Annotated in this window: 48 protein-coding genes and 3 tRNA genes (1 of these 51 running past the window's edge); 21 read left to right on the forward strand and 30 right to left on the reverse strand. The window is 55.3% G+C overall.

Annotation, left to right across the window (positions count from 1 at the left end; translation table 11 throughout):
• Positions 1-146: 146 nt before the first annotated feature.
• The 5 genes from VJ369_RS08345 to VJ369_RS08365 form a co-directional block, all read right to left on the reverse strand.
• A complete protein-coding gene (locus tag VJ369_RS08345; protein ID WP_324091620.1) occupies positions 147-650 on the reverse strand; it encodes a DUF3253 domain-containing protein in 504 nt (167 codons plus the stop codon).
• A gap of 684 nt (positions 651-1,334) precedes the next feature.
• Positions 1,335-1,907, reverse strand: a complete 573-nt coding sequence (locus tag VJ369_RS08350) for a DUF3618 domain-containing protein (protein WP_324091621.1) — start codon at positions 1,905-1,907, stop codon at positions 1,335-1,337.
• Entirely contained in the window at positions 1,904-2,332 is a 429-nt protein-coding gene (locus VJ369_RS08355; RefSeq protein ID WP_324091622.1) for a phage holin family protein, read from the reverse strand. The genes VJ369_RS08350 and VJ369_RS08355 overlap by 4 nt, the downstream gene beginning before the upstream one ends.
• Positions 2,333-2,341: 9 nt before the next feature.
• Positions 2,342-3,193: a hypothetical protein gene (locus tag VJ369_RS08360; RefSeq protein ID WP_324091623.1), complete on the reverse strand. Its 852-nt coding sequence runs from the start codon at positions 3,191-3,193 to the stop codon at positions 2,342-2,344.
• A gap of 947 nt (positions 3,194-4,140) precedes the next feature.
• Positions 4,141-5,301: a YihY/virulence factor BrkB family protein gene (locus tag VJ369_RS08365; RefSeq protein WP_324091624.1), complete on the reverse strand. Its 1,161-nt coding sequence runs from the start codon at positions 5,299-5,301 to the stop codon at positions 4,141-4,143.
• Between the two features lie 875 nt (positions 5,302-6,176).
• Between VJ369_RS08365 and VJ369_RS08370 the strand changes: the two genes are divergently transcribed.
• A complete protein-coding gene (locus tag VJ369_RS08370) occupies positions 6,177-6,455 on the forward strand; it encodes a hypothetical protein (RefSeq protein WP_324091625.1) in 279 nt (92 codons plus the stop codon).
• Positions 6,456-7,297: 842 nt separating this feature from the next.
• On the opposite strand, the gene VJ369_RS08375 is transcribed toward VJ369_RS08370, so the two are convergent.
• On the reverse strand, positions 7,298-7,738 hold the full coding sequence (locus tag VJ369_RS08375; RefSeq protein ID WP_324091626.1) for a hypothetical protein: 441 nt from the start codon (positions 7,736-7,738) through the stop codon (positions 7,298-7,300).
• Positions 7,739-9,276: 1,538 nt separating this feature from the next.
• On the opposite strand from VJ369_RS08375, the gene VJ369_RS08380 reads away from it, so the two are divergent.
• Positions 9,277-10,218, forward strand: a complete 942-nt coding sequence (locus tag VJ369_RS08380) for a GGDEF domain-containing protein (RefSeq protein ID WP_324091627.1) — start codon at positions 9,277-9,279, stop codon at positions 10,216-10,218.
• Between the two features lie 527 nt (positions 10,219-10,745).
• On the opposite strand, the gene VJ369_RS08385 is transcribed toward VJ369_RS08380, so the two are convergent.
• Genes VJ369_RS08385 through VJ369_RS08395 form a run of 3 tightly spaced genes read right to left on the reverse strand, consistent with a single transcriptional unit; the run spans position 10,746 to position 13,770 of the window.
• Positions 10,746-11,981, reverse strand: a complete 1,236-nt coding sequence (locus VJ369_RS08385) for an ABC transporter permease (protein ID WP_324091628.1) — start codon at positions 11,979-11,981, stop codon at positions 10,746-10,748.
• Positions 11,981-12,685 carry an ABC transporter ATP-binding protein gene (locus VJ369_RS08390; protein ID WP_324091629.1) on the reverse strand — a complete coding sequence of 235 codons (705 nt, stop codon included), beginning with the start codon at positions 12,683-12,685 and terminating at the stop codon, positions 11,981-11,983. Before VJ369_RS08390 ends, VJ369_RS08385 begins: the two co-directional genes overlap by 1 nt.
• On the reverse strand, positions 12,685-13,770 hold the full coding sequence (locus VJ369_RS08395; RefSeq protein WP_324091630.1) for an efflux RND transporter periplasmic adaptor subunit: 1,086 nt from the start codon (positions 13,768-13,770) through the stop codon (positions 12,685-12,687). The genes VJ369_RS08390 and VJ369_RS08395 overlap by 1 nt, the downstream gene beginning before the upstream one ends.
• A gap of 337 nt (positions 13,771-14,107) precedes the next feature.
• On the opposite strand from VJ369_RS08395, the gene VJ369_RS08400 reads away from it, so the two are divergent.
• Positions 14,108-15,031, forward strand: a complete 924-nt coding sequence (locus VJ369_RS08400; RefSeq protein WP_324091631.1) for an alpha/beta hydrolase fold domain-containing protein — start codon at positions 14,108-14,110, stop codon at positions 15,029-15,031.
• A gap of 97 nt (positions 15,032-15,128) precedes the next feature.
• Here the strand turns inward: VJ369_RS08400 and ilvD are convergent, their stop codons facing one another.
• Positions 15,129-17,057 (reverse strand): dihydroxy-acid dehydratase, encoded by a 1,929-nt coding sequence (gene ilvD / locus VJ369_RS08405; protein ID WP_324091632.1) that lies wholly within the window; start codon positions 17,055-17,057, stop codon positions 15,129-15,131.
• Between the two features lie 84 nt (positions 17,058-17,141).
• On the opposite strand from ilvD, the gene VJ369_RS08410 reads away from it, so the two are divergent.
• Positions 17,142-17,921, forward strand: a complete 780-nt coding sequence (locus VJ369_RS08410) for a helix-turn-helix transcriptional regulator (RefSeq protein WP_324091633.1) — start codon at positions 17,142-17,144, stop codon at positions 17,919-17,921.
• Positions 17,922-17,955: 34 nt separating this feature from the next.
• Here the strand turns inward: VJ369_RS08410 and VJ369_RS08415 are convergent, their stop codons facing one another.
• Positions 17,956-18,678 carry a hypothetical protein gene (locus VJ369_RS08415; RefSeq protein ID WP_324091634.1) on the reverse strand — a complete coding sequence of 241 codons (723 nt, stop codon included), beginning with the start codon at positions 18,676-18,678 and terminating at the stop codon, positions 17,956-17,958.
• Positions 18,679-19,249: 571 nt separating this feature from the next.
• Positions 19,250-20,002 (reverse strand): alpha/beta fold hydrolase, encoded by a 753-nt coding sequence (locus tag VJ369_RS08420; protein WP_324091635.1) that lies wholly within the window; start codon positions 20,000-20,002, stop codon positions 19,250-19,252.
• Between the two features lie 417 nt (positions 20,003-20,419).
• On the opposite strand from VJ369_RS08420, the gene VJ369_RS08425 reads away from it, so the two are divergent.
• The 5 genes from VJ369_RS08425 to VJ369_RS08445 are packed head-to-tail and all read left to right on the forward strand — an operon-like array spanning position 20,420 to position 26,013.
• Positions 20,420-21,142: an NUDIX hydrolase gene (locus VJ369_RS08425; RefSeq protein ID WP_324091636.1), complete on the forward strand. Its 723-nt coding sequence runs from the start codon at positions 20,420-20,422 to the stop codon at positions 21,140-21,142.
• On the forward strand, positions 21,139-22,401 hold the full coding sequence (nadA, locus tag VJ369_RS08430) for a quinolinate synthase NadA (protein ID WP_324091637.1): 1,263 nt from the start codon (positions 21,139-21,141) through the stop codon (positions 22,399-22,401). Before VJ369_RS08425 ends, nadA begins: the two co-directional genes overlap by 4 nt.
• Positions 22,398-24,011: an L-aspartate oxidase gene (gene nadB / locus VJ369_RS08435; protein WP_324091638.1), complete on the forward strand. Its 1,614-nt coding sequence runs from the start codon at positions 22,398-22,400 to the stop codon at positions 24,009-24,011. The genes nadA and nadB overlap by 4 nt, the downstream gene beginning before the upstream one ends.
• A complete protein-coding gene (gene nadC / locus VJ369_RS08440) occupies positions 24,008-24,874 on the forward strand; it encodes a carboxylating nicotinate-nucleotide diphosphorylase (protein ID WP_324091639.1) in 867 nt (288 codons plus the stop codon). Before nadB ends, nadC begins: the two co-directional genes overlap by 4 nt.
• Positions 24,871-26,013: a cysteine desulfurase family protein gene (locus VJ369_RS08445; protein ID WP_324091640.1), complete on the forward strand. Its 1,143-nt coding sequence runs from the start codon at positions 24,871-24,873 to the stop codon at positions 26,011-26,013. Before nadC ends, VJ369_RS08445 begins: the two co-directional genes overlap by 4 nt.
• 154 nt (positions 26,014-26,167) lie before the next feature.
• Here VJ369_RS08445 and VJ369_RS08450 read toward each other — a convergent pair whose 3' ends face one another.
• The 3 genes from VJ369_RS08450 to VJ369_RS08460 all read right to left on the reverse strand — a co-directional run bounded on the left by VJ369_RS08450 (position 26,168) and on the right by VJ369_RS08460 (position 31,973).
• A complete protein-coding gene (locus tag VJ369_RS08450; RefSeq protein WP_324091681.1) occupies positions 26,168-27,220 on the reverse strand; it encodes a M23 family metallopeptidase in 1,053 nt (350 codons plus the stop codon).
• 1,091 nt (positions 27,221-28,311) lie between these two features.
• Positions 28,312-30,180 carry a hypothetical protein gene (locus VJ369_RS08455; RefSeq protein ID WP_324091641.1) on the reverse strand — a complete coding sequence of 623 codons (1,869 nt, stop codon included), beginning with the start codon at positions 30,178-30,180 and terminating at the stop codon, positions 28,312-28,314.
• A gap of 572 nt (positions 30,181-30,752) precedes the next feature.
• Positions 30,753-31,973, reverse strand: a complete 1,221-nt coding sequence (locus VJ369_RS08460; RefSeq protein ID WP_324091642.1) for a D-alanyl-D-alanine carboxypeptidase family protein — start codon at positions 31,971-31,973, stop codon at positions 30,753-30,755.
• A 242-nt stretch (positions 31,974-32,215) separates the two neighbouring features.
• On the opposite strand from VJ369_RS08460, the gene VJ369_RS08465 reads away from it, so the two are divergent.
• Positions 32,216-32,728, forward strand: a complete 513-nt coding sequence (locus VJ369_RS08465; RefSeq protein WP_324091643.1) for an N-acetyltransferase — start codon at positions 32,216-32,218, stop codon at positions 32,726-32,728.
• 14 nt (positions 32,729-32,742) lie between these two features.
• Here the strand turns inward: VJ369_RS08465 and VJ369_RS08470 are convergent, their stop codons facing one another.
• Entirely contained in the window at positions 32,743-33,132 is a 390-nt protein-coding gene (locus VJ369_RS08470) for a hypothetical protein (RefSeq protein ID WP_324091644.1), read from the reverse strand.
• A gap of 270 nt (positions 33,133-33,402) precedes the next feature.
• On the opposite strand from VJ369_RS08470, the gene VJ369_RS08475 reads away from it, so the two are divergent.
• The gene (locus VJ369_RS08475) at positions 33,403-33,879 is read left to right on the forward strand and encodes an SRPBCC domain-containing protein (protein ID WP_324091645.1); all 477 of its coding nucleotides are present in this window, start codon (positions 33,403-33,405) and stop codon (positions 33,877-33,879) included.
• A 368-nt stretch (positions 33,880-34,247) separates the two neighbouring features.
• Here the strand turns inward: VJ369_RS08475 and VJ369_RS08480 are convergent, their stop codons facing one another.
• From VJ369_RS08480 to VJ369_RS08500, 5 genes are all read right to left on the reverse strand, one after another.
• The gene (locus VJ369_RS08480) at positions 34,248-34,907 is read right to left on the reverse strand and encodes a TMEM175 family protein (RefSeq protein ID WP_324091646.1); all 660 of its coding nucleotides are present in this window, start codon (positions 34,905-34,907) and stop codon (positions 34,248-34,250) included.
• Between the two features lie 190 nt (positions 34,908-35,097).
• Entirely contained in the window at positions 35,098-35,556 is a 459-nt protein-coding gene (locus VJ369_RS08485) for a MarR family winged helix-turn-helix transcriptional regulator (protein WP_324091647.1), read from the reverse strand.
• Positions 35,540-36,676, reverse strand: coding sequence for an LLM class flavin-dependent oxidoreductase (locus VJ369_RS08490; RefSeq protein WP_324091648.1), 1,137 nt, complete (start codon positions 36,674-36,676; stop codon positions 35,540-35,542). Before VJ369_RS08490 ends, VJ369_RS08485 begins: the two co-directional genes overlap by 17 nt.
• A gap of 125 nt (positions 36,677-36,801) precedes the next feature.
• Complete coding sequence (locus VJ369_RS08495; protein ID WP_324091649.1) at positions 36,802-37,470, reverse strand: response regulator transcription factor; 669 nt, start codon at positions 37,468-37,470, stop codon at positions 36,802-36,804.
• Between the two features lie 15 nt (positions 37,471-37,485).
• Positions 37,486-38,823: a sensor histidine kinase gene (locus VJ369_RS08500; RefSeq protein WP_324091650.1), complete on the reverse strand. Its 1,338-nt coding sequence runs from the start codon at positions 38,821-38,823 to the stop codon at positions 37,486-37,488.
• A gap of 139 nt (positions 38,824-38,962) precedes the next feature.
• On the opposite strand from VJ369_RS08500, the gene VJ369_RS08505 reads away from it, so the two are divergent.
• The 3 genes from VJ369_RS08505 (at position 38,963) to VJ369_RS08515 (ending at position 41,949) form a co-directional block, all read left to right on the forward strand.
• On the forward strand, positions 38,963-39,889 hold the full coding sequence (locus tag VJ369_RS08505; protein ID WP_324091651.1) for an ATP-binding cassette domain-containing protein: 927 nt from the start codon (positions 38,963-38,965) through the stop codon (positions 39,887-39,889).
• Positions 39,886-40,680: an ABC transporter permease subunit gene (locus tag VJ369_RS08510; protein WP_324091652.1), complete on the forward strand. Its 795-nt coding sequence runs from the start codon at positions 39,886-39,888 to the stop codon at positions 40,678-40,680. Before VJ369_RS08505 ends, VJ369_RS08510 begins: the two co-directional genes overlap by 4 nt.
• A 546-nt stretch (positions 40,681-41,226) precedes the next feature.
• Positions 41,227-41,949, forward strand: coding sequence for a TVP38/TMEM64 family protein (locus VJ369_RS08515; RefSeq protein WP_324091653.1), 723 nt, complete (start codon positions 41,227-41,229; stop codon positions 41,947-41,949).
• A gap of 135 nt (positions 41,950-42,084) precedes the next feature.
• Here VJ369_RS08515 and VJ369_RS08520 read toward each other — a convergent pair whose 3' ends face one another.
• The 4 genes from VJ369_RS08520 to VJ369_RS08535 all read right to left on the reverse strand — a co-directional run bounded on the left by VJ369_RS08520 (position 42,085) and on the right by VJ369_RS08535 (position 47,018).
• A complete protein-coding gene (locus tag VJ369_RS08520) occupies positions 42,085-42,531 on the reverse strand; it encodes a DoxX family protein (protein ID WP_324091682.1) in 447 nt (148 codons plus the stop codon).
• Positions 42,524-42,946 carry an organic hydroperoxide resistance protein gene (locus VJ369_RS08525; protein ID WP_324091654.1) on the reverse strand — a complete coding sequence of 141 codons (423 nt, stop codon included), beginning with the start codon at positions 42,944-42,946 and terminating at the stop codon, positions 42,524-42,526. The genes VJ369_RS08520 and VJ369_RS08525 overlap by 8 nt, the downstream gene beginning before the upstream one ends.
• Positions 42,947-42,993: 47 nt before the next feature.
• Positions 42,994-43,434 carry a MarR family transcriptional regulator gene (locus VJ369_RS08530; RefSeq protein WP_324091655.1) on the reverse strand — a complete coding sequence of 147 codons (441 nt, stop codon included), beginning with the start codon at positions 43,432-43,434 and terminating at the stop codon, positions 42,994-42,996.
• Positions 43,435-43,631: 197 nt separating this feature from the next.
• Positions 43,632-47,018 (reverse strand): efflux RND transporter permease subunit, encoded by a 3,387-nt coding sequence (locus tag VJ369_RS08535; protein ID WP_324091656.1) that lies wholly within the window; start codon positions 47,016-47,018, stop codon positions 43,632-43,634.
• A gap of 287 nt (positions 47,019-47,305) precedes the next feature.
• On the opposite strand from VJ369_RS08535, the gene VJ369_RS08540 reads away from it, so the two are divergent.
• The gene (locus tag VJ369_RS08540) at positions 47,306-48,262 is read left to right on the forward strand and encodes an Ltp family lipoprotein (protein WP_324091657.1); all 957 of its coding nucleotides are present in this window, start codon (positions 47,306-47,308) and stop codon (positions 48,260-48,262) included.
• 82 nt (positions 48,263-48,344) lie between these two features.
• Here the strand turns inward: VJ369_RS08540 and VJ369_RS08545 are convergent, their stop codons facing one another.
• From VJ369_RS08545 to VJ369_RS08555, 3 genes are all read right to left on the reverse strand, one after another.
• Positions 48,345-49,835: a malate:quinone oxidoreductase gene (locus VJ369_RS08545; protein WP_170947836.1), complete on the reverse strand. Its 1,491-nt coding sequence runs from the start codon at positions 49,833-49,835 to the stop codon at positions 48,345-48,347.
• 59 nt (positions 49,836-49,894) lie between these two features.
• The gene (locus VJ369_RS08550; RefSeq protein ID WP_324091658.1) at positions 49,895-51,712 is read right to left on the reverse strand and encodes an ABC transporter substrate-binding protein; all 1,818 of its coding nucleotides are present in this window, start codon (positions 51,710-51,712) and stop codon (positions 49,895-49,897) included.
• A gap of 196 nt (positions 51,713-51,908) precedes the next feature.
• Positions 51,909-52,847, reverse strand: a complete 939-nt coding sequence (locus VJ369_RS08555; RefSeq protein ID WP_324091659.1) for a 2-hydroxyacid dehydrogenase — start codon at positions 52,845-52,847, stop codon at positions 51,909-51,911.
• 172 nt (positions 52,848-53,019) lie between these two features.
• Here VJ369_RS08555 and VJ369_RS08560 point away from each other — a divergent pair.
• From VJ369_RS08560 to VJ369_RS08585, 6 genes are all read left to right on the forward strand, one after another.
• A tRNA-Lys gene (locus VJ369_RS08560) sits at positions 53,020-53,092 on the forward strand.
• A 292-nt stretch (positions 53,093-53,384) separates the two neighbouring features.
• Positions 53,385-54,335, forward strand: coding sequence for a zeta toxin family protein (locus VJ369_RS08565; protein WP_324091660.1), 951 nt, complete (start codon positions 53,385-53,387; stop codon positions 54,333-54,335).
• A 228-nt stretch (positions 54,336-54,563) separates the two neighbouring features.
• A tRNA-Lys gene (locus VJ369_RS08570) sits at positions 54,564-54,639 on the forward strand.
• 63 nt (positions 54,640-54,702) lie between these two features.
• Complete coding sequence (bcp, locus tag VJ369_RS08575; protein WP_324091661.1) at positions 54,703-55,197, forward strand: thioredoxin-dependent thiol peroxidase; 495 nt, start codon at positions 54,703-54,705, stop codon at positions 55,195-55,197.
• 88 nt (positions 55,198-55,285) lie between these two features.
• Positions 55,286-55,370, forward strand: a tRNA-Leu gene (locus tag VJ369_RS08580).
• Between the two features lie 162 nt (positions 55,371-55,532).
• Positions 55,533-56,102 (forward strand): MarR family winged helix-turn-helix transcriptional regulator, encoded by a 570-nt coding sequence (locus tag VJ369_RS08585; protein ID WP_324091662.1) that lies wholly within the window; start codon positions 55,533-55,535, stop codon positions 56,100-56,102.
• A 4-nt stretch (positions 56,103-56,106) separates the two neighbouring features.
• Here VJ369_RS08585 and VJ369_RS08590 read toward each other — a convergent pair whose 3' ends face one another.
• A complete protein-coding gene (locus VJ369_RS08590) occupies positions 56,107-57,570 on the reverse strand; it encodes an SDR family oxidoreductase (protein ID WP_324091663.1) in 1,464 nt (487 codons plus the stop codon).
• Positions 57,567-57,671, reverse strand: partial view of a TspO/MBR family protein gene (locus tag VJ369_RS08595; protein WP_324091664.1) — the 3' end only. 714 nt of this gene lie beyond the right edge of the window; only the last 105 of its 819 coding nucleotides appear in the window; its start codon lies beyond the right edge, outside the window — the gene reads right to left on this strand; it ends in the stop codon at positions 57,567-57,569. Before VJ369_RS08595 ends, VJ369_RS08590 begins: the two co-directional genes overlap by 4 nt.

The following is a 57,671-nucleotide window of genomic DNA, read 5'->3' on the forward strand; positions in this document are numbered from 1 at the left end:
GATGCGAAGAACGCGATCAGTAATGTGCAGCGTGATGTTTTTGATTCTACGGTTGCGGCGTTTGAAGCGCATATCGGTTCACGGGTGTTTGATTACAAGATCTGACTGGCTGGCGACCGTTTTTGAAAAATCAGAGCCATAGCTGCTCATATTTCTGGGCTTGTGCGGTTAATTCGAATAGGTCCGCGAACGTTGTCGGCTTCCACTGTTTTTCCTTTTTGGGTGGCCTTGACCTCACCCGCGGCGGCCATTTCTGCAGTAATCTGTCGTACATTGTTCATATATTTGCGCCAAGCATCTTCCGGTCCACCTACCACGCGTGCCACATCGCTCGGGCAGATGGAAGCACCGGCTCGTTTCCTCAATAAGGCGCGAATGGTCGCCGTAATTCGTTCATTCAGCGCTGTCGGGTCGGGATCTTCCCACCAGGGTTGGCCACGTTCTCCAAGGGCGACTTTCGCGTCGTTTACTCGTTTCCTGACGCCAGTACTTCCGTCCTTGACCGCCCGGCGGGCCGACATTAGTTCATCGACCAGTTCTAGGCGAAGTTTTGGAGGAATTGAGGGATTACTAGCGCGCCATTTCCTACCTTTGATGATGAGGTAATGTCCGTCGGGCGTGGATTCTGGTGAGCTCTCCGGCGGTGTCATCTAGTTCCCCTTTATCAGGTTCGTTCATCGTTGAAATGCCGATTTTGGATGGGCTCCATGATACTTGGAAGCAATCGTCAGCACTTTAAAGTACGAGTATGGTCGATCAGATTAATAGTTTCTCTGGCAACACCGAACAAGGCCAGATGCTACCCATCGTCGTGGAGAAGCGGCCATGGGCAACGACGGGGGAGCAAGGAACGTCCTGACCTAACCCGGGGTAGACGAAGCGAGCAATCTGGGAGTACTGACCCAATACCAGTTTTTAGTTTCTGCGGGCGTGTCTGCTCGACTAGATATGGCCATGTCTTCTGATGACCAAAGCATGTCATCCAGGAATGTCTCGATTTGCGAGCTGGCTTGCCATGGGTAAATTTTACGAGTGGCCATTAAAAATCTATTGACGGTTTTGTCTGTGCGATCGTTCGCGCGGAAACTGGATTCTTGGCTTAAGACCCAAACATGAAGCAATCGAAATTCAAAAGTTGAGGATCTTTGTCCGTTACAGGGAATTGGGACCGCCAGTGCTTATTTCCGTGGAAATTGTTGAACCTTGCCGACCGATCATCAGTTAGCATCGCAACATGTGGCGAGGTGGACAAATAACATTCGCGTTAATCTGTAGGCCGGCCGGTGAACGCTCATGAGCTCACCGGCCAGCATACGAAAGATAGCTAGCTATCTTTAATTTTTGTATTCGTCCATGCTGCCTTTAGCCTCTTGCTGAAGACGCTCAGTCTCACCAGAAGCCTCGGATTTGACTCGTTCCATGGATTGCATCGACGAGTTTTTCAACTCTTCAGCTGCGGCAGTTACTGGTTCTTTCAGATCACTAGCAATTTTCTTGGCTGCCTCACCGAGTTCGGAAGCCAGCGGTTCGGCCTTATCCTTAGCCTTTTGCACCAGTTCCGCCTCTGCACGAGTCGAGGGAATCAACGAGGACGCAAGTAAACCGGCACCGAAAGCAATCAATCCTGCGGCCAGCGGATTTCCGCGAGTTTTATCAGCAACTTTATGCGGTGCGTCATGCACTGCTTCTGACGTTTCCTGCGTCAAACGCTGGGTATGATCGCTCACGCTTTCTCCGCTTCCCATCACTGACTCCTTCACTTTGGTCACAGAGTTTTTGAACTTCTCGCTTTGTCGGTGGGCAATTCGAGTCGGACTCGCCTTATCCACAATGGCATCAACGTCATTACGTAGTTCTTCTCGGGTCTGAGCAATCTCGGCCCTGAGTTCGTCTGCATCCTTGTTCATGAGTTTTCCTCTTTCGGAGTAAAAGCTGAAGGAATTTTCTTTACTGTGCCAGCCGTCTCAGGCAGCCCTTTGATCTCCTTGATCTTTTTCCGTCCTAAGACGGCCAGGGTTCCGGCGATAATTGCCCAGACAACAGCGATGATCACTGCTGACCATCCGTAACCAAGCCACTGCGCTACACCCACCCAGGCTGCTAAGGAGAGGAAAAGCAATACGAAGTGCGCTGCGATTCCGGCTCCGGCAAACATCCCTGCGCCCTGGCCAGCGTTGTTCGCCGATTCTTTCAGTTCGGTTTTCGCAAGCTCAATCTCTTGCCGGACCAAAACCGAAACATTTTGCGTGAGATCGCTAAAGAGAGCGCCAAGCGTGTGTTGCTCCCCGTTACGCGAATCGTCTGATTCGAAATCTGAAGACGAATGAGTCATCAGTTCCTCCTACTTGTAGTCTTCGGAGCGTGGATCTTCACGGGGATATGAGCGCAGTGGATCAACGTCAATTGTTTCGTCAGGGGCCTGCGATTGTGGCTCTGTCGAGACCGAGTGTGGCGTTGTCGCTTGAGCTAGGTTCCCGGCAGCCGGTGACGGCGAGCCGGTCACGGGGTTGGTACCCTTCGGGGCTTTCAAGCTATTCGCTGAAATGTTTTCACTGCCCCGCTCGCCTTGCTTCGAGGCGCTCGCATTACGCGTGATTCGTCCTGCTAAGAGCCCTGCGCCTAGGGCAATACCCAGGAAGGCTCCCGGACGTTTACGCGCGAACTGCTTGACCTCGTCGACCAGTTCGCCGGGTTCTCGCTGATCGAGCCAAGTTGCGATCTGTCCACTGTGATGGGAGGCCTGGTCAACGAGGGTGGCCGCAGTGCCGGAAGCCTGGGACTGATCCAGCATGGTGCGGAACTCGTCACTGATGTCGCGTAAATTTGTTGCGACTTTCTGCTGCTGAAGCGATGCTTGTTCGCGCAGATCCGAGCTGAGCTCCGCAAAAAGGTCCGCTGCTTGTTCTTTGGCCTGTTCACCGATGAGGGATGCTTCTTGCTTGGCGGTATCTAGCACCTCAGCCGCTGCGTGCTGACCTTCCTGTGCAAGGTCCTTAGCCGTGTCAGCGTCACTGCTCAGGTTGGACTGTGACGTCGAATCCTGCATGTCTAGATCATCGGAGATGTCGACATGTTCCGGGAGGAACTGATCATTGCGCAGGATGGGTGTGGCAGGGCGGAGAGTTTCTTGCCCAGATCCCGGCTCCGGCAAATATGGTGATGGGGTGGAGCTTGAAAAATTGTCGTTGCTCATTTCGTGCCTTCCACTAAAGTCCAGAACTTGCCCTTACGTGAAAAAGACTAGAGACCTCGGATAATCCGAAAAGGTGTTATTGAAAATCCTAAGGATTCTCTCAGCTTCGAGATCTGAGAAAGATCAATCATCGTTCTACGAAGGCAGAGCAGTGCTCAATATGCGAACGAGGTCGCAACAACTGAGAAAGACAAACGGCATAAATTCATAGCTCGCTGAGGAACCGCACTTCTCGCCATGCCAAGCTAGTCAAATGAAATAAATGGGGTTTTGACTGAGGTCATCCATTTTCATCAAATGTATATTTCTGGAACGCATGCGTCCTCGCCCAGTTCTCTAATCTCCGCAGTAATATCCCTGAAGTGAGTCAGTAGCGAGGAGCCCGGTCTATGGAGTATCTTCGCGTTCACCACGAGTTCGCTGGCGCTGCAGAAGACGAAAAAGTTCGACTGCCAAACGGCAGGAGTTTATATGTGAGATTGCAGGAGCCCTTTCACATTTCTGCGTCGGGGCTCCTGCAAGCGGTCTGAACGTAACCATCGCCGAACACGAAGGTATATTACGTTCCTGAACGTCCCCACGCTCGTCGGTCAACCGCGGAACCTGGAGATCATGTTATGTCTCAAAAACACGAATTACCTTTGCTTTCAGGATTTTAAAAGTTTTCTTACGTGGCATAGCCCCACCGAGTCATTTCAAGCATGCCTTCGCTGATTATGGACGGAGTCTCTTGTCCGGTTGCATGTTCCAGTTGGCTAAGTGCTGCCGGTGAAAACGCAGATCGTCCCGTTTCGGCGCAACCCGGACGCTAAGGACCGCATCGAACTGGGCTGGGCTGTTGTGGCCTACCTGGAGTGATTGCATACTTCGAAGCAAGCAGATACCTGCGCAGCCAGGGTAGTGCCGCAAACGATGGCCGGCGTAGGAATATGGCGCTCAACTCCTCCTTACTCGCTGGTATCAGGTTTGCCCCGAGCCTGCTCCTTGTCATCCTCATGTTGGAGCTCTGCTGAAATGCGTAGTTCCTTGCCTTGCCGGACATCTTTTTCTTCCTTGGCAAGTTGTTTCTCACTCGCCTTGATGTCACGAGGTGGCAACTGAATCGAGCTTTCAGCGGGGATGCCCGATTGAAGTTGGCGTGCCCGTTCAACTTCCGCGTCGAACACCACACCGAAGAGCAATGAGAGGTTTCCGATCCAAATCCACAAGAGCAGAACGATGACACCGCCAATAGCGCCGTAGGTTTTGTTGTAGTTAGAGAAGTGCGAGACGTAAAAGAAGAACCCAAGGGTTGCTACGCTGAGGATCAGCAGAGCGATCGCTGAACCGAGGCTGATCCAGCGGATTTTGGGTTGCCGGACATTGGGTGTGCCGTAGTAGAGTAGAGCGATCATGAAGACCGCGGCTAAGACGATGACCGGCCACTTAGCGATATTCCAAATCAGGATTGCCGTTTCGCCGAGGCCGATGAGATCGCCCAAAGTGCGCGCCAGCGGTCCCGAGATGACAAGCAGAACCACCAAAAGCGCAGCACATAGCAGTAACACCAGCGTAATGAGCAGCATTAACGGCTTCAGTTTAAACGCTGACCGACCCTCTTGAACATCATAGATCTGGTTGATTGAGCGACCGAAAGCTCCTACATAACCGGAAGCGCTCCACAGTGCGCCAATTAGACCGACGGCCAGAGCAAGACCTGCGGACGGGGCAGCGGAGAGTTGCTCGATTGGCTGTTTAAGTGTCTCGACTACCTGAGCGCTGGCGAGCCGATCCAAAATACTGACCATGTTCCGTGTGGTGGTTTCCGCCTGACCTGCAATTCCCAGCAGGGAAACCATAGCCAAGAGCCCCGGGAAGATGGATAGCATTGCGAAGTAGGTCAGCGATGCTGCGAGGTCAGTGCACTTGTTACGCGAGAACTCATGTACCGACCTCTTGAAAATGTATTTCCACGAGCTAGCGTGCAATTGAGTCGGTGAATCCGTTTTTGAATCGTCTTCCGGGTCCGGCGCATTCGCATATTTTCGGCGGGTATCGACGGCGGTCCCTTCATTGACTTGAGGATCATCCTCCATCGGACGCCCCTGTGCCGATTCTGATCTGGACATTCCAATACCTCCGCAACGTAGTGCATGTTCAATTTTCAACATTCAAACAGAAGCTAGCGAACCGTATCAATGGTTTAGCTGGAATACTCAGGTAGGGCGAAGTCACAGGTTAGTTGCGGCGCTCCACGCTAAGCCCAGCCCGGTCGATTTCGATCAGAATTAGAGTCCGCTTGGTGGATGATTTCCAGGTTCTTGCTCTCCTCGCTGAAACCGAATTGTTTGGCAAACTTGGCGCAGCTAGGGCGTGACGCAGTACAGGGCTGGGCGGTATTCCGGGAACACAGACCCACAGTTCCAACTGCATCCTCACCATCACTAATTGAACAAGTGAACAATCGGTGTCAAACGTTTATGGGATGCACCTGAATGTGAATTGCTCTGCCTTTCATCCGCTCTGGCCAGGTATTGCTCGTTTCAGCAGGAGTGGCCTTCGTGTCTAGTTCTTTGGTGTGATCCACCCTCAGCATGAGGACGTTTACCTCGAAAGAAAGCTATCAATTGACATGCCCCACCCCGTGCAGGGATAGATGCTGGTGCGTCCTGAAGAGTTGTTTAAGTGTGCATATAGCTGTAAACCATTCAGTGTCCTTGCTGACTTTCACTTCAGCAGCTGCTGGTAGGGCTCGGGAAATTTTTCTGCCGGTGAGGTCTGTGTCATGGTGAATCCGGAAGATCTTCCTCTAGACTTGCCCAGTACAATCCTATTTCACGCGTCTCCTGGCGCGGGGCCTGTTATTCAGCACGGTGTACTTCAGCCTAGCTAGTTTCGGATTTTGTGGGGTTGCTGAGTAATCAACTTCGGCCTTGACGTATACCTGTTACCCGGCAGTAGTGTCAATGAACCGCAGGGCTATCGGACAACCCAGGAATTCACCGTGAACACTCACCGTAAAAACATTCATCTGTCTCTCTCGCATGACCAGTACGATGACCTGACCAGCGCTTTGGAAACCCACCGCGACAGTTTGCAGCAGTTTGCCCAGGAGTCGGTTAACGGTTTCGGACTAGATACCGCTTATTGGTCTCACCGCGTTGCCGAGGTCCAGGACCTGCTGGAGGCAGTGCATCGTCTCGCGGCAGGAGAAAGCCCCGACGCGGTGAAGCAAGACCTGCAGAATCATTCTCCCGGGTCACACGAGCATCCGAACTCGTAGGCCACACACGACGGATCCTTGATCCATCCGATTGGAAATACGAGGCTCGGATTCCGAGGTCGACTAACACTGATAAATCGTGAGCGATCAACGCACTTGATGACTGGCATGAGAATCATGCAGCTCTGGCTGAGCGGCATGCCCGGTGACTGGCCGCGGGCCGTAATGCACACTGCAGCTTTCCCACTCTGTCCTCGGCTGAATGCTAAAGGGGCATAGGCTCAATCGCTACCCGGAGATGTTCGAGTTTACGGATGGGTGGAACACCGGGATGCGGTGTGCAGTAGCGCAGGAATGCCAATACTTTATTCGGAAAGTTATCGAGCCCTAGTTTTTTGTGCGAGTAAAAGCTCGTGGATCTGAGCGTTATCTCTTTCGAAGTCGTCTGGATTCAATATGGGATCCGGCATGGAAACGTACCAGAGATTGAAACCGTCGGCACCCGGATCGAGCGTGGAGACGAGTGTCGAACATCGATGCGTAGATACTTTGTTCATGACATCATCGACAGATTCTGAAGATGCGGTCATCACTATTGGTATTCCCGGGTCCCAGTCGTACTCACCGAGGTTTTCGCGACCTTCGTGTGATCCGACGAGATCGCTTACATGTTCGGCCGTAGATCACGTCGACACATGAATTTCAGGAGTTCTGTGGCCTGGTGTTTTATCTGGAATGAATCCGAGGAATGGCGGAATAAACCGGGATTTTGCCAGTCAAAACTGTATCGGACCGTGGAGCTGTATTCCCGTGAATAGATACGAGGCGCCGAAATTGATAGTTGACGGCTGGTCAGAATTGCTACGGAACTCAGGACCCGTTTAAGAGATTGAACGAATGTCTTAGCTGTATCGAGGTGTCAGTGGATGCTCTGTAGCATTGTTATCACTACTGACGTAGAGGGGGATCTGGTGGATGGCGGCGCTGTGGGCCCAAAAAGCGACCCGGAAAGTCGTAAGCCTGTTTTCGCTGTGCCTGACACAGAGCTCTGCAATTGTAGTCCCGGCCGGCACCGGGGAAACTTTAGCGAATATGGGGCTGGGGACCGTGATATGCCATAGCTGAAGTTCCTCGGACTGAGTACCGGTGAGAATCAGAAGCACGGCACGTCCATGAACGGAAACAAAACCCATGACATCTTCTACCAGCTCGGCGCTGTGCGCAAAAACTGCCGGCATGCCTTCGACCCATCCGTAGGCGATGAGGTGTCTTCTGGTCTCGGGACACTGCATGAGCTCATTAAAGCGCTGGATGGCATTTGCATGTAGCTCTGGTGTGTTCATATCTTCCTCCGTTGACAGCAGCCATCGATAGCTGCTGGACCACGAGCTTTCCTGAAACCTATTCAGGCGCGTTCCCCGGGTTTCGCCTCAGGCGCTCGGTGATCTTCGTGGAGTGATCTACTAAGGATATGTTCCCGGCCGAATCTAATAAAGTCTCATGCCCCGCAAATTTTGGAGGGGAACTGCGCCGTAAGGAAGTGAATCTTTACGAATGACCTAATCAGCATGGAGATGACTTTGTCTAATTTGAGTGGAAGATGTGCGGAACATCTCTATAGCTCCAGCGATTCAACCGCATGAAACCATCAGTTTAGTTCCCTCGGCCAAATCCTTAAATGCACTGCTTTGCAAAGACAGGAGGGGAGATTTTGCGATTTTCAATCGAAACCCTGCTTCCACGTCATGAAGACGTCCACTTACTGAGGACCGGCCCAAATCAGCAATCAACGTGCTGCCACCCCAAGCTCGCTGGCAACACCGCCAGACGGTCGATTTGCCTGGAGTAGAACACCGTGACGAAAATGGAATCCGGCACTCCCGATGAGTCTTTTCCGGGGAATCAAAAGTAAACGGGAATGTTATTGACCACTCACGGATTGATGACGAAACGGATCGGAGTTTGCTCTTCGCTCCGCGCGTTTGAGGAGGCAGCCAAAGTGCAGTCATTCGACCATCTGACCGGTGACTCGAAAGGCGAACAAGGCCGTCCGGTACGCCTGATGGTAAGTATGGACAATGGTGCGGCTGCATTATGTGATGCCTGGGTATCACGCGCCGCCGTGAGTTCATCAAATTTATTGCGTATGCATTGCGCGAGATGACCAGTGAACGGCGGTCGTAACAGCTACCGACCACGTTGGGTGGGACTTCGCGCGAGCAAGGTAGCTCATGAAATGCATAAGATTTCCATGAACACTAAGACAATGCGAAGGAACATGCGACCAGTAACTACTAATCACCGGATAGATACTCAATACCTTTGGGCAGAGGGTGATGCCAAGGCTACAGTTGGCCCTAGCCGGTGCCGCCGCCACCGGACCGTTCAGTGCTTTCTAGGCCACTTTCTGACCCCGCGTCGACTACGGCCGTTTTTGACGTCTAGCGCTCATTACTGTGGTGTTGAGGGTTCTGGCGCAGTTCGCAACCCTATTATTAGCCGTGTATAGATCCTGGTGGTTGGTGAGCATCTCGGACGGTCAAATGCAAGACTTCCAGTGAATGCGCTGCAGTTGATGCTCATACCAATCTCTGGCTCGTCTTCTCTCTTCAAAGAATTATCTCAATGGGCCAACCTACCAATTGAGCATTTTTGGGAGAATGGAGCTGCCTCGTCAACTGCACAAGGGAAATTATCAGCGTAAGAGACTTATCGCCAATCCAACGGGCACCATCGAGTAAAATCCTAATAATTGCTATTCGGGTAGTTGGATTGGGTACGGCACCTGAATCCCTTTCCCAATCAGAGGGTATGTTGAATTCAATCTAAATGACCCTGATTGCAAGTTCTCGTCAGAGCCGTATGGAGGTTAAAGCCTAAGATGACACGCGTCGCGGAAGATACGCAGGAATTCAACGGTGCCCAGATATTCACTGATTCTTCAGAGCAAGCTATTGCTTACCTTAAAGCACATACCCCGCTGACAGACTGGTCAGTTTCTCGCGTGATTGATGGAGAACAGGTCCACCTGCACGTTGAGCCGGATCAGTTGCTCACAACGGGCCAACGTGTTGAGTGGGAAGAATCGTTGTGCAGTCGAATGGTCAATGGGGCTGCTCATGTTGTGGGAAATACACGTCTAGATCCCGACTATTCGAGTATGCGATTTTCAGCCAAAGTGGGTGCTTATGCCGGTTATACCCTCAAAGATGACCGAGACGAGATGTTTGGTGTCTTGTGCGGGGTGCGCACCGATCCGCTCACTGAGGAAGAGAAAATAGATGAAGAACTCGTGGCTCTGATCAGTTCACTTCTATCTGCTCAATTGAAGCTCGCGAGAGTAGCTGATAGGGAGCGGAGAAATAGTGAACTATCCGATGCTTTGGCGCAAACAGATGCTTTGACTGGACTGCTCAACCGTCGCGGCTGGGACAAGATCACTAGTGATGCGCAAGAACGTCTTGAGGCGTTCGGAGATGCCGTGTCTGTCGCGGTGATAGACCTCAATGGGCTCAAGGTGGTCAACGACATCCAAGGCCATGTCGCTGGAGATGATTTGTTGCAACGTACTGGCGAGATCTTGAGGAATAAGAGCACCGAATCCTGCCGTGTCGCCCGATATGGAGGCGATGAGTTCATGATTTTGGCCAACGGAGTGTCTCCATCCCAAACAGAATCTTATTTCTCAGCTTTCACAGATGCCTTGGAAGATGCTGGAATTTCTGTCGCCATGGGGCACTGTTCAGCTCAGCCAGGGCGGACCAACGTTGAACAGTGCATTGCAGAAGCTGATGCCTTAATGTATCGGCAGAAATATCAGTAGTCCGTTCGGACCGGCGGCGCTGAACGAACGAACTAAAAGCTTAGACCGGATGTTTGAACAGGCTAACCGCATCTCCTGCCACTGAACAAAGGTATTTACCCGCCGATTAAAATCCATCCCCATTTCTACCACCCCCATTGAAGTGCAGATTCATCATGCCCAACGGAATTACAACGCTGATCACTTATCCAGGCGACATTCAATCGTGATCAAATTGCCGGTCAGATCAAAAATTTTACCGAGGAAGAAGCTTGCACCAAGAGTTGGATTAGTTCTTGAGGAAAGAACCGATAGCAGGTCCAAGGCACGTGCCATCCCCACGAACTATTTTCCGAGCTGTTCGAGAGTCTTATTGATATTCATGATTGAAGCGTAACTAACTGAACCGACTAAACGAATATCCGTACCGCAACGTGAGTCTTCGGACTTTAAACGGATCAAAGGAAGGCACCGGTCGAGGATTTCTCCTGGCAGGTGCCTTCCTTTGTATGTGTGCGGTTCCTGATTTGAATTAGGAAACCAATGGATCAGACGCGGATCGCGTCCACAATACGCACCCGGGCTGCTACCAACGCGGGCAGCACGCCGGTAAGCGCGCCCACAGCGATGGAAACTCCCAGGCCTAACAGGGCTGCATCCACCGGGAAGCCTGGCATGTCATCTATCCCCATGGCCAGCACGGAGTTGATCAGCTTCGGATTTGTCACCAATGCCACCGAGATCATCACCCCGAGTCCGCCGGCCACAGCCGTGGCGACAACACTTTCCATCATTACAGAGAAGAAGATGCGCCCGGTGGTAGCGCCGAAGCTTCGACGAATACCGACCTCGCGGATTCTCTGCTTCATGGTCACCATGGCCACGTTGAGCAGGCTCAAAGATCCCAGGAGCAAGATGATGCCTGAGATCCCACCGACCACCAGACTCAGCTGAGATAGAGTTTCGTCGGCGCCCCACGCCAGGTAATCCTGACGGTTGGAATCCACGATGTAGCCTGGCAGCTCCGCGCGCATCTGCCGCGCAAATTCGAAGGCTAATTCCTCGGAGCCCTCGATGGGAACCCACATGACATAACTGACGTCATCCAGAGGGGTGCTTGACGCAAACCAATGCTCATATGTTTGCGGCAGCATCCATAACTGTCCGCCCATGCCCATATCTCTGGTGGAGGTTGCCCCGATCACCGTCACCGAGACGGCACCGCCGCCGCTCTTTAATTCGATGGTTGCCGGTAGCGGGGCCTTGTCTAGCCCCAGCTCGGTGAACAACGCCTTGTCTACCACTACCGCCGGGGAAAGATTCTTTGCGTCTTCGGATTCCAGCCAGCGTCCGTGCTGGGCGGAGATGCGGTGCATTGGCCCGTAGCTCGGGTCAACCACCTGGATCATGGCCTCCGCGTTCAGACCTTGATAGGAGGCCTGTGGCCCGTAGGTTCGACCAATCATGGAGGTGTATTCAATATTGAAGCGTTCGCTCGTCTTGGCGAAAGCCTGCGAGACTTCTGCCGAGCCGCGCGGGATTCCCAGGCCTGAAGGATCCGTCGCGTAGGTGGAGATCAATGCCGGACGTCCCTGACGTTCAAGCTGTTCGGTCATCATTTGCTTCGCCATAGAGGCGCCGGCCACCGCGGTGGTCAGCGAGGCTACAGCGATGGTGACGCCGATGAGCGAGAGTAGTACCCGTAGCTTGTGAATGCGCAGCTCTTGCCAGGCTTCGAGCAACGCGGCAACAAATCCGGTAGCCATGCGTGCAAGGCTATTCATTAGGCAACCTCCAGACCCAGCGGATGAAGCAGCCCGGATTCCAGACGGAACTGTTGACGAGCCAGTGCCGCCACATTGGCATCATGGGTAATGGTGATCAGAGCCGCACCCGAGTCCACGGTGGCAGCATCGAGTAATTCCATGACCGCACGCCCGGTGGACACATCGAGTGCACCGGTCGGTTCATCGGCCAGCACTACCCGTGGACGGCGGACCAGTGCACGTGCGATGGCCACACGTTGTTGTTCGCCTCCCGAGAGGGTTTGCGGCACTGAATCGAGCCTGGCGCCAAGCCCCACGCGGTCAAGTGCCTCGCTTGCCAGCTTGCGCCGTTGCCAGAAGTCCCGCCCGCTGGCGTACATCAGCGGTGCCATCACGTTTTCCAAGGCGGTCCGCCCGGGCAGCAGATTGAATTGCTGGAAGACAAACCCCAGATCCCGTCCGCGGGCGGCGGCCGCACGCCGGGCACTGAGTCCGGAGGCATCTTTGCCGCGCCAAGCAACGGTTCCGGAGGTGGGCCGGTCCAATAATCCCAAGATATTCAGCAGGGTAGATTTGCCAGTGCCGGAACGTCCCACAATGGCGATGTGATCACCCTCGGTGACGGTCAGATTAATTCCATTGAGGATGTGCAGCTGACTTTCATCGGGCAACAGCACGCTGCGGGTGACATCTGTGAGCTGTAGCAGCTGAGCTGCACTCATCAGGGGTAGATCTCCATTCCCATTTCCTCATCAAATTCCTGATCTGGAACTGGATCTGATCCTGGAACGTAGCGCAGCACTTCACTCTCGGCTTTCAGCCCGGAAATGACCTCGATGATTTTGCCATCGGTAACTCCGAGTTCAACTTCGGTGCGGATTTCCTTGCCGTTCTCATCCAGCCGCCAGACCGCGCCCTGACCTACCAATCCGCGCACGGCGCTGACCGGTACGGTAAGCACGTTCTCGGCGGAGCCGGCCTCGATGTCCATGTTCATGGTGAGCCCGTCAAAAACGACGACATCCGCTGGCACCTCGCAGGAAATTTCGCTGCCTGAGCTGTTCCCAGTCTCGGATTGACCGCTCATGGTCTCCATGCCGGCATCCGGATCTTGATCCTTGGAAGAATCAGCGGATGGTGCGGAAGTGTCACCTACCCGCAGGTTTTTGCAGGTGAAGGGTTCGGGCCCACCCTCGATGGTGACCGTAGCTTCCAGAGTTGAATCGGTGAGCCGGTAACGGTCCAAAGGATTGATGGTGCCGACCGCGGTGAAGTTCTGCGGCTGCACCTTGGCTAGATCTGCGCCCTTGGTGACCTCATCATTCAGTTCAATATCAAACTTGGTGACCTTGCCGGTGGCTGGTGAGTAGATATCGCGGTAGCTCACCACGGGCTTTGCGGAGCCTGAAGAGCCCTGGTCGGTGGTTGCATCGGAGTCACCCTCGGAATCGACCTGGTCGGTGGCTTCGGGCATGGTTTCAATGCGCATCTGGAAGATGCGATCTCCCTTGCTCGCATTGTCTCCGGGATTCACGAAGGCCCAGTTGACCACGCCATCTACCGGGGCATTAAGCGACTGTGATTCCAGGAGCTTGATGTTGCCAGCAATTTTCAGCGTGTTCTCGATGGTGGATGTTTCCACCATGACGGTTTCGGCAGGTACTTCACCGGTGGGGTATAGCTGGTCGTCTTGGGCCGAAGCACTGCCGGTAAAGGCGAGTTTTACGAGGCTGACGGCAATCAGTGCGCCGATCAGCAACCAGGCGGTGGGCAAGATGAAGCGGCGGAATACGCGGCGTTGACTCATAGAGCGGCTCTTTTCACCACCCAATCGAACCAAACTGTTTGGTAAATTCTAGGTATAAACACGCTAAATTTTCACCTTTACCCAATCGTTATGTACTTTTACACCGCAGGTCAGTTGCATGATGGTTCAAGTGAATCAAACCTGGTGGACGATTAAGAGTGCGGAAAGCAGAAGCTTGGAGAGTGAGTTCTGCCTGAGTGGAGCCGCCGAAGGGAACCGCGGGATGCCAGGGATGTGCTCACGATGAGCTACCGCTATGGATCGTGGACGCTCAGCATCATCTGTGCGGTTCGGTAGGGTGGGGGTAGCTAGCCAAAGAATGCTTGGAAGGATACCTGTGGGCCTCACCGTGCCTGAGTCCGTGATTCCGTTGGTACTTAAAGCTATGCGTGCCAACAAGCCGTTTGTGACCGAAGCCGGGGCTCGGAAACACCTCAAGAAACGCTATCTACGCCCGATTCCCTTTGGGCCTCCGGCAAGGCTTCGAGGTGTGCGCCTAGAACGCCGGTTATCAGATCCGTCCGGGTGGCCGGTATACGACGTACATCCGGCAAAGAAGGCTTTTTCACGACCTGCCACGGACGGCGTTGTGGTGTATCTTCATGGCGGCGGTTGGGTCAACGAGATTGCCAGTCAGCATTGGCAGATCATTGCACGCATTGCTCGTGAAACCGGTCAGAGAGTAGTGGTGCCGATTTACCCTCTCCTGCCGCTAGGCAACGCTCGTGAGGTTTGCGAGAAAACCGTAAATCTGGTCCGGGCGGAAGTGGAAGCGCCGAAGCAGGTCCGAATTGCCGGTGATTCTTCCGGCGGTCAAATTGCACTATCCGTGGCTATGAAATTGCGTGATGCGGGTATCGACTTGCAAGGGATCACGTTGCTCGCACCTGCGCTGGACCTGACATGGACGAATCCGGAAATTGATATTGTGCAACCCAGCGATCCATGGCTTGGGGTTCCGGGCGGCAGGATACTTTCCGAAGCCTGGCGTGGGTCGGACGAGGTGACGGATCCAGTAGTGAGTCCGTTATTCGGCGACATGTCTGGGCTTGGCCCCATGACGATACTGGTAGGCACCAGAGATGTGCTTAACCCGGACGCTCATCAACTGCGGCGTAAAGCAGAAGAAGCCGGCGTATCGGTGACCTGGCACGAAGCCCAGGGCCAATTACACGTCTTTGCACTGCTGCCAACCAAAGCAGGAGAACTTGGCGCCCAGCAAATTGTAGCGAGCCTGCAACCGGTTGCTCCGGGGAAGTAAGGCACGGCCCATCCTGTACGGCAACGCACTAACGCCCGTTATCTTCTAAATATTTAGGAGATAACGGGCGTCTTCGCTTACCGAGGAACCGGGCTGATTAAGCCTTGGCTGTTTCCGCTGTTCGCAGAGCTGCCGCCGCGCGCTCATCAGCTTCGCGCAACGCGCGCTCCACACGATCGACGTCGCGCACGGCGCCCTTATCTGCGGACAAAGCCATGGCCGCGTAGGCACGTAGCGCAGGGGAGACCACGCGTTCGCGGCTCACCGGACGGTAGCCGGTAGTTGCCAGCAGACGCTCGCGGCGTTCGGCCAAGACGTCATCTGAAACGTTCAAGGTCAGGTCACGGGTGGGGATGTCGATGGAGATAATATCCCCGTCTTCTACCAAGGCGATCATTCCACCGGAAGCTGCCTCGGGGGAGACATGCCCAATGGACAGTCCCGAGGTGCCGCCGGAGAAACGGCCATCGGTGATCAGTGCGCAGGTCTTACCGAGACCGCGTCCCTTGAGGAAGGAAGTCGGGTAGAGCATTTCCTGCATACCCGGACCGCCCTTTGGCCCTTCGTAACGGATGACCACAACGTCGCCGGCCTTGACCTGCTTGTTCAAGATTTTCTCGACTGCTTCATCCTGGGACTCGCAGACAACCGCTGGACCGCTAAAGGTCCAGATCGATGGGTCCACGCCTGCGGTCTTAACCACCGCACCATCTACGGCGATGTTGCCGCGCAGTACTGCCAGGCCTCCATCCTTGGAGAAAGCGTGCTCAACCGAGTGGATGCAACCCTCTGCGGCGTCAGTGTCTAGCTCTTCCCAACGCGCTGACTGCGAGCCGGCGGTGGAGGAACGTACACCACCGGGAGCGGCATGCCATAATTCGCGAGCTACCTCGCTGGCCTTACCGCCACGGATGTCCCACTCGTCCAGCCATTGACCCATTGTTGCTGCGTGGACCGTGTGGACGGTGTCATCCAAAAGACCACCACGGCGAAGCTCGCCCAGGATGGCTGGGATGCCACCGGCACGGTGGACATCTTCCATGTAGTAGATCTTCCCGGCTCCAGCGGAGTTCGGAGCGACCTTGGCCAGGCAAGGAACCCGGCCAGAGATTTCATTGATTTCTTCCAATCCAAACTCAACGCCGGCCTCGTGGGCGGCGGCCAGCAGGTGCAAGATGGTGTTAGTGGATCCGCCCATGGCGATATCCAAGGTCATCGCGTTGCCGAAGGCCTCGATGGTGGCGATATTGCGTGGCAGTACCGTCTCGTCGCTGTCCGCGTAGTAGCGGTTGGCGATATCCACGATGGTCTTGCCGGCGTTTTGATACAGTGCGGTGCGTGCAGTGTGGGTAGCCAAGGTGGAGCCGTTTCCTGGCAGGGCCAACCCCATGGCCTCGGTAAGGCAGTTCATCGAGTTCGCGGTGAACATGCCAGAGCATGAACCACAGGTAGGGCAGGCGGACTCTTCGATACGCAGCAGGTCTGCATCTGAAACATTTTCGTTGACTGCCTCGGAGATGGCATCTACTAGGTCCAAGGTACGAACGGTGCCATCTACCAAGGTGGCGCGGCCGGACTCCATGGGGCCACCGGAAACGAACACGGTTGGGATATTCAAGCGCAAGGCCGCCATGAGCATGCCGGGGGTGATCTTGTCGCAGTTCGAGATGCAGATCAGTGCATCTGCGCAGTGGGCGTTGACCATGTACTCCACCGAGTCTGCAATCAGATCCCGTGAGGGCAGCGAGTACAGCATGCCACCGTGTCCCATGGCGATACCGTCATCTACGGCGATGGTGTTAAATTCGCGGGGAATGCCGCCGGCTTCAATAATCGCCTCGGAGACGATACGGCCAACCGGCTGCAGGTGGGTGTGGCCGGGGACGAATTCGGTGAAGCTATTTGCCACGGCAATGATTGGCTTGCGGCCTAGATCTGCGCCGTTGACGCCGGCTGCGCGGAGCAGCGCACGGGCGCCTGCCATGTTGCGGCCGTGGGTGATGGTGTGCGAGCGATATGTGGTCATTTTAAAATCTCATCATAGATTTGTGCGTAGACCCAGACGGCGTTGATACTAGTAGTACTACTACCATGATAAAAAGGATCCAGGATGAACGCAGGTCAGCGCCGACGTGAGGAGCTCGCAGCATTCCTCAAAGACCGCCGAGCACGTGCCGAGCGCGCTTCGCACGGACTGCCTGAGGTTGGCCGAAGCCGTGTACGCGGGCTGCGCCGCGAGGAAGTCGCAACTTTAGCCGGCGTCTCGGTCACCTGGTACACGTGGCTGGAACAAGCTAGAGACATCAATCCCTCGCGTCAGGTGCTGGATTCCCTGTCTCGTCTCTTCAGGCTTACGCCGGTGGAGAGTACCTATCTGTTGTCCTTGGGCGGACATGGTGAAAAAGCTCCGGACGTCACCAGTGAATTTACGCCCGAGTTGCGACGTTTATTAGATGCCCTTGATTTCCCAGCATTCCTGCTTGCGTCCGACTGGAAAATTATTGGCTGGAACGGTGCCTATGCCAAGCTCTATCCGCGCATCTCGGCATTGGACGAGGCGGATAGAAATCTCTTGTGGCTGGTTTTTACCGATGACCAACTGCGCGAGATGCTCCCGGATTGGGAAGCTCAGAGTCGAAGTTTTGTCGGTAGCTTCCGCGCCGAAACCCGTGGCTGGCTTTCTCCGGCCGGGGAGAGCGGAATCGTGGCGCGAGTGTCCGAGGCTTCCGCGGAATTTGCGGCCATCTGGAAGGAACGAGATGTCGCCGGATTTGGTACCAGGGAACGGACGTTTCAACACCCCGAAAAAGGGCTGACCCGTTATGAGCAACATAATCTCACTCCGGCAGAGGCCCCGGATCTCACACTATTGGTTTATGCGCCACGGTAAAACGAGACTCGGGCGGTGCCATCGACGAGCGAGCTTAGTCCAGGTCGAGAGAAAACAAAGTACCGTCCGGTCGCGGGATGCTGATTTTGCCCAGCTCATCAGCTGTTTCTGGGAGCATGGCCACTGACACGAGTCCGAAATCGGTGGAACCAAATTCCACAGGTGGTCGCAGATCCTCATGATTACCTGGAATCTTGAGCAGTTCAGTGCGTACTACGTCTTCGGTAAGATCCGGTGGCAGCATATTGAGCACTACGCCCGGGTTGTCTTTGCTTGCTTCGATTCTCAGCGACAGCCCCTCATCTTTCACCTCTGCGGGATCGTCGCATTCAATGCCAGGGCCGTTCAGGTTGGCGGATCCATCCCCGTCTCCGCTGTTGGCCAAGGCGATTAGGCATAGATCGCCAGCGTCATTGACCGCCGCGAATTGTTCGGCATAGGCCAAAGAAGCTAGAGCTCGGAAACTGACCTGTTTGATCGATGGGTCATCGATTTCTGCTGGTGGCATGTCTTCGTCGGTCTCTGGGCGCGAGAGAGTTGGAATAATTTGATCGGCAGTGATTCGATCCTTGGCAGAAGCGGATGTTGCGGGTGAAGATGACTTCGAGACAGGGGCAGAGACGCTTGGTGGAGAAGCTGCTGTTGACGCTGCCGCAGTAGGGCTTTGGCTAGTTGCCACGGAGGTAGCTGCTCCGCAAGAGGAAGCCAGCAGCGCGAGTGCGCCGAAGGAAACGAGGAGCGGGAGTTTGTTTGTCATCATGCACCTTCTGTGGACTTTTAGCCGTCGTGGCGTGGTGGTCGTGGGTAATCATGGTGAGCTGCGAAACACGCAATGCCACATCTGGCTATTTGCCGAAGTAATAAACCAGAAGCAGGATGCGGATTCGGTTCACTCAACAACTCGACGATAACTACTCAAATAGAGATAGACAACGATTTTAGGTGATTCTTTTCAACGATTGATTAGGATTCCTAAAGTCCACTGAATCACGTTGAATAGTGGGCGAATAGTAGGTAAACATTGCAGGCTCATGGCTGACTGCTGATCTTCTCATCTGCCCGAGGACATGAGTTGCTTTCAGCGAATAGATTGGTGCTTGGAAGTGCGGAAGTTGATGTTATTCGAAATAAGCCCGAGTGCCAGTGTGATAAGTAACGCGTTATGCGTTAATTTGGATCCAAGACCATCAATTTGTCCGTTACCCGTGTTTGAGTAGGAACAGACGAAATCGGTGTCGTGCACGTGCTAGGCAAAAGACCCTATGGGGATAGGATCTGCCTGGCACGCGCATCGTGGGGATGCGTGCATGACACCGGTTTTGTTTTAATTAGGCGCTGGCGAAAAATTCCAGCGCCTTTTCCTTGAATTCGCGGCTGGTGACAGCATTTGCGTGATTGCGTCCGGGGAGCCAATGAATGGCGCACTCGGTGCCAGCATTTTTTAGAAGGCGGCGAAGCTGAGGCATGGTGGTGGCCAGATCATCGTGATCGCCAGCCACCAATAACGTCGGGCAGACCGGAAGCCTTGATGCCGGAATATATGGATCAGTCTTGATCGCCTCAATAAGCCGGAAAAGCGCATTGAAGTCATTTGCACTTTCCGACTTAGCGATATTGATGACCTTAGCGGTGTATTCGTCGTGTATTTGTTCGCCTCGCTCCAGATAAGCGCGCGCCTGATCCACCTCAAACGCAGCCAGCGGATCGATGCTTGCCGGACCTCCCATAACCAATCGGTTGACTAGCTGTGGGAAATGAGCGGCGAATTCCCAGCCGAGGCGTGCTCCGAGCGAATAACCTAACACGTCCACTGGTCCGAGATTGAGATCTTCGAGTCCTGCGGCGATGGCTTCGCGGATTCGCGTTGGAGTCCAGCTTCCCTCATTGCGGTAGGGATCTTCTCCATGTCCAGGCAGGTCAAGGAGGATGACATCACGGCCGTGGTCAAGGAAATGCTGAACCCAGCGTGAACGGTTCCAGTTCATCTCGGCCGATGAGGCAAATCCGTGAATGAGAAGCACCGCGCGTGCTTCGGATTCATTGCTTGCGGTAATCACACGAAGATTTAGATCCAGGCTCATGCTCACGATCCTAGGCGACTTTGCAGTGCTCTGCCTCGCTTACCTGTCTGTGGCCGAATATCGCGGAGAAAGCGAGGTAAAAGTACACGGGTTTGTAGACGAATGCACATAATTGCTCTGAATAGTGAACTCTTCGTAGACGCGTGCAGGGGACTGATGACACAGGTTCAGGAAATATTTCTTCGTTGAAGGGGGACATTGGGAAGATCTCGTCGGTGGTGCTCCCCGCTCAGATCAGCCAGTGTTTTATGAGGCGAGTAAGGTCTCCAGTACCTGTCCTTGGACACCCGTTCCGTGGCTCCGCGCGGCCTGAAACGTGATGTGGCTCGCGTATGATTCTAGTTAATGTCAGAATGACTCTAACGACGTGGAGTGCCGCACCTTGCACTCCAACACCAAGGCGAAAGAACGTTGAACATGTCATCGGTACCCGGATGGGCGAACGTGGACGAGCGGCGCAACCTGCCGCCAGCCCTAGCGGTGTCCACCGTAATCCTCGGAATCCGGCGTGATCCCGTGGGCGGACCGGGCAAGCTTTGTCTACCGCTGGTTCGGCGAATACGCCAACCTCATGCGGGTTCGTGGGCTTTGCCTGGTGGACCGGTGGGCTCACGCGAGTCTCTAGGACAGGCGGCGGGACGCACCTTGGCCGAGACCACCGGACTGCACCCAAGCTACCTCGAACAGCTCTACACTTTCGGAGACACTGACAGATCGCCAACTCACCGATTAGTCACCATTGCCTACTTCGCTTTGGTGAACATCGAAGAGGTAAGTACCCGCGTACCGGATGAAAACGTTGCATGGTTTGATGTCGATGATCCACAGATTGCGCAGATGGCCTTTGACCACCGGAAAATCGTGGACTACGCGCTGTGGCGGCTGGCGAATAAAACCGAGTATGGGCAGATCGCACACCGGCTGCTGGGCGAAAGGTTCACCCTCGCGCAGTTGCGGTTGGTTTACGAAGCCATCCTCGGCAAAGAACTTGACCCGGCGAATTTCCGCCGGCAATTGAAAAACACCGCCTCGATCGAGGCCACCGACGAATATTTAGCAGGCGGCAAGCACAGGCCGCCAAGGCTGTACCGGTATCTCGGACACGGCCCGGATCCCATGGAAGTAGACACCAGCAAATGAGCGAACAGACCCTCTCCTCGACCATCACCCGGCTCACTCTTGTGGCTCCAGGCTCCACGTGTTCCACGGACTTGGCAGCGAACCCATGGGATACCCCAGCCGGCTACGGCCCTGGTGCCTCGCAGGAAGACAGGATTCCTTCCGGCTACCCGGTGCAAGGTGGTTTACCTGCCGAATACAAGTCTGCAAGTGTTGAGGAACTTGATACCCGCATTCGTACCGCAAAGGAAACTTTGGGGGAGCGCGCGGTCATCCTTGGGCACTTCTACCAGCGCGACGAAGTGGTGCAGTACGCGGACTTCGTGGGCGACTCCTTCCAGCTGGCCAATGCTGCGCTGACCCGTGACAAGGCTGAGGCGATCATCTTCTGCGGCGTGCACTTTATGGCAGAAACCGCAGATATTCTCTCCAAACCAGAGCAAGCAGTGATCCTGCCCAATCTTGCCGCAGGCTGCTCCATGGCGGATATGGCAGATGGTCCCAGTGTCCAGCAGTGCTGGGATGAGCTGACCGAACTGTACAAGGACGAGGAAGATGACGGGCGTATGCCTGTCATTCCCGTAACTTATATGAATTGTTCTGCAGAACTCAAAGCATTCGTAGGAAAAAATGGCGGACTCGTCTGCACTAGTTCCAACGCAGCCACCGTCCTTGAATGGGCTTTTGCACGCGGACGCCGTGTGCTGTTCTTCCCGGACCAGCATCTGGGACGCAATACCGCCAAGGCCATGGGTGTGCCATTGGAAAAGATGCCAATGTGGACCCCTCGCAAGGCGCTGGGCGGAAACAGCGAAGAAACTATGCGCGAAGCGCAGGTGATCCTGTGGCACGGATTCTGCTCGGTGCACAAACGATTCAACCCAGGCCAGATTGCTAAGGCCCGTGAAGATTTCCCTGGCGTGCGTGTCATTGTGCACCCCGAATGCCCTATGGAAGTAGTGGATGCTGCTGACGAAGCCGGATCCACCGACTACATTCGCCGGGCTATCGCAGATGCTGCGGAACCCACTGTTTTTGCCATTGGTACCGAGATCAACATGGTCAACCGACTGGCTGCCGAATACCCGCAGCACACGATTTTCTGCCTGGATCCGGTGATCTGTCCTTGCTCCACGATGTACCGTATTCACCCGGGCTACCTTGCCTGGGTGTTAGAGGAACTAGTGGCCGGACGTGTGGTCAATCGAATTCAGGTTCCAGAGAGCCAGCAGGGTGATGCAAAAATTGCTCTGGAACGCATGCTCGCGGCTAAGCCATGACCAAAACCAGCGGACGTCGATTAGTTATTATCGGCTCCGGTGCAGCAGGGTTGAGTGCTGCATTGGAAGCGGTGTGTCTTGGTTCGTCGGTGACGGTACTGACTAAAGATTCCTTGGGAGACGGGAATAGCAAACTCGCCCAAGGCGGACTCTCGGCAGTTACCGCCCAGGGTGTGACTGCCGGGGATAGCGTCGATGCCCATGTGGCCGACACAATAAACGCTGGTGCCGGACACTGCGGGAGAACCGCGGTGCAGCTGATGTGCGCTGCCGCCGGCGAACTGGTCTCAACGCTCGAAGGCTACTCGGTGGCTTTTGATAAGAACTCGGATGGAAGTTACCAGCTAGGTCTAGAAGCCGCGCATAGCGCACACCGTATCTTACATGTGGGTGGTGATGCCACCGGTGCTGGGCTTATTGACGCACTGCGCCAAGCTGTCCGCGTGGCTCAAGAGGCGGGGAAGCTGAATATTATTGAGCACGCGCTAGCTACCGAGCTTGAATACGTAGATGAGCAGCTGCGCGGCGTACGCTACCTGAAAGATCAGCAGAAACTGGCCCTCGAAGCAGATGCGGTATTACTGGCTACCGGGGGATTAGGAACGCTGTACCAAGCGAGCACAAACCCGGCTGGCGCCACCGCAGACGGTATCGGGATCGCCGCCCGGGCCGGAGCGGTGATAGCGGACGCTGAATTCATTCAGTTCCACCCCACACTGGTGGACCCAGCTAAGTACCCACAAGCTGGGATGATCAGTGAGGCAGTCCGTGGTGAAGGAGCAATCCTGATCACCGAAGATGGACAACGCTTCATGCCAGCCATTCACGAATTGGCTGAACTTGCACCAAGGGACGTGGTTGCCCGGGCGATCCACGGTCAAAACCTTGCAGGGCACCGGGTATTCTTGGATGCCCGAGTGGTAGAAACTGAGCGTGGTTCTGGCTTTCTGAAACGTCGCTTTCCTTCCATTACCGCACGCCTCGCAGAGGCCGGGCTGGACTTGGCCACGCAGCCGGTGGAAGTGGTTGCCGCACAGCATTATTGGATGGGCGGAATTCATACAGACACCGTTGGGCGCACCAGCCTGCCTGGACTATATGCCGCGGGTGAATGTGCGAATACGACCGTGCACGGCGCAAACCGCCTAGCCAGTAACTCACTGCTTGAAGCGATGATTTTCGCGCGCCAATCGGTGCACTCCATGATCAGAGATGATCTTCTAATTACCTGCGATATTTCCCAGCTGCAAGTCAATGTTCTGCCGCCCACGCGTAACGATGCACCCTTGGATCTAACCCAACTGCAGACTTTAGCTAGTGAACATTTAGGTGTGCACCGCACTGGCGACGGCCTCGAAACAATGATCCGTGTTCTGATGAGCAGTGCCCCGGTAGCCCAAAGCCAACGAGAGCTGATTGAGCTGTCAAATCTCTGGACTACCGCACGGATCATCGCCCAGGCAGCGTTGCAACGGACCGCTAGCCTTGGAGCCCACCATCGACGCGATGCATCCAAGGAATCCAAGCCCGCAATCATTCGCTACGGACTCCGGCTCGCCCAAACCCAGCAGACCGAACACCGGACACAGAACAAGGAAATCAACGCGTGAACCAACCAATCCACCCGGTGCCCGTAGCGGCAATCGACCGCATTCTTGAATTCGCTTTCGCAGAAGACAACCCACGCGGGGATCTGACGGCGGACACCATTGTGCCCGCCGGGGCCAGAGCCACCGCAGCGGTGCGGGCACGCGAAGCCGGCGTCTTGGCCGGCGGTACGGTCTTCGCCCGCGCGATGGAGATGATTAACCCGGAAATCCGCGTGGTCCAGCTGGTCAAGGAGGGCCACAGCTTCGAGGCTGGGGACAGGCTGCTGACGGTCACCGGTCCAGCCGCTTCAGTGTTGACCGCAGAACGCGTGGCGCTGAACTTGTTGCAGCGGATGAGCGCCATTGCCACTGCCACACGTCAGCTGGTGGATTTGGTGGCGCACACCAAGGCGAGGATTGCCGATACCCGGAAAACCACCCCGGGACTGCGTGTCCTTGAACGCTATGCGGTGCGCTGCGGCGGTGGAGTGAATCACCGCGACAACCTCTCCGAGGCCTTTATGGCCAAGGACAATCACCTTGCCTTGCTGGATGACGGCGAAGAGCTGACAAATGCGCTGATCTCAGTACGCGCCCGTTTGGGACACACCACGGCCATGGAAGTTGAGGTTGACTCCATAGATCAGATTCCCACAGTGCTGGCAGCGAAGGTGGATGTGATCATGCTGGACAACTTTGCCGTGGCAGACCTTCCAGCGGCAATCAGGCTCATTGACGGCCAAGCGATTATTGAAGCTAGTGGCAACGTACGTGCCGAAACCGTGGCAGCGATTGCTGAAACTGGAGTGGATATTATTTCGTCCGGCGCCATCACCCACTCGGTGCAGGCCATTGACCTTGGCCTCGATATGGTTGTTGCATGATCTACATGGATGCGGCGTCCACGGCGCCGCCGCGCCAAGAGGTGCTGGACTTAGTAACACCACTTCTTACCAGCAACTTCGGCAACCCCGCCTCACTTCATGAGCTGGGGCAGCAGGCAAAACGTGCCAACGATTGGGCTCGGACTCAAGTTGCAGATTCCTTAGGCGTACAGCCAAGCGAAATCTACTTCACCTCGGGTGGCACTGAAGCGGATAACACCGCAATTATTGGTGCTGCTTTGGCTCGTCCACGCGGAAAAGTTGTGGTGACTAGCTCCATTGAACATCCCGCGGTGCTAGAGGCCTGTGCCTATCTGGTTCAATTCCACGGATTTGAACACCGAGTGATTCCGGTGGATCGAACAGGACTTGTGGATCTGAATCAAGCCGCGCAACTCATCGATGAGCAAGTGTCCGTCGTATCGGTGATGGCGGTAAACAACGAGGTTGGAACTATCCAGCCAATTGCTCAGGTATCTGAACTGGCTCGGGTGGTAGGCGCGGTCATGCACAGTGACGCGGTCCAGGCGGCCGGTTGGCTGGACCTCGCCAAGATTGCCTCGCATGTGGATGCGATGAGTTTATCTGGTCATAAGATTGGTGCACTCAAGGGTAGTGGCGTTCTCTATTTCTCAAACCAGTACAGAATGGTGCCTTTGCTTCAAGGGGGCGGGCAACAAAGCGGGATGCGCTCGGGTACCGAAAATCCTGCGGCTGCGGTAGGTATCGCCCGCGCCTTGCAGGTTTGTGCCGAACAACGCGCAAGCGGTGTGGGCGATGGCTATGGCAAGTACTTGATTGAACGAATTACCAAGGCATTAGATGCAAAAGGTGCAGGGCTGGTTCAGCTGACCGGCCATGATCAGCAACGTGTGGGTGGAATTGTCTCCTTCGTGTTCCCGCGTACCGCGGGGGAGACCGTGCTGATTGAGCTTGAGCGACGTGGGGTGCTGTGCTCTTCTGGTTCGGCTTGTTCGGCTGGAAACACTGACCCGTCGGCTGTGCTGACTGCAATGGGATGTGAAGCAGAGCTTGCCCACACCGCGGTGCGCTTATCGTTCACCCGCGGAATCAAAGAGAACGAGCTGAGCCAGGTGGCCAGCGCGGTGGTAGCGACGGTATCTGCGCTGGTGTCGTAGTTAATTGCTGTCTTCCTACCTCATACCACATTGCCCTCTGAGCGGATCTGTAGACGGACATTAAAAAGTAGAACGGTTCGGGGCACATGGGTACACGCGCGGGGGTAGAAAAATGTGAGGCCCTCCATTTCTGGAGGGCCTCACAATGGCCAAACTAGCATTTAGGAACTACCGCGCTATTGGACTTGGTTTCCAAAAGTGCTTCTGCGACCCATCCTCCGCCAGGGATTTTGTACCACATGGTGGATTTCGAGTATGGTCCCGTCACCTTGGATCCCCATGCATAGCATTGGATGGCGACCATTTTGTCCGCGGAAACCCGGCCAAGATAAGTTGAGCTTGCACTTGGACTCTTACGGATATTGACGTACTTCCAAGCCGGCTTATTAACAACTTTGGCTGCGAAGTATTCGGTCGAGTACGTGGCTTTTGAATTGAAACCAGCTTTTGAACCAGTGACTTTTAGCCGGACTTTTTTGCCGAAGTCAGATCCTGTGATCGTGTACGAGCTGCCAGTAGCACCAGTAATGTTGCCACCGTTGCGTAGCCATTGCCTCTTAACTACGACTGGACCTGGTGCCCAAGTTCCGATTGAAGAATTCAACTTTCCTGGAGCCGAGTTGCTGGCCCATGTTGCTGGACGAGGTGCGTTCGTCAAGTTTTTTAGCGGTGGCACAGGTGCAGGCGCTGCTGTAGTCGACTTGAGCGCGCCGGTCATGTATCCAGGACGCGGAACGTTGAACTTGAGTGCATTTGTTTTGGCATCCACCCATTTGCCAACATACGTTTCGGACCCGGTTACAACCTTGTAGTTGCCGAATTTGAAATTGTTGACATTAGTGTAGTCGTTGTCTTTCAGAATCGTTAGGTGTACATGCGGTGCCGACGCAGCTCCACCGCATGGCGCGGTGGTGCTGGCTTGACCTAAGTAGGCACCTGCCGACACTTGCTTTCCAACTAGTCCAGATTGGACATTTGAAAGGTGGTAGTAGGTCGACTTCCAGCCATTACCGTGTTTGATGCCTAGGTACCAGTTTCCATTCGAACAGGAATGTTTGTAAACAATTCCTGAAGCTATTGCTACAACCTTGTGATTCGAAGTTGCAGTTGGCCCGAAATCTATGGATCCCCATACACTGGAGTTTCCCTTTTCACCTTGGTCATGGTGGGGAGCATTTGCTCTCCAAGTCTGCCCATTCTGGAACAGGAGTTGCCAGCTTGGTTGTGGACCAGCTGCCTATGCTTGCGCTGGCCCGAAGGTGACAATCATTAGAACTGCGGATGCAAAGATTGTCCCCACTTTTGTTGCGAATGTAGGTTTAGACATGGTCATCCTCCTCAGAATAAGAGTGCGAAGATTTCGCGAACGAACGAAGAATGGCCTGAGCAGCATCTAAATCCCATAATTTGAAACTGCCTTTAGCTAAGTTAATCTTGTGGCATAAGTCACTTAATGTCTACGCGAAATTTACAACGAATTCGTAACGACGGTCAGACTTTGAATTCTAAATATATAAATTAAAAGTTAAGTCCGAGACTTTGGCGGTAAGTCGCTGTTAATTCGTGCGGATCATGCAAGATGTTATAGTCGCCTGCGACAGAACGAAGCGTCCGTTCATATCGAAAACGGACGAAAAATGCACTGGTTCGCACTCGCGTATTTTTACTTCAGAAAAGTTGCCGAAACCCAGCCTTCTTCGATTTATATATCACCGGGTATCACCCCGATTTCTTCGAGCCGGTATTTCAACGCTTTTGCCCTTTAAGATGACCAAGGCGAACTTCTCCTTGATGCTGTTGTGTTGTGCGCCGTGTTGAATGCCGACCACGCGCCACGCTCCATGTCGAAGAGCCCGACGCCCGGAAAATAACCCTGGTTTTCCATTAACGTGCCCCGTGGTCAGCGCCAGCCTGACCATCACCCTAACCCTGGGAAAATAGGCAACCAGGATTAATGACGAACGACCCGGCGCCGAGTTTCGAAGCCGCACTAGGCCGCTCTAACGCGAAAGTGTCGCGCCGAGTGCACCGTAAATCAGGAAAACAAGCCTATCGAATCAGAACCCACCATCGGACAGCTAGCCTGTCCCACCTGCACCGGATTTCTCGGACAGTGGCGCCATGCCCAGGCCAGGACCATCCGCCACGGAATCCCGCCGGTCAACCAAGAAATTATTCCCAGCCGGGCCAGATGCCGAACCTGCAAAAACACTCACGTTCTACTCGGTACCGGTTACGCGGCCGGTCTCGCCGATCATGGCACCCTTGATAACCTCTCGGGTCTTGAACGAGCCGGAACTATTTCGAGGTCAGTACAACAGTCTTTGTCTTGTAACCCTTCTTTGACGCGACTACTTTAACGGTCAGCTTCTTGGTTTTGTCTGCTTTAGCGACCTTGTAGCTGGACTTGGTGGCACCCTTGATGTTCTTTCCGGAGCGTTGCCACTGGTAAGTCACCTTGTCGGCCTTCGGGCTGTAAGTACCCGCCGAAACCTTCACCTTTTTTCCCGCCACCTTCTTGCCGGAGATTGCCGGTTTCTTGGCAATAGCCAGCGTTCCTGGTGCAACGGTCTTTGTGGCGGCGCTGCGCGGAACCACAGTGTTGTAGTACTTGTGCGTGTACTGAGCCTTGACGCTGATCTTCTTGCCCAGATCTGCAACCTTCAAAGTGTAGGTGCTGCGGTTCTGCTGGAAGATCGGTTTGCCGTTGCGAAGCCAAATGTAGGTTAGTTTTGCATCTTTCTTAGAGATAGTTCCCGCTTTGGCAGTTAGTTTCGAACCAACCTTGGCGGTGCCAGTGATGGCTGGCTTCGAAGCTTTCAGAGTACCTCGGTCAATTTTTATTGCCTTGGAGCTCAGCTTTACTGGGTCAGCAGTTGCACCAGTGAACGTCACTTGTACATGCACACGTTTGAGGTATTGCGCCGTTCCAGGGGTGAATGTAGAGCTGGTTGCACCCTTAATCGCATCCGTTTCATTCACAAACCATTGGTAGGTCTTTTTTGCTTTGGGGAAGACTTTCGGGTCAACTGAAGCAGAAAGTTTCTCCGTCTGGTATCCGGTGCCGGTTATCTTGACGGTAGGCTGCTTAGCTAGTGTTGCAGGGATTGACGTGTCGTACTCAGTGGACAACGTCGCAGTTGGTACGTAGATGGTCTTCTTGTCCCACGAGGTTTTCTCTACGCTGGTGTACTTCGCAGTGATTTTCTTGCCAGCATCAGCGGCATTTAGTTGATAGGCACGCGCGGTGGCTCCCGGGATCGGTACGGCGTTGCGGAACCACTGGAAGTTCGTTTCTTGATAAACACCCCAAGGTATTTCCAGTTCATCGCCGACAACGGCGACCTGGTAGTCAGCGGTGTTGCTCCTGCCCACCTTGTAGTTCACCTTCACCGGTGCGGCCTTGGCCGTGTCGAACACGTCAGCTATGAGCTGAACATTCACATCAGCGGTCTTCAACTCGCTTCCAACGGTCGCATCTGAACTGACAATTAAGCCGTGATTACCGGCCACCATTGGCATGACCGATGATGCTGAGAACTTCGTAAACGCTGGTACAGGATCAACAGGCCACGACGGAAGACTAGGAACCAGTGCCTTACCGTTCACTCCGACGATAGGAGTGAAGTTCAAGGTCTTGCCAACAGCGCCGTTGGGTAACCCGTGGGTTTCATAAGCCCCAAATTCTTGCAAATTTGGAAGGGCGGCTACCCACGCAAAGCTTTTGAAACCTGCTCCACCAACTCGCAGCGAAGTCACCTGGGCCATCTTGGTGAGAAGAGCACGAGAGGAGTCGGTTACAACTGAGTCATTATTGAAATCGAGGGAGAGGTTTCTGAGGTTCGGCATGTCAGATGCCGCTACGACCGCCTCGTTGGTGGCACCAGAGACTTCCAATGAGGTCAACTGCTGCAAGTCTTTGAGGCTTTCAAGTCCTGCAATCGAGGTGTGATCTTTGTCCAAGATCCGCAGTTCGGTCACCGTGGGTGGAATGTCGAGGTCTGACAATTGTTCAACATCCGAACATTCCAGATGGTAAGGATTCTCAGCTGCGTCAGTCCAAGACCAACAATTGTGCTCTGGAGCTGCTTGGGCAGCCGGTGCCATGCCGCCGGCAAGTAGAGCGAGGACTGCACTGGTTGCCAATGCTTTGCGCTGGATGTTCATGGCCCCTTGGGATGCTAAAAAATCGAATTCTTGCTATATCTTTACACAGCTTTTGCTGTTCTGCGTGTATGAGTGCGGTGGTTGGTAAAGATAAGCTACTCGCACGGATCATCGGTTGATCTGTAAATGCCACCCCCGCGCGTTTAGATGACATCTCAACTCGATCTCCTGGTGGAGGCCTCATCATTTACCCGGTCCTGACAGCCATGCTTATGGTGCCGCCAGGATCGCAGCGATCATCAACGCCTCAGCTCCCCAGCAGGGGGTTCGGCAGCGCTGCCGCGCTGCTTTCCCACGCTGGATTGTCACTCACCTCGCGCTAATCGGGAACTTCAATTAAATCCGGCAGTGATAGCAGATAAGGGACCACCCATTTGAAACGCGCGCACGTCTATCGGTTCCAAGGTTTTGATCAAACCAGTTTGCGGGAGTATGAACGGAAATAAGCTCAGGATAAGCGCCGCTACCAAGTATGCATCGCGATGGCCCACCGTCGTGTGACACTCCGGTTCGTGATGATCCGAGCGAGGAACATCATAGCTCAGTCCTACTTTCGGTGATCTTCTAGGTTGCTACCTCAGATAAGTCCCCGAGGCCCAGCCAGTCTTCGATTTGTAAGTCACCCGCAACCAACCGGACTTAGCCTTGCCCGTAGTCTTGACCGTCTTTCCCTTTGGAATAGTGAGAATGACGCGGTTACCGGTGCCTGCACCGGAGCGCATATTCAGATTCGCCGTGGTTTTCTTTGACGAACCGCTGGTTTTAGGCGAAGACTTTTTGGTCTCTTTTTTCTTGGTGTCCTTCTTCTTCGTATCGCTCTTTGGCATCGAGACATTGCTCAAGTACGTTCCGGAAACCCAGCCGGTCTTCGAGCTGTAGGTGACTTGGTACCAACCAGATTTCTTAGATCCAGTGAGCTTGACGTTCTTGCCCCGAGGGATAGTGAGCAGGACGCGGTTGCTTGTTCCTGCACCTGAGCGCATGTTGAGGTTGGCTGTAGTCTTTGCGGTGCCTTTAACAGATTTAGGCGAGCTCTTCTTAGTGGAGGCTACGCCGTGGTAATGCTCGAATGTTTTTGCGCCAGAGTTCTTATAGGACTTAGCCAAGGACGTGCCTACATAGCGGAAATGCCATGGCTCGTAGGCGTAGCCGGTAACGGATTCTTGGCCCTTGGGGTAGCGCAGGATGAACCCGTACTTGTGGGCATTCTTCTTCATCCATTTGCCCACCGGGGTACTTTCAAAGCAGGACTGCAATGCGCACGCACCATTGTAGTTTCCTACGTCTGCGGCGAGCCCCGTTTGGTGTTCGCTGGTGCCGGGCTTAGCCGAGATGCGTTCGGCATACTTCTTGCCGTAAAGCCTCGTGTATTGGTTGAACAGCTGGGCTTGGCGATTGTATGAACGGTAGCCGCTGATGAGTTTGACGCGGATGCCAGACTTCTTGGCTGCCTTCACCATCTTGTTGTAGGCGTTGGCAGCCTCGGGGCGAAGACTGATGCCGGTGCCGCTGACCGTTTTGGTTTTCGGCGCGTACTTGGTTGGCTTGAGCGGGTAGCTTTTGTTAACGAAGACGTCGAGGTGATTTGGGTTGCGGTCAATTCCCCGTGCCGCGGCAACGGAGAACGAGCTGGCGCTCGCCGGTGCCAGCATTGAAGCGGCGGGCACGGAAGTAGCAGATTGCACCGAGGCAGGTTGTCCGGCGGCAACCGCTGCCCCGGGCAGTGTGCCTAAGGAAAGTATCGCGCCAACCGCTATTGCGGTGAGAATCTTCGGGGCAGAGTATTTGGGCATCTGAAGTCGCTCCGTTGTCCAAGTGATGATGGTCCATTCGATCACTATCTGACTTCGAGGGGCAAGGGGGATGATGAACCCGTCCGCAACTTTCTTCTCTCGATTGTTTGGGTCTGTTTCGGCGAAAGTTTATAAATTTACTGGTCGGATAGCGTTTTGAGTCATGTGTAGTGCAGTGCGGTCATAAAGTCCAGCGAAGAAACGAATCTCCATCTGGACCGTAATTTTGGTAAGTTACCAACATGCAGATCAGGCAGGAAGTCTTCGATGACAGAGCGGGAATCTATGCTGTGACGCATGCGGCGTTCAGCAAAGATGACCATCTGGTTGAACCAATGGAAGTTGGGCTGGTCCAGCAACTCTTTGAATGCGACGGTTATTCACCGACCTTTTCCTTGGTGGCCACGAACGACAAGACGGTCATCGCTCACGTGATTGCCACGTGGGGAACCATTGATGGCAAACATAAACTTCTGGGCCTTGGCCCACTTGTGGTAGCTCCTGAATTTCAAAGCAAGGGCGCCGGTACCGCACTGATGCAGGCAATTGCCGACCGTGCGGAAATTGAGCATGTGGCCGGAATTGTGCTGCTTGGCGCTACCGGATATTACAAACGATTCGGCTACGAACCGGCTATGGCTCGAGGAATTTTTCCATCCGACCCAGCATGGGGAGATAACTTCATGGTTCGAGTCTTCAACGAGCGAGCACTGCCTACCGGACGCTACCGTTACGCAGCACCTTTCGGCTGTTGAATAGTGCGCAGCGGTTAATCGAAGATAGACAGCCAGGAGAGTGCGAAACCCAGCACCCCGGCACCGAGCAGGAATTTTGCCAGCATGGAAAAGATCTCCAGCGGCTCCTGAGGATCGCGGTGCATCATCCTTTGATAGGTTTTTCTGTCCACGAGGACCGTTTGCCACCCGTGTTCCATTGCGCGTCGTTCAGTGTAAGTCAGCGGACGTTCCTGCATTCCATCCGGGGCCATCCAGCGGATCAAGGTGGCATTTGCATCGGAGAATACGAAAGCATCAAGATAGACCGCGGCGGCTTTCTTTCTCTTGTATTGCTTCGCGAGCAGAAGGCAGAGCAGGCCTAAGCTGAGTCCGGCCCAAGCAATAATCTCGCCGATAATCGAAATTGTGTCCAATAGATTCACTGAGGCAACCTTCGGGCAGGCATGGATTGGCGTCGCCGCGGCTGTCAGGTTTACCACTGCGCTATTCGGAATCTAACAAGATTGGTATTAGTCCTTGTCCTTCGACATCCCGAAAACTCAAGTTTATTTGGCGGGTAGGCGATAGTCAGTTTCCCCTGGCGAATTCAACCAGCTGATGTCAGTCATTAAGAAGGAATCGTGTTGCAAGGCGAGCCATCAGCTTGCCACAGGGCATTGACGGTGCTGTACTCAGGCGGTAGACCATAAGGTATGGATACTCCACAGCCTTCCGAACCACTGTCCTTCACAGTTACTGGACACATTTCCAAGACCAGCCACGAAGTGTATGAGGCGGTCGCGGATCCGCAGCAGCTGTCCGCATACTTCACTACTGGAGGCGCCAAGGGGCGCTTGGAATCAGGTGCCGAGGTCAGCTGGGATTTCCATGATTTCCCCGGTCGTTTCCCCGTGCAGGTGGTCCAAGCAATTCAAGAAGAAAAGATTGTGCTGAGGTGGGCCGGGGAAGGCGTGGCATCCGAGGACGGATTGAATACCGTCACCTTCGAATTCCAGCCCGTAGACGAGGGTACACGCACCAAGGTGAAAATTACCGAGGCGGGCTGGCTGTCTACACCGCAGGGATTGACCGGAGCTTTTGGAAACTGCGAAGGATGGACCGGGATGCTAGCTGCCATGAAGGTTTGGCTGGAGCACGGTATCAACCTGCGTGAAGGTTTCTATAAATAACTCTTGCTAGTCCATCAACTGACGAATTTCCACGCTGCTGTAAAACAGGTGTGGCATGCGTCGGGCGATTTATTGATTCTGGTGCACGGCTGCAATTTTGATAGCCTGTACCGCACAAGGATCCCCGCCTCAGTTTCCACTCTTGTCACGGAACCGAGCGAGCGGAGAGAACCCCTCCACAGAGCGATCCGTCAGTGCAGCTGAGTGAACGCAACTACTTCGTGAAGTATCAGACGCAAACTTTGAGGACAATGAACCGCATGAAAAAACAAAGGGTTCATTGGAAAAGTTCGCGAAATAAGAATTGCCGCATCCGGCGCGAGGGGCACTGGAATTAGCAAGAGTGAAATGGCCAACCGAATTGTGGGTCACGAAATCGTCGAGGCATTTTTGCCATCCGGTTCACGACCTCGGCCGGCGGTTGATATCAGGTAGAACAACCCCAGCACAACGCAGATTGCTAAGGTGAGATAGGGAGATATCAAGGCAGCTGCCGCGGCAATCACATACGCCGGGAGGGCGATCGTCCCACGGCGCAGAATGAGCTTTTTCTCAGATTCCGTCACCGGCTCACGCAGCAGGTGCGCACGGCGCGAAAGCACATGATGCTGCAAGGTGATGAACAGGAACGAGGTCGCGAGAAATGAGCACGCGTAGACAATAGCTGCAAGTGTTCCATCACCAGGATCGTTCAAATAGGTGGACAGCAGTGAAGTGGAGAACGGCAGGGTTACGATGCAAAGCAGCAAAAACAGGTTTAGCACCATAATTGAGTGGTCCACCCGGGCTAAGCGGTTGAACATCGTGTGGTGATTGAGCCACATGATGCCGATCGCTACAAAGGAAATCAGATAGGCCAGCATATTTGGCCACAGTGCCACTAGCTCGTCGGCTAAGTTTTTCCCGACTTCAGGTTCTGGGACCTTGATGTCTAAAATCAGCAAGGTGATTGCTACGGCGATTACTCCGTCGGAGAAGGCCTCAAGCCTGCCGGTATCGCTTGGCTCTCCATGTTCGTTGGCTTTCATTAGTTCGTCCGCCGTGCGTACTTCTCCGCGCGCCTTTCCATGTCCCCAACTCCATTGCCGAAGATTGTCTGGTGGCTTTGAGTGTACTCCGGCGGTGCGGACCCAGGCAGGGCGCAAAAGGCCCGAGCATGCAAAGGGGCCGTGCTCCCGAAACTAGTTCTGGAGAACGGCCCCTATGGTGGTGTGGCGTCTATTCCACTGCGTTATGCAGCTTGGTGCTCAGGCGCTGTAATTCAATGAATTCTTCCTCGCTCATCGCCTCGCCTAACAACATGTGCAACTGCTTGACGTGAGCCCGGCCGATATCCCGCTGCATGGACAGGCCCGCGTCGGTGAGCTTCAGCCGGCTAGCACGCTGATCGCTTGGATCCGTGCAACGGCTGACTAGCCCGCGCTCTTCGAGTCGGGTGATCATCCGGCTCAAACTCGGCTGGGAGATCAGCAGGTGCTTATTCAGATCAACTAGCCGGGTCTCATTTTCCGGAGCATGGCGCAGATTGAACAGCACGTCGTACTCGCGCAGTGAGAGCTTAGCGAACTCAGGCATGGTGGTAATCTGCCTCATCACCGCGACCTGTGCTCGAAAGAGCGCCTCCCAGGCATCTGTGGTGACCTTGAGTGATGCTTGGGTGTTACTGGTCCCGGTCACTGACTTCTGGCTCCTTAGGGGCGTTGGCTTGTTCAGCTACCAGTTTAGCGTTGCGCGCAGCCACCCGTCCGGCGTGAGTTGGAGCCTGTGCGATATCGGGAGCTGCACGCGAGGCCATTTCCTTCTTCAGCTCCGGCAGTACGTACTCGCCGAACATATCCAGCTGGTTCAGCACGGTCTTCAGTGGAAGACCTGCGTGGTCGATGAGGAAGAGCTGACGCTGGTAGTCCCCGAAGTACTCCTGGAAGCTCAAGGTCTTCTCCAGTACCTGCTGTGGGGAGCCCACGGTCAGCGGAGTCTGCGCGGTGAAGTCTTCCATCGAAGGTCCATTGCCGTAGACCGGTGCGTTGTCGAAGTAGGGGCGGAATTCCTTGACTGCCTGCTGGGAATCCTTGGCCATGTAGAACTGTCCGCCCAGGCCAACAACGGCCTGGTGTGCTTTGCCGTGGCCGTAGTGCTCGTAGCGCTCACGGTAGAGATCAATGAGCTGTTTGTAGTGCTCCTTGGGCCAGAAGATGTTGTTGGCGAAGAACCCGTCACCGTAGTATGCGGCGATCTCCGCAACCTGCGGGGTGCGGATGGAGCCGTGCCAGACGAATGGCGCCACATCATCGAGTGGACGCGGGGTCGAGGTGAAGTTCTGCAGCGGGGTGCGGAACTTTCCTTCCCAGTTCACTACGTCTTCATCCCACAGGCGGCGCAGCAGGTTGTAGTTCTCCACCGTCAGGTTGACCGAGTCCTGCATGTTCTTGCCGAACCAGGGGTATACCGGACCGGTGTTGCCTCGTCCCAGAACCAGGTCAACACGTCCGCCGGAAAGATTCTGCAGCATCGCGAAGTCTTCAGCGATCTTCACTGGGTCATTGGTGGTGATCAACGTGGTCGCGGTGGAAAGGATAATGCGTTCGGTCTGCGCGGCAATGTAGGCCAGCGTAGTGGTGGGGGAGGAGGAGAAAAAGGGGCGGTTGTGGTGCTCGCCGATGGCATAGACATCCATGCCGATTTCTTCGACCTTTTTAGCGATAGCTACCGACGCGTCGATGCGCTCTTTTTCGGTAGGGATCTTACCGGTGGTTGGATCGCGGGTGATGTCGCTGACTGAAAAGACTCCGAACTGCATGTCCACTCCTTGGTGTTGAGGTACGTTGTGCGCTTACCTCTAATTTATATGCGTATGCATGTAATAACAAGTTGAAGCGTCAATTATTCCCGTAAAAACGGTATGGCGTCGGACACGTGGAGGATTTAGGAGTTAACTATTCCAGCCCGGTAGGCAATCAACGCTGCGTCCACGCGGTTACGCGCTCCGAGCTTGAGCAAGACCGCGGTCATATGTCCCTTGACCGTCGCCTCGGTGAGCAGGAGCCGTACAGCAATCTCTGCGTTGGTGAGGCTCGCACCAACGAGGGCGAGTACTTCCTGCTCGCGAGGGGTCAGCTCTTGTACCAGCTCTTTGGCCCGGGAGAGCGAAGCGGTATTGATTCCGCGCACCTTGTCGATAACCCGCCGGGCTATGCGCGGAGAAAGGACCGCGGCACCCTCGGCTACCGCATGGACCGCACTCAGCAGCTCCTCCGGTCCGGAGCTTTTGAGCATGAAACCTGCGGCGCCGCCGGTCATCGCGCGGTCAATATACTCTTCTTCGCCGAAGGTGGTCAGGATCAGTACCTTGGCTACCGGATTCCCCTGCAATATGGCTTCCATAGCGCTGAGTCCATCAAGTTGCGGCATGCGGATATCCATGAGGATCACCGCTGGGTTCATTCGCTTAGCCAACTCAATGGCACGCACCCCGTTCTCTGCCTCGGCGATGATTGAGAGCCGCTGGTCGCTGGTCAGGATGGCGCGCAGCCCGGCGCGGATCAGCGCATCGTCGTCGACCAGCAGGATGCTGACAGGTGAAGCCATTGTCATCAGGGGTTCCTCGGTTCAGCGTCTTGGATACAGGTGATCGGCGGAAACCAGCGAGTCTGCCGTAAAACAGAGCCGGAACATTTCACTGCCCAGATCCAGCACCCCGGCGCGTGCGGCGTAGTAGCGGCATTGAGACTCGGACGGGCGTGCTGGGTCGTCGATAACGGGCAGCGGCTCATCCAGACCTTTGGCATGGACAATCTGGTCAACTTCGTTGTGAGTCATACCAATTGCCAGGTTGCGGAAATCAGTGGGGTGCAGAGCCGTTGCCCGGTACGTGGCGTTTTGAAGCAGCAAGAGACCGCTGGCTACGAGCACCACGGCGAGGGCAGGCAAGAAGATGATGGCCAAACGGCTTCGACGCTTCACCGGTACCTGGCCGGCCAGTTCTGAGCGACTATGCTTAGGCTGCGCAATCACGGCGACGAGCTCAAATTGTTTCCCGGAGTGATTAGTGCGCAGCGAACCACCGTGCGCTTCCAGGGCCGTACGCAGCGAGGCGAGCCCGGTGGCTCCCGAACGGACTGCTGGCACCTCGCCCGTCAAAGGATTAGAAATACGAAGGACCGTCGGGTCGCTTCGGCTGTCCAGAACCATGTCCACAGGGGCGCGAGGCGCGTACTTCGCCGCATTAGTCAGTGCCTCCTGAGCTACTTGATGAAGCAAGCTTGCTCCGCCTGCAGCGGGTGGAGAACCTAGCCGGGTGAACTTGATGTCCATGCCCTTAGACCGCGTCCGCTCCACGAGTTGGTCAAGAGCCGTGGCCGCAGGTTCCAAGGGCGCACGCTGGACAGCATCATGGAGAACTCCGATGATCTGATGCAGATGCTCTATCGCCTCGTCAGCCTGGCTGCGGATCTTGGATGCCTGTTCATGAGCGAGAGTTCCCTTGTCCAAAGAAATCTGCAGGCCACCGGCCTGCAAGGCGAGCAAGGCAAGGTCATGGCCCAACTGGTCGTGCATGGCCTCGGCGATGCGCGCTCGTTCGCGCAGCGCCGCCTGTACCACCACATGCTGGCGTTCCTGAGCGCGAAAGATAAATGAGGTGCGCCGGCCCCTGCCGATCCACCAAGGCAGGAGCGCAAACAGGACCACCCCGGTCAAGATATTCAAGGCGAAAGTCAACAGACTCACTGGTGCGGACAAGATCAGCGTGACCGCAGCAGCCAAGAGACCCGCGCCGAAGGCAATCAGGCCATGGACTAAAGACGCCACATGCCGTCCTGCCAGATAGCTGCAGATCGCAGCGACCGGAGCAAGCAGGATCCACGCTCCATTAGTAGAGATGGGAACCAGATATGCGCAGAGCGCTAAGGCGACCAGGAGTGCCGGCTGCTTCCACGAGGTAGTCATGTAGAACATGCTACTCAGCGTGGTGCCGGGCGAACACCGACCAAGGTAGGGGGTAGCCCGCTCGAAAGTGCCGACGAAAGGCCGGTATGCAGGGACATGTGTATTCCTAGGGTTGAAAGCAGAACCTAAGGAGCACATCATGATCACCCTGGAAGCCTTGACCAAGGACTACGGAGCCACCCGTGCAGTTAACAACCTGAGCGTGAATATCACCGCGGGGAAGGTCACCGGATTCCTCGGACCCAACGGTGCCGGCAAATCCACCACCATGCGCATGATCCTCGGACTCGACGCCCCAACCGGAGGACAGTCGCTTGTCAACGGAGTTCCATACGCAAAGCTGCGCTATCCCTTGCATACCGTAGGTGCGCACATCCTAGGGACAGCAGGTAATCCCGGGCATACTCCGCGTACCTTCCTCAAAGCCTTAGCTCAAAGCAACCAGATCCCGGTGCGCCGGGTGGCGGAAGTGCTCGCCGAGGTTGGACTGCAGTCGGTGGCCACCAAACGCATTGGAGGATTCTCCCTAGGCACGCGCCAGCGTCTGGGGATCGCCGCCGCCTTGCTGGGGGACCCGCAGATCCTCATCCTGGACGAGCCGATGAACGGACTTGATGCCGAAGGCATCTCCTGGGTCAGGCAGCTAATGCGAACCCGCGCGGATGCAGGCGGAACCATCTTCGTCTCCAGCCACCTGATGAGCGAGGTGCAGCAGGTGGCTGATCACCTGATCCTCATTGGACGTGGAGAACTCATCACCGAAGCGACCACCCAAGAACTGATTCAAGAATTTACCCAGCAGCTCATCACGGTTCGCACCCCGCGAGCGGCAGCGCTCGCCGGACTGCTGACGCAGCGAGGAGCCAAAGTCAGCACCAGCGGGGAGGGTCATCTGGAGGTCATCGGCATGCCCGTTGAGCGCGTAGGCGCGCTGGCCTTTGCCGGAGGAATTGAACTGCATGAACTGAGCATCATTCATGGCTCGCTGGAAAACGCATATAACCAATTGACACATGACACGGTGGACTACTCCGCCGAACTAACCGGGGGAGTGAGGACAAAATGAGCAAGCTAATGATCAGTGAATCCATGGACGGAAGGTTTGCCGGATCTTTGCTGGCCGCGGCGCGTGCCGAAAGTACCAAATTCTTCGGATTGCGTACCTTAGCGGGGCTTTATGCCTCGGGAATCCTAGTGACCATCGCGTTGGGCTGGCTGCTTGGCGCCAGTGCTAAAGCCAGCGGCGACAATGGCTTCGACACCGTCATGCCAGCTCCGCTGCTAGTATTCGCCACGCTGCAATTCGGGCAGCTGTTCTTTGCTGCGGCCGCTGCCCTGCACATCACTAATGAGTATTCCAGCGGAACCATCGCTACCACATTGCAGTCGGTACCTCGCCGGGCAATCCTGCTGACCGCTAAAGCACTCTTTCTCGCTATAGCGGGTTTGCTGACTGGCATGGTGATGATTCTCTTGGCGACTATCCCGACGGCGTTGAGCGCGGAGAAATACGGAGTTTTTGACCTGTCCGATTTGCTCTCTGCCGCAGTCGGTGCGGGAGTCTACCTAGCACTGCTGAGCGTGATGGTCCTCGGGCTCGGACTGGTGACGCGAAACTCCGCCGGAGCGATCGTCTCGGCCATCATCCTGCTCGTGGGGCTGCCACAGATCCTGCAGCTGATCCCGATCCACTGGGTCCAGACACTGACCCAGTTCCTGCCCACCAACGCTGCCACCTTCATGGCTACCGGTGCCAGCGAACCTTACGGCCCGGGGATGGCGCTGTTGGTGCTAATCGCATGGAGCGTAGTCCTGCTGGGTGCGGGATGGATGTCGCTAAAGCGGCGAGACGCTTAATCTTGGAATCGGCATTGACCACGCTCTTCCAGTGGCGAATCCAGCTGACGCGTCTTCGCGTACCGTAATTGCCTGGCCGTTCCCAGAAGGAGGCGAAACCTGCGCCGGTGGACGTTGTTCGGCCAAGGCCGGAGGTGATCGCAGAAATGAACGAGCTGGCCGCAAGGAGTGCGATGCACCGGTGGCAACCCCAGCACCTTAGAGAGAAGCCCAAATCCGAGTTCGAACTTTCTTGTCGGGTGGTGGTTCGGATTCGCTTTCTCTGAGAAGCTTTTCCTAACATTCGTCCCCCGAGTAAGGCACAATTTGCACCTCAAGGAACGTCCTGTAGTTGTTTTCTTTTGCTGAAGTTAAGTCATGCAGAAGCGATGCTTAGACGATCCGAGTAACCGTATTGTGCGTCCCGAACTTATTGTGTGGCAATGGATCGCTTCGGAATTTCATTTTGGGAACGCTACGAGCTACAGCTGGCCCGGCTCATGTCGCCAGATTCGTGCGTGCGCACGCGAATGCTCCGTGCCATGAAATTGCCGATAAGCTACAAGAATGGAAAACCAGCAGGCACCGCTGCCCAATGAAGACGAGCCGGAAGCTGCTAGCTCCTTATGGGCGAATTATGCACGCAATGGCGCGCTGATTGCAGTTTTCCTCCTGATGGTCTGGTTAGCGTTTAACGTCCACCTGCCAACTATTGAACAGATTCGAAATATGGCGGATGCCACCACCTGGACTACTCGGCTGTTGTTCATCGGGGCTTATGCCTTGGTGGCTTTGACCCCGATTCCGGTGACCATCATGGCCACCGCCGGCGGGTTGCTCTTTGGAGTCTTTGAAGGCACCATCTACTCCCTGATCGGGGTAATGCTCGGCAGCTGGGGAGCCTACTGGATTGCCCGGGCGCTGGGCCGGCAGACGGTACTGCGATTTCTGGGCAGGCATGCTGCCACAGTTGAACAAAAATTGGAGTCCCGTGGGCTGCTGGCTGTGTTTATGCTGCGTCTGATGCCAGGAATTCCATATTGGCCGGTGAACTACGGCAGTGGAGCCTTCGGAATCACACAACGCGAGTATCTCGTTGCCAGCGCGCTCTCGGTGATTCCGGGGCAGTTGTCCTTGGTGGCTATCGGGGCTTTCATTGCCGTGCCCTCGTTTTTCCACGGCGCGGTCATCATCGTTGCTTGGATCGCTGTAGCGATCCTGACCATCTGGGCTTATCTTCGGTGGCGCCGTCAACGTAAAGCTGTGATCCTCGAAGCCCCTAACGCCTAGCCTCCGAGCTGCCGAAAATTGCACGCTGAAAAAAGTACTTAACCAAGTTCGCACCACAACAGGTTGGCATGATGCCATTCCGGTTATGGTGCGAACTATTTTTTTAGATTCTGCTGCTTAGACTCTCGTTGGTGATTACTTTTGGCGGCGCAGTTGCGCGCGGTCCCGCCACGCGGCAGTTGACCATAGTGCCAGTGCAATCAATACCGGTTGGAAGAAGAGTCTGGTAAATCGTTTACCATCGGTATCCAGCCCAAATCCATCTCGGCCTTCCTGCCATTGGATCAGGTTTCCGGGGAAGACCGCGAGGAAAAACAGTGCAACAACCCAACCGACATGTACCCGCTTCTTGAGCAAGGTCAGTACCGAGAGTCCCAATCCGATCTCCGCAACGCCGGAGAGTACTACGGTCAGATCCGGATCCAGCGGAACGAAGTGGGGAACTTGCGCTTGAAACTCTTCGCGGGCAAAGGTGAGATGGCCAATTCCAGCAAAGGTCAGAAACGAGCCCAGAACAATGCGTGCGCTGTGGCGGGCAAACCCTAGCGGCTTGGCGGAGTTTAGCGCGGCACTCTTAGTCATCGCTGACACTGACAGTGACATCGATATTTCCGCGAGTTGCGTTGGAGTACGGGCAGACCTGATGGGCCGCATCTGCTAGTTCTTGAGCTTGTGCATGATCCATTTCGGGAATGACTACTTCAAGCTCGACGGAGAGTTTAAAACCGCTGTCACCGTCGCGGTGCAAGTGGACGCGTCCGCCGACACTGGAATCCTCAATCTTGATCTTGCGGCTGCGGGCCACCGAATGAAGTGCCGAGTGGAAACATGCGGCATAGCCGGCGGCAAAGAGCTGTTCCGGGTTGGTACCGGTTCCGGAGCCGCCCAATTCAGTTGGGGGAGTCAGGTTCATGTCGAGCTTTCCATCAGCGGTCTTCACGCGTCCTTCACGTCCGTGGCCGGTGGAGAGTGCCTCTGCAGTGTACAAAGATTCCATGATGTTGCCTTTCGGTGTGGTTGAGAGTTGTGCGCTCTTTCCTCGGCCTATTTGTCGGGGGAAGAAATCTTTTGCATTGATTCAGTGACCCGGTGCAGCGAATCAATCAGGGCGTGCGCGGCCTTGAGATCCGGGAGTCCGGTACCGCAGGCAATCTGTGCGGGTATATGTGCCAGGTCGTTTTGCAGTGCAGTGCCTTTGGAAGTCAGGCTGACGTTGACGACGCGACTGTCCTGTACGTCGCGTTGCCGGACAATAAATTCTTTGTCTTCCAAGCGTCGCAGCAGAGGTGACAAAGTTCCTGAATCAAGTTGTAGTACTTCGCCTATTTCGCGGACCGGCTTTTCGCCTTCGGTCCACAAAATGACCAGTACGAGGTACTGGGTATATGTCAGTTTCCACGGTGCAAGCAGCTCTGTGTACGCCCGGGTTGTTGCCCGGCTCGCGGAGTAAAGAGCGAAACAGACCATCTCATCGACTATTGCCATGAAATAAGCATTGCACACAATTCAATTGTGCACAACTTAAATTGCAAATCGATGATTCAGCAACCCCTCAAATCGAGAGGAAGCATCGAAAGCAACGGATCGGGGGAGCATCTTGCGTCGAGGCGTGCGCCAAAAGCAAACGAGTCTGCAACCGCTAAAAGCGGTTGCAGACCCGTTTGCTTCGCAAGCCGAAGTAATTACTCCTTGGGCTTTTCGCTGGCCTTGTTCATCATTTCCTCAAATTCGCGGCGTTCCTTGCGGGTGACCGGAATCTGCCCGGTGAGCGGATTGACTACTTGCTCCCCAGAAACTACGGGTTTTACCGGTTGCTTGGAAACTGGCTTGGCGTCCTTGGCAGGTTTTTCTACTACCCGTTCAGCAGCGCGCTTAGCTGATTTCTTTGCCGGCGCCGTAGCCGGTTTTGCCGCCGGAGCAGTGGAGAACTTGGCACTAGCGCCGTCCATGGCAAGCGCAAGATCCTGAGCGGCGGTGTGCTGCTCGGTTGAGTGCTTACGCGCCGCGCGGTTCACCATGCGCTTTTCCTTGCGTGACTCTACCAACCGGTAGAGCACTGGAACCAGGATCAGGGTCAGCAAGGTCGAGGACACCAGGCCACCAATGACCACCACAGCCAATGGCTGGGAGATGAACCCGGACTGGCCGGTGAGGCCCAGCCCCATAGGGACCAGCGCAAAGATGGTCGCCAATGCTGTCATCAGAATTGGGCGCAGACGTTGCCGGGCACCTTGCATAATTGCCTGATCCAGTGGCATCGCAGGACGCTCGGGGGTATTCCTCCGGTACTGGTTGATCAGGTCGATGAGCACAATTGCGTTGGTTACCACAATGCCCACCAGCATCAACATACCGATCAGCGATGGCAGTCCCAGTGGGATTCCGGAAATCAGCAGCAGGCCAATGGCGCCGGTGGCTGCGAATGGAATGGATACCAGCAGAACCAGTGGCTGAATCAATGACTTAAAGGTCGCCACCATGATCACGTAAACAATCGCGATGGCAGCCAGCAGTGCGAGGTAGAGCTGGTTGAATGAGTCTGCCTGCTCGGTGGCCGCGCCACCCAGCTCAACACTGGCACCCTCAGGCAGTTGCACCGAATCCAGACGCTGTGTGACATCCTTGGAAACCGCACCGAGCATATTCTCGGCCGGCGTCAACGTGACCGTAGCAATACGTTCACCATTGGAGGTGGTGACCTGCTGGACTACTTCGGTGCGATCCACCTTGGCAAGATCTTGCAACTCAAGAATTCCGGTGGCGGTTGGGATCTGCAGCTCACGCAGCTTGGCCAAGCCGTTGAGGTCCATACCTTCACCGATCTGCACCGTCATATCCGTGTAGTCCAGGCGCAGGGTGCCGGCCGGGACGGACGAAACCTGAGAGGCAACCATTCCCGCGAGCTGAGTTTCAGTCAGGCCTGCTTCCGCGGCCTTTTCTGCATTGATATCAATCGAGACCTGTTCACGTTTAGCCGAGAGATTGTCGCTAATGCCGGTGACATGTTCGGTGCCGGTCAGCGCCTCACGCATCTTGTCGGTGGCTTCGCGCAGGATCTCCTCATCCGGTGCCTTTACCTCGACGGTGACATCGCTTGACATCATTGCCGAGGAGTTGGAACCGAAGCTGAGGGTCAAGTCCTTGGAAAGATCCAGCGACTCAACCTGAGTGCGTACGGTGTTGGTCAATTCTTCCTGATCCACATCAGGATTTGTGATCACGGTGAAGCTTGCGGTATCGGCGCCCGAGGCAAACATGGCAGCCATACCGCTGGCGCTGCCGACGGTCATCTGGACATCTTCGATTCCGTCGATGTCCTGAAGCTTCGCCTCAACCTTGTCCGCTTCCTTCAAGGTGGTGCCCAATGCGGTACCCGAAGGCATCTTAGCGGTGACCGAGATTGAATTTTCGCCAGTGGAGCCCAGCAAGTTGGTGTTCAGCAGCGGAGTCATCGCCACGGTGCCTGCAAGGATCACTACCGATGCCAGCAAGGTGATCACCGGGTGCTTCTGGGTGCCGTTGAGTACCGGCACATACAGCCGCTGCAGCCAGGATTTGTCCTCGGCCACGTGTACGGTGCGGGTAGCCCCTGTGCCCGGGCGGTGCGGCAAGAACCAGTACGCGAGCACCGGAACAATGGTCAGTGAGACCAGCAGCGAGGCAAGCAGCGCAATAGTCATGGTCATGGCGAATGGGCTGAACAGCTCACCGGCCATGCCGCCGACCATCGCGATGGGCAGGAACACCGCCACGGTGGTTAGTGTTGCGGCGGTAATTGCTCCGGCCACTTCCTTCACCGCAAGCAAGATGGATTGGGCCTTGGATTCCCCGTGGGAAAGGTGGCGTTTGATGTTCTCGATGACCACAATCGAGTCATCCACCACGCGGCCAATTGAGATGGTCAGGGCACCAAGGGTGAGCATGTTCAGGGTGTAGCCGAACACGTTCATCCCGATGAAGGTAGCCAGCAAGGACAGCGGGATAGAGATCGCGGTGACCAGGGTGGAGCGCACGGAAAAGAGGAAAACTAAGATGATGATGACCGCGAAGCCAAGACCCAGTGCGCCTTCCAGCGCAAGGTGGCTAATCGAGTCTTCGATAAATGGTGCCTGATCAAAGATAGTGGTCATCTTTGCCTTGTTTCCAAGCTCAGATTCCAGGTCGCCAATCATGGCATTGACCGCATGGGAGATCCCCACGGTGTCACCGGCTGGGGTTTTGGTGACCTGGATAGACAACGTCTCTTCACCATTGGTGCGGGTGACGCTGGTGGCCTTATCGGCTTCGACAGAAATCTTGGCAACATCCTTGAGCAGGACAGGACCGTTGTCGGTGACCAGCGGGATGTTCTTGATGGCATCTAAGCTATCGGGGGTGGAGCCGGCAATGACCGGAAGTTCCAGACCATCAACGTTCATATTGCCGATAGGCATCGGTGAACCGGCATTCTCGATGCCGTCTTTCAAATCAGCGACGGTCAGTCCGGACTGACTCATCTTTCCATCATCGGGAATCACCGCAATATGCTGGGAAGCGCCTCCGGAAACCGAAGCCTCACGTACCCCGTCAATTTTCTGCAGTTTCGGCAGCGCAATGCGTTCAACATCATCGTTCAGTGCTTCCAGCGACTGATCCGAGGAAACCGCAAGCATCAATACCGGCAGGTCGGCAATGGAGCCGGCCAGCGCGGTAGGCTCAACATTCTCCGGAAGCTGGGACTTAACGTTGGAGATGGCACGCTCAACCTGAGCACGCGCGCGGTCCATGTCGGTACCGTACTCGAAGGTCAGGGCGATGCGGGTGAAACCAGCCTGCGAGGTGGCGGTAGAGGACTCAAGTCCTTCGACTGCCTGCAGTGCGGTCTCCAGCGGAGCTGCGACCTGCTCGTCCACCACATCAGGGCTCGCACCCATCTGGGTGGCCATCACCGAGATCTGCGGGAACTCCATGGAAGGAATGAGTTCTTGCTTCAAAGATCCCATAGAGATCACGCCAAAAACGGCGGCAAAAACCGTGATGAGCGCAATGAGCGCCCGGTTCTTTAATGACAAGGTGGCCAAGCGCTGCATGCGTGTGTAGTCCTAGCGGTGTCGCGAAGTAAGGGGTTTAAAACAACTTTAGTTGGTTGTTAGCGCGCAACGGTCTCTAAGAGATGTAAACCACCCAATATCATCCAAAGGGTTGACGAAGAGTGTTCAAAAATTTCTCGAAGCCGCATTACTTCTCGGCACATAAGGTCACCCAAAAGGGACGGCGGGGGTCATTGTGTCGGTGCTTGATCTTATGCTCAGAGCTACTTGGTCACGAAGAAGTTTTCTCCGGCCAAGGACACTCATTGAATGTTCTAGGGGGCATCATGTCAAGTCGTTTCAACCCACCGCCTGCATGGCGTGCTTACCTGCCGGAGGATTTTGTGCCGGCAGTAGATTGGATTCCAGAACGTGCGTGGGGCGCGCCACCAGTTGGCTGGCCTCTGTGGATCGAATCCACGACTGGTGAGGCATCCGAACCTCCAATCCAGTACCAAGCTAATCCCTACCTGTATATGTCGGTGATGCCCGATTGGGATGCTCCAGAAACCGCTCAGCTAAATACACCGGTGATGGGATCCCAGCACAAGCCAAAGAAGCTACCACTGAGTCGTGGAAAGAAAATTGGACTGGGCGTAGTAGCTGGTGTCCTTGTTATCGGAGTCATCGGGGCTCTCGGGGGAGGGAGCGAAGAGCAACCGGTGCCAGTTGCCGCTAGTCCAAGTCCAAGCGCGGTGGAAGCCAACGCCTCGTCGGAACCGACGGCAGAACCCATCACGATTTCATCGGCAAGCGTCGAAGCGGAAGCCAGCGCACAAAAGGCTGCCGATGAGCAGGAAAAGAAGGCTGCTGCCGAAGCTAGTGCCAAGGCGGAAGCTGAGGAAAAGGAAAAGGCCGAGGCTGAAAAGAAAGCCAAAGCTGAAGCCGAAAAGAAAGCCAAGGCGGAGGCTAGTGCTCAAGCAGAAGCCGAAGCGAAGGCCGAAAAAGAGGCTGGAACACTGAGCCAGCAGAATGCCCTGAGTAAGGCCAGTGACTATTTGGACTACACCGCATTCTCTAAGACTGGGCTCATCAATCAGTTGGAATTTGAAGGATTTTCAAACGGTGATGCCACATGGGCTGTTGAGCGAGTCAGTGTCGACTGGAATGAACAAGCCGCGTTGAAGGCAGCCGACTATTTGGATTACACCTCATTTTCCAAATCTGGTCTCACCGACCAGCTCATCTACGAGGGCTACACCAAGAAGCAAGCTGCCTATGGTGTGAGCACTACAGGCCTCTGAAGGCTTCCTGGCGCACTCAGGTATTAACTAATAAAGCCCGTTCACCACAAGTGGTGAACGGGCTTTATCTGCAGCTCAGAGACTAGATCAGTTCCAGAGTCTTATCGGTAGCAGCCTTGACCTCTGCGTACAGCGCAGGGTTTTCGTTCAGCTTCTGACCGTAAGAAGGAATCATTTCCGCAAGTTTCGACTCCCAGCCAGCGAACTGCTTCGGGAAGCAGCGCGAGAGCAGACCAACCATGATTGGGGTCGCGGTCGACGCGCCAGGGGAGGCGCCGAGCAGACCGGAGATCGATCCATCCGAAGAGGTGATGACCTCGGTACCGAACTGGAGGACACCGCCCTTCTTGGCATCCTTCTTGATGACCTGTACGCGCTGACCGGCGGTGATCAGTTCCCACTTGGAACCATCCGCTTCTGGGAAGTACTCGGCCAGGGCCTCATCCTTCTTAGCGCGTGACTTGAGCACCTCCTTGATCAGGTAGGTGGTCAGTGACATATTGTCCTTGCCAACAGCAAGCATCGGGATGATGTTGTGTGGACGCAACGACAATGGCAGGTCAAGCTGGGTGGTGGACTTCAAGAAGTTCATCGAGAAGCCAGCGTATGGGCCGAACATCAGCGAACGCTCGCCATTGACGAAGCGGGTGTCCAGGTGCGGCACCGACATTGGCGGGGCACCGACCGAAGCCTGGCCGTACACCTTGGCGTGGTGCTGGTTGATGATAGTCTCATCGGTGCAGCGCAGGAACTGTCCGGAGACTGGGAAGCCGCCGAAGCCCTTGATCTCATCGATGCCCGAGTGCTGCAGCAGCGACAGTGCGCCACCGCCTGCACCCACAAAGACGAACTTTGCCTTCACGGTCTTGACCGCGCCGGTGGCGTTGTTCTTCACCGTGATGGCCCAGCCAGCACCGTCGCGCTTCAAGCCCTTGACCTTGTGGCCGTAGTTCACCGAGGCACCATTGGAAGCCAACGAGTTGGTCAGATCCTTGGTGAGGCGGCCGAAGTCAACGTCGGTACCCGAGGTGACGCGGGAGGCAGCGACCTTTTGCGCGCCGTCGCGTCCCTTGGCAACCAGCGGTGCCCAATCGTTGATGGTGTCCAGGTCGGTGGTGATCTCCATATCGCCAAAGAGGGCGTTAGGCTTCAGCGCGTCGTAACGTGCCTGAAGGTACTTTGAGTGGTCTTCACCGATAACAAACGACATATGCGGCAGTGCGTTGATGAACTTCGCGTCGGAGACGCGCTTGTTCTCAACTGCCCACGAGTAGAACTGGCGTGATACCTGGAACTGCTCGTTGATTCCAACCGCCTTCGCGGGGTCAACGGTGCCGTCGGCCTTGGCCGGGGCGTAGTTCAGTTCGCATAGTGCCGAGTGACCGGTACCTGCGTTGTTCCATGGTGAGGAGGATTCCTCGCCGGCCTTGTCCAGGTTTTCGAAAAGACCAATGGACCAGGTCGGTTCCAGCTGGTTGATCATGGTGCCTAGGGTGGCACTCATGATGCCGGCACCGATTAGTACTACGTCAAATGATTCGGTTGACGTTTCAGAAGGCACGAGGATCTCCATCGACAGTGGTACTTTGCTCTACTACAGCCTAGACCCAGTAGCGCACCGGTTAAAAATCGTTAACTGGAAAGTGCGGGTGAGTTCGTCATCTGCACGTCCAGATAGCTCTCATTGAGCATAGGGGAGGACGGGTAGTAAGTGACGTTGGAGTTGAAAGCCAACGCAGAGATGGGAAATACCAGTGGGACCAGCGGTAGATCGGTGTTCAGCGTGGTCAAAATGCCGGTTAAAGCGGCGGTGCGTTCGTCCCCAGCTGGCAACGAACGAGCCACCAACGCCTGTGAGTCAAGCAACTTAGAGGTGTATCCGAACTCATGTTCTTTAGTTCCCAAAATTCCGGAAATAAAGTCATCCTCTAATCGGTAACCGCCGGAGAAACCCAACAGATGCAGTCCGGTGAAGTCTTTTGAGCGGATCTTCTGCACATAACCATCGGTCCACGGAATCGGGCGCGGCTTGATTCGAATACCCACGGTGGCTAAATCTTCGGCAAGCTGGGCAAAGGTACGCTCGGGCAGCGGCAGATAGCTGCGTGAGACCCGCAACGGGTAAGTGAACTCAATAAGCTCACCCTTGTAGCCAAGGCCCGCCAAGAGTGCTTTGGCCTTGTCGACGCTGTGCGTGATGGTGTCCTCAGGATCTGGGACGCCAAAGGTTGGCGGCAAGATGCTCTGCGCGGCCTTGGAACCCTGCAAGAAGAGTTTGTCTGCCAGCGAGCCGCGGTCAATTGCGTGCGCAATAGCTTTACGGAAGTCTGGTTTGGCCAGCCAGATATTGCGTCGGTCCATTCCGAGGTACAGCACCGAGAATGGGTCACGCTGCACTACCACCTTGGCGCTGCGCACCAAGGAGCGCATGATGTCTACCGAGACCATGTCAAAGCCGTCAATTTCCTCGGCCATCAACGCGCTTTCACGGTTGTACGGGGAGGAGATCGAGGAGACTTCCACCAGCTGCGGATGGTTGGGGTTATTTCCCAACTTTGCTTTGTTCCAGTAGCCGGCGAAGAGTTCTAACTTCACAATGCCATCAGCGTTGGAGACAAATTTGTACGGGCCGGTACCAACAGGCTTGGTAAGCAGTGATTCACCTGGATTGGTCTTTGGCCCACCGGCCAAGGATTTTGGAGCGGCAATGGCCATGCCAGGGAGGGTCAACGCTTCGATGAGCCCTACGCGGCGTCGGCGCAGTTTCAGTGTAACGGTGTAGTCGCCGGCGGCTTCGACGCCCGCAAAATAGCTGGCGCTGCCACCTGAAGATTTGCCCGTGAATAAGTCACCGGCAAAAACAGTCTTAAGTTTTTCAAGTTCAGCCAGACGCAAAGTTTCAGCCGCGCGTTGTTCCTCGGTCAGCTCTTCGCCCTTTTCCAACGTCAGTTTCAGCTCGGCCTCGGTGGGCAGCTTCGGAAGATCTTCTTCGTGGTGGAATACATGCCCGAAACCTTCAGATGCACGCTCGGCCAAGGGCTTGGGCAATTTGACCCAGCGGTTGAAGTTGGCCACGACCGCCTTGGCATTAAAGGCGCTGCCATCATGAAAGGTGACACCTTGGCGCAGGGTGAAGGTGTAACGCAGTCCGTCTTCACTCTCAGTCCAGGCTTCGGCGAGCCCGGCAATGGGGCTGCCAGTATTTGGATCAATGGAAATCAGGGTTTCATAGACCTGGCGGGTGATCCGGAAAGACTCGCTGTCATTGGCTAAGGCTGGATCCAGATATACCGGGGGAGCGGAAGAGGCCAGGCGCAGTGTGCGCGGGGTGGCCGGCTTAGTGGGCGAGGCGCTCACCGAGGCCTGAGCTTGTCCATCCTTGGAAGTGCAGGAAGCCAAGGCCAACGTTGTCGCAGCGAGTGATCCGGTGAGCATCATGCGTCGCGTCACGAGATGGTGTTGCTTCGAAGGCACAGTGAAGACTCGACTTCCTGGTAAATGGTCGCGGTACCGAACCAAAAGAAATCAGCAGATTTCCCGGTGGTGAACGGTTGGGTATTTATCAAAGATAGCGCACACCACTTGCGGCACCCCGAGTATCTGCCGGGATGCCGCAAAGTGGCATCAAATTGTTAGCTAAAAAGCCTTAGCTGGTGATCTGGTGCACAGCATTTTCGCCGAGTTCACCCGCGGACCATGCTTTGAGCTGTCTTTTGAGCAGGCTGACCATACGTGGGAAGAATGCCGAGGTATTGCCGCCGTTATGCGGCAAGATCAAGGCGTTGGGGCACTTCCACAAAGGGTGGCCGCTGGGCAATGGCTCAGGATCAAAAACATCTGAGGCAACCGAGAGCCGGCCAGAGGCTACCTCGGCTACCAGTGCGTCGGTATCGACGACCGGCCCGCGAGCCACATTGACGATGAGTGCACCATCAGGAAGTTCGGCGAGCAGCGGCGCATCCACCAGGTGGTGGGTGGAATCATTGAGCGGAACGATGAGGATTAGTACCTCAATCTCCGAGGCGCGCTGAGCCAGCTGATCAATGGACAGCACTTCGCCGTGCTCATCGGTGCGGGCACGGGAGCCAAAGCGGAGCAGATTGACCTCAAAGGGTGCTAGACGTTTGCGGATTTCCTCGCCGATGCCGCCCACGCCCAACAGACCTACGGTACGGTCGGCCAATCCGCGCCACTGCATGGGATTCCAATTGCCCTCGGCCTGGTCGCGTACCGCTTGCGGGAACCCGCGTAACGAGGCGATGGCCAGCCCGACGGCCATCTCGGCGGTAGCCGCCGCGTGGACGCCTGCAGCAGTGGTGATGCTGGCACGGTCACCGACCAGATCAACTAGTCCGTCAAAGCCCGTGGTCTGGGTTTGCACGTGGGTGACGTTCGGTGCCTGATTGATGTTGCGCAGGCTATGCGGGGACGCCATGTACGGAAAGACCGTGATATCGATCTGCGCTAGGTCAGTTTCTGGCTCATTAACCAAGTCCCAGATGACCGGGGTGAGATTCTCCGGCATTGGACCGACAGCGTCGAGGAGTTCTTGGGTCGGGAAGGAAACCGTGCGTTGGTTGCTCATGGGTTCACTGTACAAAGTTGTGAGGCTCTACGGAATAACCCCAAGTCATCTCCTGTAACGAAGGTCACCGGAAGGCAGATGCCTCTCGATTTGCACTCCGGCTGAAAGCTGGTAAAGTTTTATCTCGTTGCGAAAGCGCGAAGCACAAAAAGCTTCTAGAACATCGCAGCGGGCGCCTCTAGCTCAATTGGCAGAGCAACTGACTCTTAATCAGTAGGTTTCGGGTTCAAGTCCCGAGGGGCGCACAGTAGAAAAGGTCGGACTTCGGTCCGGCCTTTTTGCGTTTCCGAGATCATCTGCCACGGTGCCAGCTTTCTAAGCAAGTGTTTGGTGATGTAAGTCCTAGTGGGTATTTGTTTTGGGTGGGTTTTGTAAACCTTTTCTGGCGCTTAACCCGAAACATGGGCTGCTCGGTACTGGCTTAGCCTTAATTTCCAGCCGAACCCCATAGATTAGTTTGTGGAACATTTCTTGCTGATCCAAGATCATTGATCGTATGCGAGCCGGAATTTATAAGGATTCGAGGGGGCTTCTGCCTTGGCAGATAACGAAGTAATTGAACAGCACCGCCAATCGGTCAGTGACCTATCGGCACCGGGTGAAGCCTTGGCCAGAGATTCTGCGCATGTGACCGTGCGAAACCCTAAGTGGTTCACCGAGGTGGAGCCGGGCGTGTGGGTGGCCACCGATGTGCGAAAGCAACTGCATGAACAATTAAAAAACGAATTCTTGGCTGCCGTGCCAGAAGTCCGCGCCGACCGGCGTGCGTTGGTTTTAGCGGGTCCTCCCGGGGCAGGCAAAAGTACACTGCTTGGCCAGGTACTTGAAGGGAACCTTGAGCACTATGTGGTCATTGATTCTGATGAATTCAAAGAGGCGCTGCTTCGCGAGGCGCAGTCCGATGGCAGTTATGAATCGTGGATTAAACCTCAGGTTGTCAAAGACTTGGAAGACCAAGGTGAAGAATTCTTCCCCTTGGACCTGGCCACACTGGTTCACGAGGAATCTTCGATACTTGCCGAGCAGTTACGCAGTGACTGCATTGATTTGGGATACAACCTCGTAGTTGACAAGGTACTCGCTTCACTTGAGCCGGCCTTGGAGTTGATCAGCGACTTAGACGCGGCTCGCTATAGCGTGCAGATTATTGAGGCGCATGTGCCTTACGAAGTCTCCGAACAGCGCATCACCGAGCGTTGGGAAGAAATGCACGAGGCCTCTCTGGCCGGTGAAGACGATTTGGGTGCACGGTGGGTACCGTACGAATTCGCTCGTGAGGTATTCAACGGACCTGGCGATAAATCAAAGCCGGAAGCGGTAGCCGAACATTTGGCCAATGAGTGTTCGGCTGTGCGTCGATATCGCGTGTACCGCACTACCGGTGAGGCGCTGGATGGTTCGGCCGGCTATGGGCAACTGCGAAGCGACTTCCGCCGCGCTGAACGTGGTGCACCTTTGGTTGAATTTGAGGTTGAAAGCAGGGTCTGACCCCTTTTAGGGATTGCCTTTGGCGCTAAATGTGGCTCAAGCCACGCAGGTATTTTTGATTGATTTTTGGTGATATTGCATCAAAAATATCTGAATTTCCTTGTTGACTAGTGGTTATGTGTCATCGACGGGGGAGGGTGGCCGATTTTCCTTTTAGGTGCAGTTCTGCCTATGATTATCTACGTCGCAAAGACATGTTCCGGAAACGGACTAGTCAGAGCGAAGTAAGCGCCTCTAGCTCAATTGGCAGAGCAACTGACTCTTAATCAGTAGGTTTCGGGTTCAAGTCCCGAGGGGCGCACCATTAGATCCGGTCTGAATTCTTCAGATCGGATTTTTTGTATACCCAGCAAAAGGAGTTCTACCGATGAGCAATGAAGCAACCACGCCTACTCGCTTAGCAGTAGGGGAACAGGCCCCAGACTTCACTTTGAGCGATGCCGAAGGTAATGAAGTCTCGCTGTCCAGCTACCAGGGCAAGAAGACCATTGTGTACTTCTACCCAGCTGCCTCGACACCGGGCTGCACCAAGCAGGCGTGTGACTTCCGTGATTCCCTGGCCTCGCTGCAGGGTCTGGGCTACGAAGTTCTAGGAATTTCTCCGGACGGCGTGACTAAGCTGGCCAAATTTGTTGCCAAGGAAGAATTGAACTTTCCATTACTGGCCGATGAGGACCATAAGGTCGCCGAAGCTTATGGCGCCTGGGGAGAAAAAAAGAACTATGGCCGCACCTACGAGGGTCTGATTCGTTCCACCGTAGTAGTCGACGAACAGGGCAAGGTCACGCTGGCTCAGTACAATGTGCGTGCTACAGGTCACGTCGCAAAGCTTCGCCGTGACTTGGGGATTGACCCCAAGTAGCGCCGACGTTTGCCGATTTTATATCTGCGAAAAAGTCCGCTATGCTAGTTGAGGTCGAGTTACCGGGCAGCAAGCCGGTGTAGCGCGAGCGAGTATGGCGGAATTGGTAGACGCGCTGGATTTAGGTTCCAGTGTCTTCGGACGTGAGAGTTCAAGTCTCTCTACTCGCACCAAAGATATAAAACCTCCCGGACTTCTAAAGTTCGGGAGGTTTTGTGTATCCAGCGAAAAATTTGTGCAGGCTAGGTGTCGTTGCTCCCGCGCACCGCGGGAGTAAGCTTTGGAAGAGTCATCCCACGCGGGAAACGATGCAAGTGATATTCAAGGGGTGGAATGTGGAGCGCGAAAAGCTGCCCACGATGTTTAGTCTGGCGCAATCGGATCCAGAGCAAGCGCTCATACCCCGCGCCGATATTCCCGCGCAGGACCTAGAGCAAATTGACCGCATCATGGCTGAATTTGGACGGCTGCGAGCGGTAGAGCGGCGCATCATGCTTCGCAGTCAGAGTTACATGAAGCTCAACGAAACCGATATGCGCGCCATCCGCCAATTGATTTCCGCTAAGCACGCAGGTGAAGCCGTCACCCCGAGTCTGCTTGCCCGCCACTTGGGAGTCACCACCGCCTCGGTGACCAAGATGATTGACCGGCTCGAAGCCGGTGGGCATGTGGTACGCAAACCACATCCCACCGACCGGCGCTCCCAACAGGTGGAAGTCAGCGCAGAAACCCATCTCGCCGCCCGCGAACAAGTGGGGCGTCACCACGCCAAGCGCTTCGACGTAGCGCGTAATTTGAGCTCTGCCGAACGTGACGTCGTGATTCGTTTCCTCGCTGGCACCTCCGACGCCCTGGAAGATAGCCTTGACGGGAACGAACCCCAGGCTACCGAGCCGGATAAATAATCGTTTAGTTCGTGCTGGCTTCGGCCTGCGACACGATGCTGCGCAGCATCGAGGAGAAGATGAGCCCATGAAATGGGTACACCGACCACCAATACAATCGCCCGGTGAGACCCCGGGGGAAGAAGATGGCTCGCTGGGTGAGCCGCGTCTTCCCATCTGATTCCGGGCTTAGCTGGAATTCAAGCCACGCGCTGCCGGGCACGCGCATTTCTGCACGTAAACGCAATAACTGGCCAGGTTCCAGAGCTTCAACCCGCCACCAATCCACCACATCTCCCAGGGCTAGGCTGTCGCGTTGCCTGCGGCCGCGGCGTATTCCTACACCTCCAGCAAGTTTGTCCATGAGTCCCCGCGCTTTCCAGAGCAAGGGGAACGTGAAGTATCCTGCTTCTCCGCCAATGCGTCCCACCACGGCAAACAATTTTTCGGCGCTGGCGGTGGTATCAGCGGTCCGCTGATCTAAGTAAACCCGGTGTCCTGCCCAGTCCGGGTCTGAAGGCAACGGATCAGCCGGCGCAGTGACCGGATGGGAGGTGGCCCAGTTAGTCTCCACCGAGTCGGAGCGGATCTTCTCAAGGGCCAGCGCCACCGCACGCGGGTAGTCTGTCAGGCCGCCACTGGGGCGTTCAATTAGCTCATCAATATCCCAGTTGCGCATCACGCAGTCATGCTGCAGGGAATCAACTAAGGCTCCGGCGAGCGTGTGAGGCAGGGGAGTGACCAGATTGACCCAATGCGAAGCCAAACGTGGCGTGAGCAACGGTAAGGCTATAACCCAAGGTTGGCGCAATCCAGCCGCGGAGGCGTAACTGCGCATCAGTTGTGCGTAGCTATAGGCGTTAGGCCCGCCGATATCGTAGGTACCCTGCACACCGTGCGGAAGTTCGGCGCAGCGAGCCAGGTAGTGCAAGGCATCGCGCACGGCTATGGGCTGGACCTTATTGAGCACCCAGCGTGGGGCGGGCATCACCGGCAGCACATCGCTGAGGTGGCGGATCATTTCAAAGCTTGCCGAACCCGAACCGATGACGAGTCCGGCTTGCAAGGTCAGCAGCGGAACCGGGCCGGAACCCAGGATCTGTCCAACGCTCACCCGGGAAGAGAGATGATCGCTGAGTTCCCCCTCAGGATGGAGCCCGGACAGATACACCAGCTGTCCTACCTGAGCCTTGGTCACGGCACGCAGCATATTGTGTGCACCGTCTTCTTCGGCTTGCTTAAAATTATTGGTATTGGACATTGAATGCACCAGGTAGTAGACAACGTCGGCTCCTGCGCAGAGCTGCGCAACTGCTGCGGGGTCCTCAAGTGTTCCAATGACCACCTCGACCTGAGCACGCCAGGGCACATCTCGAAGGCGTTCTTCATTACGGGAGAAAACCCTGACCTGGTGGCCTCGTTCCAGAAGCAGTGGGACTAGCCGCCCGCCAATGTAGCCGGTGGCCCCGGTGACGGCGATGATGCTCATGGCCGGCTCATTTCTGCGCGGTGGCGCTGTGAAAATGCAATGGCCAGCGCCCCAATGAGCAGCACGCCCGCGATTACCAGCGCGGAGTATCCCACGAGTGT

It is taken from the genome of Glutamicibacter sp., from assembly GCF_035257265.1.
In the GTDB taxonomy this organism is placed as follows: Bacteria; Actinomycetota; Actinomycetes; order Actinomycetales; family Micrococcaceae; genus Glutamicibacter.

Coding starts and splice junctions, on each gene's coding strand:
- ilvD (WP_324091632.1), bottom strand. CDS start 17,057: ATGACCACATATCGCTCGCACACCATCACCCACGGCCGCAACATGGCA.
- VJ369_RS08345 (WP_324091620.1), bottom strand. CDS start 650: ATGACACCGCCGGAGAGCTCACCAGAATCCACGCCCGACGGACATTAC.
- VJ369_RS08410 (WP_324091633.1), top strand. CDS start 17,142: ATGAACGCAGGTCAGCGCCGACGTGAGGAGCTCGCAGCATTCCTCAAA.
- VJ369_RS08465 (WP_324091643.1), top strand. CDS start 32,216: ATGCAGATCAGGCAGGAAGTCTTCGATGACAGAGCGGGAATCTATGCT.
- VJ369_RS08415 (WP_324091634.1), bottom strand. CDS start 18,678: ATGACAAACAAACTCCCGCTCCTCGTTTCCTTCGGCGCACTCGCGCTG.
- nadB (WP_324091638.1), top strand. CDS start 22,398: ATGACCAAAACCAGCGGACGTCGATTAGTTATTATCGGCTCCGGTGCA.
- VJ369_RS08590 (WP_324091663.1), bottom strand. CDS start 57,570: ATGAGCATCATCGCCGTCACCGGGGCCACCGGCTACATTGGCGGGCGG.
- VJ369_RS08420 (WP_324091635.1), bottom strand. CDS start 20,002: ATGAGCCTGGATCTAAATCTTCGTGTGATTACCGCAAGCAATGAATCC.
- VJ369_RS08460 (WP_324091642.1), bottom strand. CDS start 31,973: ATGCCCAAATACTCTGCCCCGAAGATTCTCACCGCAATAGCGGTTGGC.
- VJ369_RS08475 (WP_324091645.1), top strand. CDS start 33,403: ATGGATACTCCACAGCCTTCCGAACCACTGTCCTTCACAGTTACTGGA.
- VJ369_RS08525 (WP_324091654.1), bottom strand. CDS start 42,946: ATGGAATCTTTGTACACTGCAGAGGCACTCTCCACCGGCCACGGACGT.
- VJ369_RS08515 (WP_324091653.1), top strand. CDS start 41,227: ATGGAAAACCAGCAGGCACCGCTGCCCAATGAAGACGAGCCGGAAGCT.
- VJ369_RS08350 (WP_324091621.1), bottom strand. CDS start 1,907: ATGAACAAGGATGCAGACGAACTCAGGGCCGAGATTGCTCAGACCCGA.
- VJ369_RS08500 (WP_324091650.1), bottom strand. CDS start 38,823: ATGACTACCTCGTGGAAGCAGCCGGCACTCCTGGTCGCCTTAGCGCTC.
- nadA (WP_324091637.1), top strand. CDS start 21,139: ATGAGCGAACAGACCCTCTCCTCGACCATCACCCGGCTCACTCTTGTG.
- VJ369_RS08445 (WP_324091640.1), top strand. CDS start 24,871: ATGATCTACATGGATGCGGCGTCCACGGCGCCGCCGCGCCAAGAGGTG.
- VJ369_RS08365 (WP_324091624.1), bottom strand. CDS start 5,301: ATGTCCAGATCAGAATCGGCACAGGGGCGTCCGATGGAGGATGATCCT.
- VJ369_RS08355 (WP_324091622.1), bottom strand. CDS start 2,332: ATGACTCATTCGTCTTCAGATTTCGAATCAGACGATTCGCGTAACGGG.
- VJ369_RS08510 (WP_324091652.1), top strand. CDS start 39,886: ATGAGCAAGCTAATGATCAGTGAATCCATGGACGGAAGGTTTGCCGGA.
- VJ369_RS08360 (WP_324091623.1), bottom strand. CDS start 3,193: ATGAGCAACGACAATTTTTCAAGCTCCACCCCATCACCATATTTGCCG.
- VJ369_RS08520 (WP_324091682.1), bottom strand. CDS start 42,531: ATGACTAAGAGTGCCGCGCTAAACTCCGCCAAGCCGCTAGGGTTTGCC.
- VJ369_RS08530 (WP_324091655.1), bottom strand. CDS start 43,434: ATGGCAATAGTCGATGAGATGGTCTGTTTCGCTCTTTACTCCGCGAGC.
- VJ369_RS08555 (WP_324091659.1), bottom strand. CDS start 52,847: ATGAGCAACCAACGCACGGTTTCCTTCCCGACCCAAGAACTCCTCGAC.
- VJ369_RS08505 (WP_324091651.1), top strand. CDS start 38,963: ATGATCACCCTGGAAGCCTTGACCAAGGACTACGGAGCCACCCGTGCA.
- VJ369_RS08495 (WP_324091649.1), bottom strand. CDS start 37,470: ATGACAATGGCTTCACCTGTCAGCATCCTGCTGGTCGACGACGATGCG.
- VJ369_RS08380 (WP_324091627.1), top strand. CDS start 9,277: ATGACACGCGTCGCGGAAGATACGCAGGAATTCAACGGTGCCCAGATA.
- VJ369_RS08425 (WP_324091636.1), top strand. CDS start 20,420: ATGTCATCGGTACCCGGATGGGCGAACGTGGACGAGCGGCGCAACCTG.
- VJ369_RS08375 (WP_324091626.1), bottom strand. CDS start 7,738: ATGAACACACCAGAGCTACATGCAAATGCCATCCAGCGCTTTAATGAG.
- VJ369_RS08395 (WP_324091630.1), bottom strand. CDS start 13,770: ATGAGTCAACGCCGCGTATTCCGCCGCTTCATCTTGCCCACCGCCTGG.
- VJ369_RS08385 (WP_324091628.1), bottom strand. CDS start 11,981: ATGAATAGCCTTGCACGCATGGCTACCGGATTTGTTGCCGCGTTGCTC.
- VJ369_RS08455 (WP_324091641.1), bottom strand. CDS start 30,180: ATGAACATCCAGCGCAAAGCATTGGCAACCAGTGCAGTCCTCGCTCTA.
- VJ369_RS08545 (WP_170947836.1), bottom strand. CDS start 49,835: ATGGAGATCCTCGTGCCTTCTGAAACGTCAACCGAATCATTTGACGTA.
- VJ369_RS08480 (WP_324091646.1), bottom strand. CDS start 34,907: ATGAAAGCCAACGAACATGGAGAGCCAAGCGATACCGGCAGGCTTGAG.
- bcp (WP_324091661.1), top strand. CDS start 54,703: ATGAGCAATGAAGCAACCACGCCTACTCGCTTAGCAGTAGGGGAACAG.
- VJ369_RS08490 (WP_324091648.1), bottom strand. CDS start 36,676: ATGCAGTTCGGAGTCTTTTCAGTCAGCGACATCACCCGCGATCCAACC.
- VJ369_RS08535 (WP_324091656.1), bottom strand. CDS start 47,018: ATGCAGCGCTTGGCCACCTTGTCATTAAAGAACCGGGCGCTCATTGCG.
- VJ369_RS08540 (WP_324091657.1), top strand. CDS start 47,306: ATGTCAAGTCGTTTCAACCCACCGCCTGCATGGCGTGCTTACCTGCCG.
- VJ369_RS08390 (WP_324091629.1), bottom strand. CDS start 12,685: ATGAGTGCAGCTCAGCTGCTACAGCTCACAGATGTCACCCGCAGCGTG.